Source organism: Shumkonia mesophila, assembly GCF_026163695.1.
Lineage (GTDB): Bacteria > Pseudomonadota > Alphaproteobacteria > Rhodospirillales > Shumkoniaceae > Shumkonia > Shumkonia mesophila.
Genome location: NZ_JAOTID010000009.1, coordinates 114147 through 171208, shown reverse-complemented (window position 1 = coordinate 171208; position 57062 = coordinate 114147). Strand labels below are relative to the sequence as shown.

Genomic DNA, 57062 nt, shown 5'->3' with positions numbered 1-57062 from the left:
TCGGCGATCGAGTAATAGATCGTCCGCCCCTCGCGCCGGGTTCGGACCAGGCGGTCGAACCGCAGCCGCGCCAGCTGCTGCGAGACGGCGGCCTGCGGCATCGACATCAGCTCTTCCAGTTCCGAAACCGATTTTTCGCCATCGCTCAGCAGGCACAGGATGAGCAGGCGGCTTTCGTGCGACAGCGCTTTCAGCAACTCGCTGGTCTTGCGCGCGTGCTCGACGAGCGTGTCGAGATCGATCGGTTCCTGGCCTTCCTTGAGCCTAATAGCCATGGCCGGGATTGCGCCCGTCCGCGGGCGCTCCTGTCGGCAGCTGGGCCAGAATCTCCTCGATCAACGGCCAGAAGAACGCATCTCCGGGGTAACCCCGCAGACGGCCGATCTCCCTGCCGTCCTCGATGACGATGAACGTCGGCGTGAAACGCTCGATCCGGATCTGTTCCAGGTCCCTGGGCCACGGCTGGGTGATGTCGACGCGCCGCAACGGCGCCGTGCGACCCGCTTCCGTCTTCCCATAGGCGGGACCGATCTCGCGATCCCATCGCTCGCACCACGGGCACCCCGGCCGCTCCAGCATCACAAGCTCGGCGGCCTGGCCCGGCGACGTCCCGCCGAGACAGGCCAACGCCAGGGCGGCCAGCGCGCCGCCGCCTCTGCGGATCTGCGTCATCGAGGCGTCAATCCCCATCTTCATTGAAAACATATAGTGTTTACCGCATATATTCCAATGCGTCTAATAACGAATAACCGATACGATCCCGCCGATGGGCGGGTTTTTCGCAGGAAGGCCGATGGAAATGCTGGATGCCAGTCTGAGCGGTGCGCTGCTTGCGGGGGTGTTGTCCTTCGTGTCGCCTTGCGTGCTTCCCATCGTGCCGCCGTACCTTGCCTATCTCGCCGGCATCAGCTTCGACGAGCTTAAGGCCGACAGCCGGGCGTCGGGCGCCTCGCGCCGGGTTCTTCTGTCGGCCGCCTGTTTCGTCCTCGGGTTCACCACGGTGTTCGTGGCGCTGGGGGCGACGGCCAGCCTGATCGGCCAATCCATTGCCCGCTATTTCGACACGCTGGCGGTGGTGGCGGGTGTGATCATCCTGCTGATGGGCCTGCACTTCCTGGGCGTCCTCCGGATCGGGCTGCTCTATCGGGAGGCCCGCCTCCAGGTGGCCGGGCGGCCGGCGGGGATGCTGGGCGCCTATGTCATGGGGCTGGCCTTCGCTTTCGGCTGGACGCCTTGCGTCGGCCCGGTGCTGGCGGCGATCCTGTTTGTCGCCGGAACCCACGATACGGCCGCCCGCGGCGCCGTCCTTCTGGCCGCTTACGCGTTGGGGATCGGCGTGCCGTTCCTCGTCGCCGCGGCCTTCGCCGGCCGGTTCATCGGCTGGTCGGTGCGGTTTCGCGAACACATGCACAAAGTCGAAATGGCGATGGGCGCCATCCTGGCGGTGACCGGCGTGCTCTTCATGACCGGCCAGATGACCGCCATCGCCTACTGGCTGCTGGAGACGTTTCCCGCTTTCTCGAACCTTGGATGAGGGCGATTGCCATGCTGAAGCATCTGGTTCCCGCGCTGCTGATCCTGCTGACCGGCCTGCCGGCCGGCGCCGCCACTTTGGGCGAGGACGGCCTGCACAAGGAAGACTGGTTCTCGATCACCTTCCGCGACGTTCGGGAAGACATCGCCAACGCCGCCAGGGACGGCAAGCGGCTGGCCATGATCTTCGAGCAGCGCGGGTGCATCTACTGCAAGAAGGTCCACGAGGAGGTGCTGAGCGACGCCCAGGTTCGCGACTACATCAGGGCCAACTACCACGTCGTGCAGTACAACCTCTACGGCGACGAGGAAGTGACCGATCTCGACGGCGCGTCGCTCACCGAAAAGACGGCCGCCCGCAAGTGGGGCATCGTCTTCACGCCGACCATCCTGTTCATGCCGGAGGCGGCCCCCGACGGCCTGACCGCCAGCCAGGCCGTGGTGGCCGCCATGCCGGGCGCGTTCCAGAAGGGGACGTTCCTCGACATGTTCGTGTGGGTTCGCGAGAAGGGCTACGAGGGGGCCGAGGATTTCCAGCGCTACCACGCCCGGCGGATCCGCGAGCGCCAGACCGCCGGCCAGGCCAATTCGGACTGAAATTTCAACATGCGAGCCGGAAACATTCAAATAATGCAATTTATGCATTGAATCGATGACATCTTCGTCCTACCTAACCGAAAAATGATGGGCGATACGCCCGCAAGAGGCGACACGTTTGAAGATAGGGGGACGCATGCTTGCACCGGCAAGATCCTTTTTCGCAGCCATGATGCTGTGCGCCGTGATCGCTCCGGCGAAGGCGGACAGTGTTCCGCCGGATAAGGTTGAGATCGTGGAGGCCGCGGTCGCGAAGTCGCTGACGGGATCGCCCGGTGATCCGGCGGCCGGTCGAAAAGCTTTCGCGGATAAAAAGCTCGGCAACTGCCTGGCGTGTCACGCCAATCAGGACATGAGCGAACAGCTTTTCCATGGCGAGGTCGGGCCGCCGCTGGACGGCGTCGGGTCGCGCTACGAGCCCGCCCAACTGCGCGCCATCCTGGTGAATTCCAAGGCCGTCTTCGGGCCAGATACCGTGATGCCCGGCTTCTATTCGCTCGAGGTGGGAAAGAACGTCGCCAAGACCTTCGTCGGCAAGACCATCCTCACCGCCGATCAGGTCGAAAGCATCGTCGCCTACCTGTCGACACTCAAGCAGCCGGCCAACTAGTAAGGAGTTTCAAATGATCCTGACACGACGACAGGCGCTCGTTTTATCGGCCGGGGCGGCGGCTTTTGCGCTGACCGGCCTGCGCGTCGGAAGCGCCCACGCCAATTCCGACAAGACTCAAAAGGCCATTGCCGAGTTCGCCGGCGGCAAGACCCCGCAATCGGGTAAAATCACCCTTACCGCGCCCGAGATCGCCGAGAACGGCAATACCGTGCCGGTGTCGGTTGCGGTCGACAGTCCTATGACCGAGGGCTCCTATGTCCGCTCCGTCATGCTGCTGGCCGACGGCAACCCCAATCCCGGGGTCGCCACCTTCAATTTCACGCCGATGAGCGGCTCCGCCGCGGCCACCACACGCATGCGCCTGGCCAAGACGCAGAACGTCATCGCCGTCGCCAAGATGAGCGACGGCTCCGTCTACATGGACGAGAAGCAGGTAAAGGTCACGATCGGCGGCTGCGGCGGCTGATCGGCAGATAGGAAAATCGACAATGGCAACCTCCAAACCCCGCGTAAAAGTGCCCAAGACGGCGTCCGCCGGCGAGGTCATCACCATCAAGACCCTGATCAGCCACGAGATGGAATCGGGGCAGCGCAAGGACAAGCAGGGCAACCCGATCCCACGCAAGATCATCAACAAGTTCAGCTGCGAGTTCAATGGCATGCCGGTTTTTTCCTGCGACATCGACCCGGCGATCTCGGCCAATCCCTATTTCGAATTCAACGCCAAGGTACCGCAAAGCGGAACCTTCAAGTTCGCCTGGGTGGACGACGACGGCTCGATTTACGCCCACGAAGAGGCCATCGAGGTCAAGTAGTCCGGTCGTTTAGACCGTTGCTCTAGACAGGGAGCCGATGATGTTGAGGGAGACTCTGCTGAAAGTGGGGATCGCCACTGCGGCATCCGCGATCGCCGCGGTGTCGGCGTTGGCCGAGCCGGTCAATGACGAATTGGTCATCGATGGCGCCAAGATGGTGACCCAGGCCAAGGCGCCGGAAGGTCATCCGTTCGACGAGGTGTTGTCGGGCTGGCTGTTCCGGACCGAAGAAACCCGGGCCCTGGAAGCCGATTCGTTCCAGAACCCCGGCATGCTGTACGTCGAGCGCGGTGAGCAGATCTGGAACACCGTCGAGGGGACCGCCGGCAAGTCCTGCGCATCCTGCCACAACGATGCGGCGGAAAGTATGAAAGGGGTAGCTGCCGCCTATCCCAAATGGGACGCCGATGCCGAGCGCCCGATGAACATCGAGGTCCGCATCAACAAATGCCGGGCCGAGGGGATGGGGGCCGAACCCTACAAGTTCGACGCCAAGGAACAGAAGGCGCTGACGACCTTTATGAGGCATCAGTCCCTTGGCGTGCCGGTCGCCGTCGACCTGACCAAGGGCCAGATGCAGAGCTGGTGGAACCGTGGCAAGGACATGTACTACACGCGGACCGGTCAATTGAACCTGTCCTGCGCGTCCTGTCACGAGCAGAACAACGGAAAGTACATCCGGGCCGACCACCTGAGCCAGGGGAACGTGAATGGCTTCCCCACCTACCGCTTGAAGAACGCCGACATGGTGTCTCTTCACAGTCGGTTCCGCGGCTGCATCCGCGATACCCGCGCCGAGCAGCCCGCCGCCCTTTCAGACGAACTGATGGCGCTTGAGGTCTACACGACCTGGCGCGGCACCGGCCTTTCGGTCGAGACGCCGGCCGTCCGTCAATAGCTTTCCCCCGGCGGCCGGGTAACAGCCGCCGGGGGAAGTCGACCGCTGTCGCTTCCCGGGCGGTGTTTGCGCTTCCCGTGGGGCTTGGGCATCAGTGCAAGGAGACAAGATGGTATCGAGGCGTGACTTCCTGACGGCGTCCCTGGCGCTGGGAGCGATCGCGGGATCGGGGATGGTCGGACGTTGGAGCCAGGCGGCGGCGCGCCAAGCGCTGAGCGAGGCCGATCTGCTCGATTTTCAGGGGTTCGGCAACGTCACCCTGGTTCACGTCACAGACCTGCACGGCCAGTTGAAGCCGCTCTACTTCCGCGAGCCCTCGGTCAACATCGGGATCGGACCGGTCGCCGCCCTGCCGCCCCACCTGACCGGTGCCGATTTCCTCAAGCGCTACAACATCGACACCGGTAGCGCGAACGCCTATGCCCTGACTTCCGCCGACTTCGTCGCCCTGGCCGAGACCTACGGCAAGATGGGCGGCCTGGATCGCATCGCCACCATCGTCAGGCGCATTCGCGGCGAACGCGGCGAGCGGGTGCTGCTGCTCGACGGCGGCGATACCTGGCAGGGAAGCTATACCGCCAACGCTACCAAGGGCGCCGACATGATCGAGGCCATGAACGCGCTCGGCCCCGACGCCATGACCGGACACTGGGAATTCACCTATGGCTCCGAGCGCGTCAAGGAGATGGTGGAGGGCCTGCCGTACCCGTTCCTGGCCGGCAACATCTACGACGCCGAATGGAACGAGCCGGTGTTCGAGGCCTACCGCATCTTCGATCGCGGCGGCGTCAAGGTCGCGGTGATCGGCCAGGCGTTCCCTTATACCCCCGTCGCCAATCCGCGGTGGATGATGCCGAACTGGAGCTTCGGGATTCGCGAGGAGGATGTCGTCAGGAACGTCAAGGCGGCGCGCGCCGAGGGGGCCGATCTCGTCGTTCTGTTGTCCCACAACGGCTTCGACGTTGATCGCAAGCTGGCCGGCCGCGTTTCCGGCATCGATGTCATCCTGACGGCCCATACCCACGATGCGCTGCCCGAGCCGGTCAAGGTGGGGAAGACCCTGCTGATCGCCTCGGGCTCGAACGGAAAGTTCGTCTCCCGCCTCGACCTCGACGTTGCCGGCGGGACCGTTCGCGGTTTCCGCTACCGCCTGATCCCGGTGTTCTCCGACGTCATCGCCGCCGATCCGGAAATGGCGGCGCTTGTCGATCGGGTGCGGGCCCCCTTCGAGACCGAGTTGAAGCGGGAACTGGGGCGCACGGAATCGCTGCTCTACCGGCGCGGCAATTTCAACGGCACCTTCGACGATCTGATCTGTGAGGCGTTGATTGCCGAACGCGATGCCGAAATCGCCCTGTCGCCGGGCTTCCGGTGGGGCACCTCGCTGCTGCCCGGCCAGGCGATCACGGTCGAGGACCTGCACAACGCCTGCGCCATGACCTATCCGGCGGCCTACCGGACGACGATGACCGGCGCGCTCATCAAGGACATCCTGGAAGACGTGGCGGATAACCTGTTCAACGCCGACCCCTACTACCAGCAGGGCGGCGACATGGTCCGGGTCGGGGGCATGGGCTACACCATCGACGTCGGCGCCGCCATGGGCTCGCGGATCTCGCAGATGGTGCTGCTCAGAAACGGCGAGCCGGTCGATCCCGCGAAGTCCTATGTCGTCGCCGGCTGGGCCTCGGTCAACGAAGGGACCGAGGGGCCGGCGATCTGGGACGTCGTCGAGGCGCATCTGAAAAAGAACCCGGTCGTGCGCGCCCCCGAGGCCCGCTCGGTCAAGCTGGCCGAATAGGCGCCCGATGCCGGCCGACAAACGCACATTCAAGGCAGAACCAGGTACGCAGCCGATGTCCGATTCACAGATCAGGAAACCGACGGGCGGGAGGGAGCCCACCGGAACCGGCCCGTCCCGGCGCCAGCTTCTGACGGGCGGCCTGGCGACCGGGGCCGGCGTCGCCCTGGCGGGCCTTGCCGGCATGGCGGGAGCGAGGGCGGGCGAGCCCCTCATCACCGAGGTTCAGGACTGGAACCGCTATCTGGGCGATGGCGTCGACGCGCGGCCCTACGGGGCGCCGTCGCCGTACGAGAAGGACGTGGTGCGCCGCGATGTGGCGTGGCTGACGGCCGACAGCAAATCGTCGGTGAATTTCACGCCGCTGCACGAGCTCGATGGCATCGTCACACCGAACGGGCTGTGCTTCGAGCGCCACCACGGCGGCATCGCCGAAATCGCACCCGATCAGCACCGCCTGATGGTTCACGGCCTGGTCGACACGCCGCTGGTCTTCACCATGGCCGACCTCAAGCGGTTCCCGCGCGAGAACCGGCTCTACTTCCTTGAATGCGCCGCCAATTCCGGCATGGAGTGGCGGGGCCCGCAGCTGAACGGATGCCAGTACACGCACGGCATGGTCCACTGCGTGATGTACACCGGGGTTCCGCTTCGCCACGTGCTTGAGGAAGCGGGCCTCAAGACCAACGCCAAATGGATTCTCGTCGAGGGCGCCGACGCCGCGGCGATGACCCGCTCCATCCCATTGGAGAAGGCGCTCGACGATTGTCTCGTCGCCTTCAAGATGAACGGCGAGGCCCTGCGCCCGGAGCAGGGCTATCCGCTGCGGCTGGTCGTTCCCGGCTGGGAAGGCAACATGTGGATCAAGTGGCTGCGCCGCATCGAGGTCGGCGATCAGCCCTGGCACCAGCGCGAGGAAACCTCGAAGTACACCGATCTCCTCGCCAACGGCCAGGCCCGGCGCTTCACCTGGGTGATGGACGTCAAATCGGTGATCACCAGCCCCAGCCCGCAGGCGCCGGTCAATCATGGCCGGGGCCGCCTCGTGATTTCGGGGCTCGCCTGGTCCGGCACCGGCGGCATCAAGCGGGTCGACGTCACGCTCGACGGCGGGCGCAACTGGCGCACCGCGCGCATCGACGGGCCCAGCCTGCCGAAGGCCCTGCACCGCTTCTATCTCGACGTGGACTGGGACGGCAGGGACCTGCTTTTGCAGTCGCGCGCCATCGACGAGGCCGGCTTCGTGCAACCGACCAAGGACGAGCTGCGGGCGGCGCGGGGGGAGAATTCGATTTACCACAACAACGGCGTCCAGACCTGGCATGTCGCGCCCAACGGAACGGTAGAGAATGTCGAGATTTCTTGATTTTGCCGCGGCCGCGCTGATGGCCGGCGTCCTTCTGGCCGCGCCGCAGGCCCGCGCCGACGGGGACCCCGCGAAGGGAGAAAAGGTGTTCAAGGTGTGCGTCGCCTGCCACGCAATCGGCGACGGCGCCAAGACCAAGACCGGCCCTCATTTGAACGACGTGGTTGGCCGGACGGCCGGCTCGATCGAGGGCTTCAAGTATTCCCCGGCCATGAGCCAGGCGGGCAGCCAGGGGGTGGTGTGGTCGGAGGAAAGGCTTGCTGCCTTTCTGGCCAGTCCGCGCAAAGTCATCAAGGGAACCAAGATGACGTTCGCCGGCCTCAAAAAGGAAAGCGACCTCACCGACGTCATCGCCTATCTGAAGTCGGCCGGCCCCGGCAAGGAGGCCGCGAGCCAAGCCGCTCCTCCATCCTCTGTCCAACCGCGGCAGGTCGCGGCCGCGCCGCAGGCGGCGGGCTCACCGCCGCAGACGGTCCTTTCCAGGCATGGCGTCTTCCACCTCGGTCGCCCGGCGAGTGCGGACGAAATCGCCGCCTGGGACATCGATATCCGCCCCGATGGCGAGGGGCTGCCCGAGGGCAAGGGAACGGTAGCGGAAGGAGAGGTCCTTTTCGCCGAACGCTGCGCGTCATGCCACGGCGATTTCGGCGAAGGCCGGGACCGCTGGCCGGTCCTCGCGGGCGGCTTCGGCACCCTGACGGCGGAGCGGCCGGAAAAGACGATCGGTTCGTACTGGCCGTATCTGTCGACGGTTTACGACTATGTCCGGCGGGCGATGCCGTTCGGTGACGCGCATTCGTTGGGCAACGACGACGTCTATGCCCTGACCGCCTATCTGCTCTATCTCAACGACGTCGTGACCGACACCGACTTCGAACTGTCGAAGGCGAATTTCGCGAGCATCCGGCTTCCCAACCAGATCCATTTCATCGACGACGACCGCGCCGCCGAACCGCATGCCGCGAAGCGCGACCCGTGCATGACCGATTGCAAAGCCGATGCGCGGATTGTCAGCCGCGCCCGAATTCTGGACGTGACCCCGGACGATGAAGGCGACGGTGGGCAGATCGAATGACGGTCTCGGGTGGCTTCGCGTGCGCGGCATTGCCGTGTGCGCCGGTGCCGCCGGACTGCTCGCCGCCGGTGCGGCGTCGGGCGGGGATCTCGCGCTTGGCCAGTATCTCTCCAGCGAATGCGTGGCCTGCCATCAGCTTTCCGGCCAGGCGGCCGGCGCCATTCCCCCGATCGTCGGCTGGCCGAGCGAGCAGTTCGTCGTGGTCATCCGCGCCTACCGCAACAAGGAACGCGACAACGTCGTCATGCAGACCATTGCCGGACGGTTGAGCGACGACGAGATCCGGGCGTTGGCGGCCTATTTCGGCAGCCTGGAGGAGACGGCATCGCAGTAGGGGAGAGGCAATCACACGAGCAAACGGGGAGACACACATGCCAAAGCAGATGAACAGACGCCGGTTCCTGATTGGAACGTCGGCGGCCATCGGCGCGTTGTCCGTTGCGCCGGCGGTTCTCGGGCAGGCGAAACAGCGGGTCGTCATCATCGGGGGCGGTCCCGGCGGGGCGACCGCAGCGAAATATATCGCCCGCGATTCCCAAGGCGCCCTGGATGTCGTGCTGGTCGAGCCGTCGACCCAGTTCACGACGTGCTTCCATTCGAACCTTTTTCTCGGCGGCTTCAAGACGTTCGACGCCATCACCCACCGGTACGACAAGCTCGGCGCGTATGGCGTGCGGCTGCAACACCAGCTGGCGCTGGCGATCGAGCGCGATCGCAAGAGCGTGCGCCTGGCCGATGGCTCTACCCTTGCCTACGACCGCCTGATCGTGGCGCCCGGCATCGACCTCAAATACGACAGCGTTCCCGGATGGGGCAGGGAACACGAAGAGAGGATGCCGCACGCCTGGAAGGCCGGGCCGCAAACCCAGATCCTCAAGAAGCAGCTTGCCGGTGTACCGGCGGGCGGGGTCATCGTGATGATCGCGCCGCCGAATCCCTATCGCTGTCCGCCCGGGCCGTACGAGCGGGTTTCGATGATGGCGCACGTGCTTAAGGCCAGCGGTCGGAAGAACTGCAGGATCGTCGTGCTCGACCCCAAGAAGCAGTTCTCCAAGCAGGGGCTCTTCCAGGAAGGATGGGAGCGCCACTATCCGGGCATGGTCGAATGGCTCGACCCGACCATCCACGAAGGCGTCAAGTCGGTCGACCCGAAGACGATGACAGTGGTGACGGGTTTCGAGACCTTCCGCAACTGCGCGCTGGTCAACGTCATCCCGGCGCAGATGGCCGGCCGGATCGCCCGCGATGCCGGACTCGCCGATCCATCCGGTTTCTGCCCGATCAAGGCGGAAAGCATGCAGTCGGCCATCGATCCCAACATCTACGTTCTGGGCGACGCCTCGATTGCCGGGGCCATGCCGAAGTCGGGATTCGCCGCCAACAGCCAGGCCAAGGTCGCCGCCATGATGGTGCTGGGCGAACTGATCGGCTCGCGGACGTTCCCGGCCCGCTACACCAACACCTGCTGGAGCCTGATCGATACCGACGACACGGTGAAGGTCGGCGGCCGCTACGAGGCCAAGGACGGCAAGATCGCGGCGGTCGAGACCTTCGTTTCGAAGGCCGGGGAAAGCGCGGATCTTCGCAAGCAGAACCAGGAAGAGAACGTCGGCTGGTACGCCGGCATCACGGCCGACATCTTCGGCTGATCGGGGCTCGAAAAAGGGGCGTGCCGCCGCGGTTGTCCGTCGCGGCACGTCCCGGGCTCACGCGGTTTTTTCCATCGCCTGCACGCGGGCGGCCGCTCTTTGTCCCTCAAGCGGTCTGGAGAAGACACGGCCAAGGGTGTGCATCGTCCGGGGGCGGTATCGTGTGGTGGAGCGTCGCGCCGTCGGGGCGGCGGATCAGGTGCAGCGCGCGGGTGTGGAAGGTCTCGAGCCCCGGCCGGTGGCCGATGCTGATCACGCTGGTGCCGGCCAGCTCCTCGTCGAAGATCGACATCACCCGGCGCTGGCTCACTTCGTCGAGCGCCGAGGTCGCCTCGTCGAGGAACACCCAGGCCGGCCGGTGCAAGAGCAGGCGCGCGAAGCCGACCAACTGCTGCTGGCCCAACGAAAGCGTCTTGTCCAGTCGCTCCTCGCGATGCAGCCGGGGCAGGAACTCGGCGAGCCCCACCCGTTTCAGGGCCGCCTCGACGTCGGCGGCGGCAAAGGCGTCGGGCGCATGCGGATAGGTCAGCGCGGCGGCCAGCGTGCCTAACGGCAGGTAGGGCCGCTGGGGCATGAACATCATGGTGGCAGGATCGGGGATGCGGATGACCCCGCCGCCCCATTTCCACAGGCCGGCCACGGCGCGGAACAGCGTGCTCTTGCCGGCCCCGGATTCGCCCAGGATCAGCACACGCTCGCCCGGCCCGATCTCGGCCGTCGCCTCGGCGATCACCACGCGGCCGTCGGCCAGCAAAACGCTGACGCCCTCGAAGGAAAGCGTGTTGTCGGGGTGCCGGGCGATCTCGATGCTTTCGGTGGTCTCGTCGATTTCGTCCAGGCGGTCGACGGCGGCCTTGAAGGCGCTGATGCGGTGCAGCGTCGCCCGCCAGTCGGCGATGCACGGGAAGCGGTCGACGAACCAGCGCAGCGAGGCTTGGACCTGGTTGAAGGCGCCGACCACCATCATCATGCCGCCGATGGTCAGTCCGCCGCTGAAATAACCGGGCGAGGCGACCAGGATCGGCACCACGATGGCGAGCCAGCCATAACCGGACGTGATCCAGGTCAGTTGCGAAAGCGCCCCGGAAAGCCGGCGCATCGAGATGACGACGCGCTCGACGTTGCCTTCGAGCTGGCGGCGCTCGTCGGCTTCGCCGCCGAAAAGGGCGATGCTCTCGGCGCTCTCACTGACCCTGACCAGGGCGAAGCGAAGCTCGGCCTCGCGCGCATAGCGCTCGGTATTGAGGCGGATCAGCGGCAGCCCGACCCGCCAGGTCAACGCCGAGCCGATCAGCGCGTAGAGAATCGCACACCACACCATGTAGCCCGGAATCGAGAAGCTGGCGCCGTTATACTTGAACACCACGCCGGTCGACAGCGACCAAAGGATGCCGATGAAGGTGGCCAGCAGCAGCACCGCCTGCAGCAGGCCGACGCCCAACGTCGCCGTCAGCTCGGTGAGCTTGCGGGTGTCCTCTTCCAGGCGCTGGTCGGGATTGACGCCGATCTGGCCGGCCAGGCCCAGGCGATAGGCGCGGCCGGGGGCCAGCCAGACGTCGAGCAGATGGTGGGTCAGCCACTCGCGCAGGCGGACCTTGAGCATCTCCAGCATCCAGGTTTGGCCGACCACCAGCGCCAGCAGGCCGCCGACGATCACCAGGAACACCAGCAACTGGTGGCCAAAGGCCGCCAACTGGAGCTGTTCGAGGGCGTCGAAGAAGGCGCCCTGCCATTGGTTGAGTTTGATCTGGCCGTACATGTTGCCGCCCAGCACGATCGCGATGCCGGCGGCCAGCAGGCCGATCCGCCGGCGATGCCGGGAACGCCACAGCGTCTTCAGCAGGGCGAAGCCCTCGGCGGCGGCGCTACGGCCTTCATAGGTGGCGGCGGGCGGCGTGAAATCGGAGGTCTCGGGGGGGGCGGCGGTCCCTGCCGCGGCGGGGGCGGACTCGCGCCGACATTCGTGTTCCTGTGGACCGGATGGCCGGCCGGGGGAGCAGGGCGCCTCCTCGGAGGGGATGACGACGAAATCGTCGTCGCCACAAGGGTGGTCGCGCGCCACCCGGCGCCTCAGAAAAGCTTGTCCTCGCGTCACCGTTCCCCGCTTCCGTTGCGACCCGGCGGCTTCCCTTCCGCCAAGGCGGCACTCTGGCTGGTCTCACCTACCACATCTTTTCGCCGGCGGCGCCCCGTTGAAGGTCGGGTCTTTCACATGCCGGTCGACAGTCGGGAAAGACTATAATACAGAATCTTAATGAATCGTTGATAAATTGATTAAGGTAAGCCATTTCACGCATCTTTGTGCCAGACTACACAAGACGATCCTGATCCCAACGATGTGCTTATTTTCTTGAAATCCACGCGATGGACAAAATATCCCAGAATATCCGTTGGTTTCTTAGATGTTTGACAGTCATATCGATATCGAAAACAATATTCGCTTGAATCGAAGATGAGGATGCAACTTCCATCCTATGGCGGCACGCCGGCCCCGGACCTCGCCGAGTGGATCGCCGGCCAGGCCCGCCTCAGCGCCGATGCCATGGAGCGGGCCATCTCGGCGACGCACCTCACCCGACGGCGCGACGCCTTCGGGCAGGCGGTGACGCCGGCGGCGGGGTCCGTTCTGGCCTCGCCGGAGGTCGCCGACTGGGATCCCGAGCCCGACTACTTCTTCCACTGGATCCGCGATTCGGCCATCGTCATGCGCACCGTCGCCGACCTGATGGCCGACGCGCCGGACGGGGGCGAACGCCGCCGATGGCGCCGGCATTTCGAGGATTACGTCGCTTTCAGCCTGGGTCTCGCCGATCTCGACGGCGCCGCGTTCCTGCGCGAAAGCCGCCATCGCGAATCGACCCGCGAAGACTACCGCCGGCATCTCCGTCCCGATGCCGAAATCGAATCGCTTTCCGGCGACGGCCTGCCGGGCGAGCCCCGTTTCAATGCGGACGGCACACTCGACTTCCTGCGCTGGTCGCGTCCGCAGTACGACGGGCCGGCGCTGCGGACCCTCTCCTGCCTCGCCTATCTCGCGGCCGGTGGCGATCCGTCGGAGCCGGTGCGGCGTCTGCTGCGCCAGGACCTCGACTTCACGCTCCGCCATGCCGACGCGCCGTGCATCGGGCCGTGGGAGGAAGCAGGCGAGGTGGGCCACCATTACTATGTGTCGCTGGTGCAACTGGGCGCCCTTGTGCATGGGCGGGTCTGGGCGGCGACCGACAAGGGCGGGTACGAAAAGGCGGAAGAGCGCCTGCGCGCCGGGTTGGATTCCCACTGGTTGGCGGCGCACGGGGTTTACAAGGCGATCCGCGAGGCGACGGCGCCGTCGGGCGACGACCTGATCGATGCGGCGGTGCCGCTGGCCGTGCTGGACGCCGACCTGCCGGACGGCCCGCACAGCGTTTTCGATCCCCGCGTGCGGGCGACCCAGGCGGCGCTGGAGGCGATGTTTTCCCGAGAAATGCCGATCAACCACGCCCTGCCGGCCGGGCGCGCCCCGGCGCTTGGGCGCTCGCGCGGCGATCGCTATTTCGGGGGCGGCGCCTGGTATCCCACCACGCTGGCCGCCGCCGCCCTCAGCTACCGCCTGGCCGGAAGCGGCGGCGATCTGCGCGACTCCCACATCCAACGCGGCGATGCCTTCATGGCGACGGTGCGCGCCCTGACGCCGGCCGACGGTTCCTTGTCCGAACAGGTCGACCGGCTGACCGGCCGGCCGACATCGGCCCGCCATCTGACCTGGAGCTACGCCGCCTTCGTTAACGCCGCCCGCCTGCGGGCCCAGGCCCTCGGCCTTGGGCCGTAGGGCGGAGCGTCATTAGGCGGCTGCCAGGCGCGGGCTTTCGAAGTCGAGGCGTTTGAGGCCCACGGCCACCTCCGGGCAACCCATGAAGAGGTCCCACAGCAGGCCCGAGCGATGGTTCTCGATCATCACTACGATCGGCCCCTGGTCGATCGCCAGGTGGCCGGGAGCGACCCAGCCGCGCGAGCGGTTGAAGGAATCGCGAAAGCCGAATTCCCCCCAGATCCGATCGCCCAGATCCTCGTGGAAGTGGCGAAGCGCCGCCATCGAGTGCTCGGGCGTGTAGGGCATGGCGGAAAGCGCCGCGGTGGGGGCGATGACGCCGCGGTCGTTCTCGGGGTTGAAGGCGCGGTATCCCTCGTCGCCGTCGCACGACGTCAGGCCCCAGCATGGCGGCCCATAGCCGGCATGGCCGTGCGGGTTGGCGATGCAATGGGCCCGGTTGATCAGCGTGTGGGCGACGTTCTGCTGCCAGTAGTCGGCATAGCGGTCGGTAAGCCCGCGCGGGTCGAGGCCGAGGAAGGAATAGTGCGAGTAGAAGAGCGGGCCGCCGCCGGGGGGGCCGAGCGGCAGGGTCAGGTCGTGGTAGGCATGGCCGTTGCGGAAGGTCGCGCCGCCGGCCCAGCCGCGGTGATAGACTTCGGACGCCACGGGATGGGTGGGCGAGGCCGCCGCCAGCACATAGGCGATCAGCGCCTCGTCCCAGCCTCGGATGGCGTGGTTCATCGCCCAGCCGTGGTTGGGGCTCCAATGCCAGTACAGCACCTCGCCGTTGCCGCGGGTGTGCCATTTCCAGTCGACGGCGTGCCACAGCCGGTCGATGGCCTCGCGCAGGCCGGTTTCGGCGGGCGCGCGCCCGTCGAAGAACTGGCGGGCGCACAGAAGCCCCTCCATCAGAAAGGCGGTTTCGACCAGGTCGCCGCCGTCGTCCTTGGGCGAGAACGGGATGGTCGCGCCCGTCGCGCCGTCGAGAAAGTGCGGGAAGACGCCGTGGTAGGCGGGGGCGCGCTCCAGGAAGGCGACGATGCCGCGGATGCGCTCGATCACCGCTCCGCGCGGCAGGAAGCCGCGCGTCGCCCCGGCCAGCATGGCCATGATGCCGAAGCCGGTGCCGCCGCTGGTGACTGTCGTCCGATAGTCGTAGCCGTAGGCGGGGACCGGGTTGCTGCGCTCGCGCGCCATGCCGCTTTTGGGGTGCGCAAAGTCCCAGAAGTAGCCGAGCGTCCGTCGCTGGACCAGATCGAGCAACTCCTCGTCGGTCATGCACCGGCCCGCCATTCGAAGGACGCCGCGGCAAGGTCGCGCGCATTGGGGCCGATTTCGACGACGAACTGTCCCGGCTCGATGACCGGCTCGGGTTCGCCCAGGCGGGTCGAGCGGTCAAACGTCAGGTCCGTCGCGGCGATGCGAAAGCTGACGCGCCTCTCCTCGCCCGGCTGAAGCGGGATTTTCTGAAAGCCCTTGAGCTCGCGGATGGGACGCGAGCGGCTGGCCACCGGGTCGCCGATATAGAGCTGGACGATTTCCTCGCCGGCAAGGGAACCGGCATTGCGAACCGTGACCGAAGCGGTGAGGACGTCGCCCTTGCCGCAAAGGAGGTCCCTGTCGAGTTCGACCCCGCCATAAACGAACGCGCTGTAGCCGAGGCCATGGCCGAAGGGATAGAGCGGCGTCGACGGCCCCTCGAGGCGGCACGCGGTGGTGAACTTGCGAAACACGTGCCGGCCGTGGGCGTCGAGTTCGGCATCGCCCTTGACGTCGATGCCGATGCGGCCGGCCGGCCGGCCGGTCGGCGCCTCGGCATAGGTGATGGGACACTGGCCGACGCCGCGCGGGAAGCTCATGGGCAGCTTGCCCGACGGATTGACCTTGCCGAACAGCACGTCGGCGATGCCGTGGCCGGCCTCGCTGCCGCCGAACCAGGCGTGCAGGATGGCGCCCGCGTGCCGGTCCTCCCATTCGAGGGCCAGCGGCCGTCCGCTCATCGTCACCAGCACCAGCGGCTTGCCCGTTTCGTGCAGGGCCTCCAGCAGCCGCGGCTGGTTGCCGGGCAGGCCGAGCTCGCTGCGCGTCGAGGACTCGCCGCTATGCTCCTTGCCCTCGCCGACGCAGGCGACGATGACGTCAGCCTGGCGGGCAATCTCGACCGCCTCGGCGATCATCGCCTCGGGCGGCCGCGGGTCGATGGCGAAGGTTTCGCCGAACACGTTGAGGCGGGCCGCCAGGTCGGGATCGTCGACGATGTTGGCGCCCCTGGCGTGAAGAATCCGGGCGCCTTTTCCGGCTGCGGCGCGCAGGCCTTCCAGCACGGTGACGCTGTCCTCGGCCCGGGCCGCCACCGCCCAGGTGCCCTGCATGTTGGCGCGGCTGTCGGCCAACGGTCCGACCAGCGCGATCGTGCCGCCGTCGCGCCTGAGCGGCAGGACGCCGGTGTTCTTGAGCAGCACGCAGGCGTGGGCGGCCGCCCGGCGGGCCAGGCGGCGGTTGTCGGGCGTCAGGGTGACGGCGCGGCGCCTGGCCTCGTCGAGGCCGCGATAGGGCGAATCGAACAGGCCGAGCCTCTTCTTGGCGGCCAAAACGCGCCGGCAGGCGGCGTCGACGTCGCGCTCGGCGATGCGCCCCTCGGCGACCAGTTCCGGCAGGTGGCGGACATAGGCCGCGCTCACCAGGTCGACGTCGAGGCCGGCCGTGAAGGCGAGATAGGCCGCCTCCTTGAGGTCGGCGGCGACGCCGTGGTGGACGAGTTCCAGGATGGCGGTGTAGTCGGAAATGGTCGGCCCCTCGAAACGCCACCGGGACCGCAGCAGGTCGCGCAACAACTCGCGGTGGGCCGTGCAGGGAATGCCGTCCAGCGTATGGAAGCCGACCATGATGGCGCCGACGCCGGCCTCGACGGCGGCCCGGAACGGGGGCAGCACGGCGTTGTGCATCCGGAAGGGGCCGGTCTCGACGGCGTTGTAGTCGCGGCCCGCCTCGGCGAGGCCGTAGCCGGCGAAGTGCTTGGCGGTCGCCAGGACCGAATCGGGGTACGCGGGATCGTCCTGCTGGTAGCCTTCGACCATGGCGCGCGCGAAGGCGGCGCCCAGGAACGGGTCCTCGCCCGGGCTTTCGGCGCATCGTCCCCAGCGGGCATCGCGGCTGACGTCGAGCATCGGCGCCCAGGCGATGGCGACGCCGCAGGCGGCAGCCTCGGTGGCGGCGACGCGGGCGGTTCGGCGGACCAGCTCCATGTCCCAGGCGCAAGCCAGGCCGAGGGGAATCGGAAAGATCGTGCGGTGGCCGTGGATGACGTCGAGGGTGAACAGCAGCGGGATTTTCGCGGGCGATTCCTCCACCGCGATGCGCTGCAATTCGCGCAGGCGGGTGGGATCGATGCCCGCCGAAAGGCTGCCGACGTCGCCGCGGCGGATCTGGTCCTCGATGTCGCCGGTCGCCGTCCCGGCCCCGGTGGTGCTGGCGGCCTGGACATTGGGATGGTTGAGCTGGCCGACCTTGTCGGCCAGGCTCATGCGGCTGAGCAGATCGTCGAGAGTGTCGCGCATGCCTATGACGCCACGAGACAAGCCGGTGTTGAAAACTACATGGTAGGCTAGGCCGCCGCGTTCCACGCCTTTGTCTGCTTGCGCTTACCTCGGCCTCATGGATCGCCCATAGCCGGGGCAGCCCCACCCGGGGATGGACGACAACCGCGGCAACAGGGAAATAGCTTGCAACCCATTGCACAAATTGCTTTTGATATAGAAGAATATTGCATACATATCTCCGCGCATAAGAGGAAAATGCTGTGGATAGCATAGACAGGAAAATTCTGTCCCTTCTCCAGGTGGATTCGGCCTTGCCGGTTTCCCAGATCGCCGAACAGGTCGGGCTTTCCTCGACCCCCTGTTGGCGGCGCATCCAGAAGCTGGAGGGTTCCGGCGTCATCAAGGCGCGGGTGGCGCTGCTCGACCCCGAAAAGATGAATGTCGGCGTGACCGTCTTCATCGCCATCCGCACCAGCCACCATTCGGCCGAATGGCTGGCCCGCTTTCAGGCGGTCGTTGCCGACATTCCGGAAATCACCGAGTTCTATCGCATGAGCGGCGACATCGACTATCTGCTGCGCGCGGTGGTGCCGGATATCGCCGCATACGACAGCGTCTACAAGCGCCTGATCGAGGGGATCGAACTGAACGACGTCACCTCGATGTTCGCCATGGAAACGATCAAATGGACGACCGTGCTGCCGGTGACCTATGCCGAATGATCGTTCAAGCCCCCGTCGGCAGGGCGCGGGCTTCGCGGTCCGCCCGGGTACCATGGCGAAACTCGGTGTATAGTCGTTGCTGATGGAGCATCCCTTGCCCTCGGTCGATCCCATGTCGAAGGTGGCCCGGCAGCCCGCACGCCGTCCCGGTTCCCGCACGGGCCGGCCGATGATCGAAGCCATTGCCGCCATTGCTGCCGGGGTGGTTTTCCTGGGCCTGCTGGTGTCGGCGATCCATGGCTTCGAACTGCCATCCGCCCGCGTCCTGGGGGGCGCCTATGGCGTCTATGCGCTGTCCTCCCTTCTGGTCGTCAGGTCGGTGGGTGCCGGCCATCCCTTCGATCATTTCGGGGCCCCCAACGGCGTGACGCTGGCGCGCCTGGTTCTCGGCAGCGTCTTCGGCGGCATCGCCCTCGACCTCGGCGAACGGTCGCTGCCCGATCCCCTGGCCTGGTCCCTCCTGGCCGTCGCCGCATTCGCGCTGGCCCTGGACGGTCTTGACGGCGTGCTTGCCCGCGCCCGCGACCAGGAATCGCCGTTCGGCGCGCGGTTCGACATGGAGGTGGACGCGCTGCTGATCCTCCTGCTGGCGCTGCTGGCATGGCTGCAGGCGAAGGCCGGCCCGTGGGTGCTGGTCATCGGCGCGCTGCGCTACGGTTTCGTCGTGGCGGGATGGCTGTGGCCGATCCTGGCCCGGCCTTTGCCACCGTCCTTCCGGCGAAAGGCCGTCTGCGTCGTGCAAGGGGTATCGCTCGCCGTCTTGTTGGCGCCCGTCGTCCAGCCTCCGGCCAGCGGCGCCATCGCCGGGATGGCGCTGCTGTTGATCCTCTATTCTTTTGCCGTCGACGTCATATGGCTGGCCTCGCGTCGCCACGAAGCCTGAACACCAGGAAGGCCGCGCCCGGAAGGCTGCCGATCACGGCGATCAACCCATAGAGTACGCTGGTCGCGAACCCGATCGTGGGGTCTAGGCCGAGCAGCGGCCACAGGCTGGCGGCGATGGCCTCGCGCACGCCCCAGCCGCCGATCGTCACCGGTACGATCATGCTGAAAAGAACGACCGGCACCACGGTGAACCATCCCACCCACGGCACAGGGTGACCGAGGGCCGCCGCCGCCAGCGCGAAGGCCGCGACGTAGCTGGCGACGATGGCCAGGTTGAGAATTCCCTGCGTCAGCCACGCGCCATCGGCCGCCAGCGCGCGAAACAGGTCGACACCCAAACCCGCCACGGCCGAGCGCATCGCGGCGGGGCCGCCCCTGGCGAGGATGGCGAGCATGAGGGCGATCACGCAGCCCGCCACCAGCACGCCGACGCCGAGCCAGGCCGCTTCGTCCGGCACCCGCCCCTCAAGCACTAACGGCCATGCCGCGAATCCCACCACCATCACGCCGGCCAGCGCCATCTGCCCGGCCGCGCGTTCCAGGATGATCGAACGCACCACCGGCCGCCACGCGGGAGCGGCGGCGGCTTTCGCCAATCGCACGGCCCTCAGCGCATCCCCCGGCACGCCGCCGGGCAGGACCAGGTTCAGCAGCGAGGCGACGTAGTATTCGCCGACGGCCAGGCCCAACGGCAGGCGCAGCCCCAGCCTTTCCGCGATCAGCCGCCAGCGCCAGGCGGAGAGGACGATCTGCGCCTGCACCAGCAAGAGGGCGGCGAGGATCGGCAGGGCGTCGGCGCCCGCCAACGCGGTCGCGACGGCCTTAGTGTCGAGGAACCAGGCCAGCGTCGCCAGGAGGGCGACGGTGGCCGCGATACGCCACCCGGCGTGGCCGTTCGCCGTGCCGTCGTTCGATGGGACCTGTTCACGTGAGGGTTCGCACGCCATGTTACTGGGACCGATCGGTGAAGATCGCATCATAGGCTTGAGCCGGGGAATGACCAACGTGCCAGCGTCGGGGTCGGGGGGTCGCGGGGTGTCCTTGAGGGGCGTGGCGGGGGGATTCGCCGGCCTGACGATCCTCTACCTGCTGTTCGTGCTGCCGGCCTACACGGACGAATTCTCGGTGGGGGCGTTTTTGCGCCTGCCCATCGAACTGCCGATCCTGCTGCTGGCCCTGTTCGCGGTACCGGCGCGGGCGCGCCGATGGACGCGCGGAGCGGCGGTGCTTGTTCTCGGCGTGTTGGTGGCGCTCAAGGCGGCAAACCTCGCGGTCTTTGCCATCTATGCGCGTCCGTTCAACGCCTTTCTTCATCTCCACCTGGTGCCGGCGGGCATTCAGCTTCTGTCCGGCGCTATCGGACCGCTCCTGACCTCGCTGGCGGTCGTGGCCGCGCTCGCGCTGGCCGCCGTCGCCGGCGCCGTCCTCGTGGGTACGCTTCGCGCCGTGGTGGCGGCATTCGACCCCTGGCGTCCCCGGCTCGCGGTCGCCGCCGCCGTCTTCCTTTTGATCGGCTACGGCATCCTCGACGTCGCCGATGTCCGTGCGCAAGGCGAAGCGGCGACGACCGCCACGTCGAGCCACTTCGTGCGCGACCAACTGCTTTGGCATTGGCAGACCTTCGGCGACCTCGAGCGGTTCCGCGCCGGGCTCGCCGAGGACGAGACGCCGTCCGACCGGCTGTTGTCGGGACTGGGAAAGACCGACGTCCTGCTGGTGTTCGTCGAGTCCTATGGCCGTACGGCCATCGAGACTCCGTCCTACGCCGCCGTCACCGGCCCCACCCTCAGCCGTTTCGACGCCGAATTGAAGAAGGCCGGCTTCGCGGCCCGCAGCGCGTGGCTGGCGTCGTCGACCTTCGGCGGGCAAAGCTGGCTCGCCCACGGCACCCTGCTTTCCGGCTTTCGCATCGACGGCCAGGGGCGCTATGACGCGCTTCTCCTCGGCCGGCGCCGGCTTTTGATCCACGATTTCCAGCGCGCCGGTTGGTCCACCGTGGCCGTCGTGCCCGGCATCACGGAAGTATGGCCGGAAGCGCAATCCTTCGGTTACGAGCGGGTACACGCCGCCGCCGATCTCGGTTACGCCGGACAGCCCTTCGGCTGGATTTCCATGCCCGACCAGTACACCCTGGCCGCCCTCGACCGGCTGGAACTGGACGCCGCGGACCGCCCGCCCATCATGGCGACTGTCGTCCTGATCTCCAGCCACGCGCCGTGGACGCCGCTTCCCGTCCTGGCGCCCTGGGATCGCATCGGCGACGGCGCCATCTTCGGCCCGGCCCTGCGCACGGGGGACGCGCCCGAGGTGGTGTGGGCCGACGCCGAGCGCATCCGCGCCCAGTATGTCCGCTCGATCGACTACGTGCTGCAAACCCTGACGGCCTACGTGGCCGATCACAAGGACGACAACATGCTGATGATCGTCGTCGGCGACCACCAGCCGATCCCGTTTGTCGCCGGCGACACGTCGCGGCCCGATGTCCCGATCCACATTATCGCGAGCGACGGGTCCGTTCTGGCGGCGATGGACGGCTGGGGCTGGACCGATGGCATGATACCCGGCCCGGCGGCGCCGACCTGGCCGATGGAAGCCCTGCGCGGTCATCTGCTCGCCACGTTCACGCCGGGGGTGGCGATGACGGCCGCGCCATCCGAGGGGGAGGGGAGCCGATGACGTTTTTGTCCTATGCCGATCTGTCCCAGACGGCGTTCCCCGCGGCGGGCGACGCCGTCGCCATGCTGCCGCTGGCCGCCGTCGAATCCCACGGCCCCCATCTGCCGCTCGGCACCGACGGCCTCATCGTCGAAGGCATCCTGGCGCGCGCGGCCGCCGCCGATGGCGGGCGCGACCGCCGCGTGCTGCGCTTGCCCGCCCTGTGGCTTGGCGCCTCGGCCGAACACGCCGACCGGCCGGGAACCCTATCGGTCGAGCCGGAAGCCCTTGTCGGCCAGATCGTCGCGGCGGCGCAGGGCCTGGCCCTGGCGGGGGTGCGACGGGTGGTGCTGTTCAATGGCCACGGCGGCAACGCGGCGGCGGCGGCCATGGCGGCGCTTCGGCTGCGGACCCGCTTCGGCATGCTGGCCGTCAACGTCCACTGGCTCGATTTCGGCCTGCCGCCCGGCCTTGCCGCGCCGGGGCCCATGGCGGCCGACATCCACGGCGGATGGATCGAGACCTCGGCGATCCTGCATCTGGCACCGCACCTCGTCGGTGGGGATGCCATCGCATCGCCGCCGCCGCGCCGCCCCGCTCCCATGCTCTTTCCTTCCGGTCCCATCGCCTGGGGGTGGAAAACCGACGATCTCGCGGCCGGCGGCTGGATCGGCCGTCCCGACCTTGCCACGCCCGAAATCGGAAAGGCGCTCGTCGAACATGCGGCGGAGCAGACGGTCAAACTGCTTGAGGAGGTCGCTGCGGCGGCTTGGCCGGACGCGTCCTGAGCCCATCCTTGGCGATCGATTTCAGCATCTTGTCGAGAAGGTGCCCGGCCCGCGTCGCCTTGGTGGAAAGATAGACCGCGTTGTGCGGATTGACCGCCCCCAAAAGCCGCCGCGTCCCTTCGACGATCACACCCGTTTCCTCGATCGCGCGGATTTTGTCGGGGTTGTTGGTGAGCATCACGATGCGGCGGAAACCCAGCAGGTCGAGCATCCGCCCCGCGATGCCGTAGCGCCGCTCGTCGGGGCCATAGCCAAGGACGGCGTCGGCATCCAGCGTGTCGTGGCCCTGCGTTTGCAAGCCGTAGGCCCGCATCTTGTTGCGCAGGCCGATGCCGCGGCCTTCCTGGTCCAGGTACAGCAGCAAGCCGCCGCCGGCCGCGTTGATGGCCTGGATGGCCAGGCGCAACTGGTCGCCGCAATCGCATTTCAGGCTGCCGAACAGATCGCCGGTCAGGCAGGCCGAATGCAGGCGGGTCAGGACCGGTTGCGCGGGATCGGGCCGCCCGACGACGATGGCGACCTGATCGCGTCGGTTGCCGCCGCTGAAGACGACGAACTCGGTGAGGGGGGCGTCATCCAGCGGCACCGGTGCCCGCGCTACAATGCGCAGGTCGCGTACCGAGCGGTCGGCATAGAGGGCGATCGCCGTCGCCTCGACCACCGCCAGGGTGGCGGTCGCGGCAATGGCGGGCATGACAACGGCGGCGGGAATCAGATAAGCGGTCCTCACCAGTTCGAGGGCGGCCGCTTCCAGTGCTGACGCGGCCCGGCCGGGGGTCGCCGGTACGGCGGGGTTCGCCGCGACGAACAGACGTTCGATGGCATCGGCGGCCAGCCCGGACAGCGCCACACGCATGGGGCCCGCCGCATCGAATCCCATGTGTCGCAGGCGCGGTTCCGTCAGCAGCAATCCCACGCCTTCGCCAAAGGCGGCCGCGACGTTGGCGATCTCTTCGCCGCCCAGCGTCTCCGCCGCCGCGACCACCAGCGATTCCGAAGCGCTGCGCACGACGACGGCCCGCCCCTGCCGCAATTCCTGCGCAGCCCGCTCGACCGCCACGCACACGGGGTCGCCAGCCAGCCTTGCCAAGGCGCCTTTCGCGGTAGCACTTATAGGAAGCACGTTCGGCAGATCGGTCGCGAAGCGGGTTTTTTGGAAAGACACGGCGATGACCTCCCCCAAAATCTGCAGATCTCACGGTGCCGAAGAACCACTCTGGCAAGCCCTCGTGGCGGCCGCACACGACGGCACATCCCCCCCTAAGATAGGGAGGGACTCTTTGATGAACACCTATCTCCCCCTAATAGTTCCTGCGCGGCGAACAAAGTCCCTGGTGATCGCCCAGATCGGACAATCGCTGGACGGCCGCATCGCCACGGCAAGCGGCCACTCGCACTACATCAACGGCAAATCCGCCATCGTCCATTTGCATCGTTTGCGGGCGTTGGTGGATGCGGTCGTCGTCGGCGTCGGAACGGCGCTGGCCGACGACCCGCAACTGACCGTCCGGCGTGTAAACGGGCCGAATCCGGCCCGCGTCGTCATCGATCCGGCGGGGCGGCTGCCGGCGAACGCCCGCTGTCTGGAGGAGGGCGCGCGGCGCATCGTCATCGGTTCGGCCGCCCGTCCGCCCCGAACCGGCGTCGAGGCGATCAGCCTTCCGGCGGCGGCAGGCCGGTTCTCGCCGCGCGACATCATCGCCGCCCTGGCCGATCTCGGACTTCACAGAATATTGATCGAAGGCGGGGGAATGACGATATCGCAATTCCTGGATGCCGGTTGTCTCGACCGGCTGCACGTTCTCGTTGCGCCGATGATCGTCGGCTCGGGCCGGATCGGCATCCAGTTGGCCGAGATCGCCCGGCTCGACGAGGCGGTGCGGCCGTCGGTGACGGTCACGACATTCGACGAAGGCGACGTCCTGTTCGATTGCGACCTCGGACGAAGGCGGAAATGCCCATCCGGGGATTGGGATGAAGGATGACCTGCCATGAGATCGACGCGTTCCGCCGGCTACTCCGCCGCCGCCAAGCTTTTTCATTGGGTCACCGCCCTCGCCGTCCTGACGGCGATACCGGTGGCCCTCGCCATGGTCCGGGTCGGCCAGGGGCCCGTGCAAAACCAGCTTTATGACCTCCACCGTTCGCTCGGTGTCCTCGTCCTGGTCCTGATGGCCGCGCGCCTTCTGTGGCGGCTCTACCGCCCGGCGCCGCCCCTGGTGCCCGGCCTTCCCGATTGGCAGGTGGCGGCGGCAACGATTTCGCACTGGACCCTCTATGCGGTTCTCTTGGCCATGCCGGTGCTGGGATGGGCCGGGACCTCGGCCTTCGGGGCCCCGATCATGGTCTTCGACCTTTTCGAATGGCCGGCCATGCTGGACAAGGACGAGCAACTCGCCAACGTCCTGCTCCGCCTTCATCGCTGGCTTGGCTTCTCGCTGGCCGGCCTGTTGGCGCTGCACGTGGGGGCCGCCCTGCACCACCATTTCATCCGGGGGGACGAGACCCTGCGCCGGATGCTGCCGGGCTATCGTTCCGACTGACCCGGCATCGCGAACAGGTCGCGATGGCCGATCATGATGGCTTGGGCGGCTAGGCCTGCGGCCAGCCATGCCGCAATGGCGCCGGAATCGAGCAGGCCCGTTTCCGCCACCGCCGCGGCGACGCCGTCGAGGAAGGCCGCGCGCAGCCCTTCCATAGGGGGGTCGAGCCGCCACGGGCTGTCGCCCACGGTCACCGCATAACCGGCATTCCTGAGGCGGACGGCCAGGATGTCCGTCGCGTGGCCGCCGGCGGCGGGCCCGAATCCCTTGTCCCCCTCCTGATGCGCCCGGAACGCCCCGGCGATTGTTGCATCGAGGCGATGCGGCGGATCGAGCACGATTTCCCCGTCGAAGGTCAGGGTGGCCAGAAGCGGCAGGCGGTCGGCGGCCAGGGCGGCGACGAAACGCCCGATCCATCCCCCCGACGTGAGATCGAAAAGCGCAGAAGCGGTCACAAGATTGGTTCCGGCCGGCCAGCAGTGGGGCTCGATGGCGAGGTCGCGGCGGGCCCGTTCCACCACGATGCGCCGCTCGCCGTGCGACAGGACAAGTTCCTTTTCACCGGCCTCCGCGCGCTCGGCCCACGCGGTCAATCGCTGGCCGGCGGCGGCGAGATTGGCCTGGTCGTGATCGACCAGGGTCCAGCGTTGGCGGGGCGGCAATCGATCGGCGAAGGCGCGCAGCGACGCGCCGGTGCCCGCGCCGAGATCGCAAACGGACAGTTCATCGCGGCCGGCGAACGCCTGCGCGCATGCCGCCAGGATTTGGCCATTGCGCGCGGCCCCGTCGGCGGGTTCGCGCAGCGCCAGCCATTCCGGGGAAAAGCCGGTCATGTCGAGGCCGCCGTCAACGCGGCGGCGACGTCGCGGGCGGTTTCGGCCCAGGTCGGCAGCGTGCGGCCGTGGGCCCACGCGGCATCGGCGAGCCGTCGCCTCAGACCCTCGTCCGCAATCGCCCGTCGCAACGCCGCCGCCAGGGCCTCGGCATCGTCGGAAGCGACCAGCAGGCCGGCATTCGGCGGCACCGTCTGCGGCACGGCGCCGATGGCGCAGGCGATGACCGGAAGGCCACGCGCCATGGCCTCGGCGAAAGCCATCCCGTAGCCCTCGTGGCGCGACGGCAGGACGAAAAGGTCGGCCATCCGGTAAGCCGCCTCGAGGTCATGGGCCGCGATCTCGCCCTCCAGGGTGACGCGCCCGTCCAGGCCCGACGCGCGGATCAGCGCCGCGACCTCGGCCGCCGTCGCCGGCTCGCGCTTGAGGCTGCCGACGATCCGGCATCGCCAGGACAGGTCCGGGAGGCGGGACAGGGCTTGTACAAGCACGTCATGGGCCTTGCGCCGGGTCACCGTCGCCACGGAAAGAAGGCACGGCACCGTGCCGCCGCCTTTCGTCCGCTTGGCGCGGTCGGTCCCCGGCACGGCGACATGAAGGCGCTCGGCCGCGACGCCATAATCCTCGGCCAGCGTGCCGGCGGTGTGTTCGCTGGTGGCGATGACGGCGCAAGCCGCGCCGAGGGCCCCGCGTTCGCTGGCGCGCAGGCGTGCCGCTGCGGCCGGTTCGAGGCCGGTTTCCAGGGCCAGCGGATGATGCACGAGGGCGATCCAGCGGTGGCCCATGCCGTCCAGCCGATCCCTCGGCAGGACGCCGAACGCCAGGCCGTCGACCAGGACCGGGGATGACGGCGGCAGGGATTCCAGGGCCTGGCACGTGCGGCGCAGGTCATCCGGGGACGGATGCGGAAAGCCGGCGGGGAGGGGAAGCGGGTGGGGACGCCATCCCGTCGCCGGCAACGCCGCCATCAAACGGCGGGCATAGACGTAGCCGCCGGTCGGCGTCGCAAGGTCGCCGGGAATGGCAAACCAGACGTCACGCACCGCCGACCTCGGCCTCGTAGGAAGCGCTGGCCACGTGCGATTCGTGCAACGTGATGCGCAGCCGCTCGATGCCCGATGCCGCCCCGCCCAGGTCGCCGGCGGCGATGGCTTCCCGGATGCGCTCGAAGACCCAGCGGGCCACGGCCTCGGTGGTCGAGCGTCGCTCGGCGAAGTCGGGATGCTCGTCGAGGTTCCGGAAATTGAGCGCGGCCAGGGTCCTTTTCGTCACCTCCTGGGCGAGGCCGATGTCGACGACGATGTCGTTGCCGTCGAGTTGGCGACGCATGAAGGCGACGTCGACCACATAGGTGGCGCCGTGAAGATTTTGCGCCGGGCCGAAGGCCTTCCCCGCCAGGCTGTGGGCGATCATCACGTGGTCGCGGATCTCGACGGTGTACATGGGCGAAGTCCTTTCCAGCCTCAGGCGTATGTCAGAACGGTCATCAATCCGCCGCTGCCGGCGGCCAGCGCCACCGGCAGACGGGCGGGCGCGTCGGCGAAGGCGATTTCGCCGGCGATCAACTCATCGAAGGCGGCGTCCAGAAGCAGTCCAAGCGCGGTGTCGAGGCGCCGGGCATGGGTCCAGCGGGCACGGCGGTTCGCGGGCACGGCGCCCACCTGCGAGGAGACGATGCGCAGGCGGCGGGAATGGAAGGCTTCGCCGAGAGGCAGGCTGACGGCGGCGGCCCCGAACCAGCTGGCCTCGACGACGGTCGCCTCCAGCCCGGCGCAGGCCAGCGCCAGACGCAGGCCATCCTCCGAGGCGCTGGCGTGGACGACGACGTCCTGCTCGCCGGGCGCCTCGGCGGGAAGCGCGAACGCCACGCCAAGGCGCGCCGCCACCGGCGCTCGCGACGGATCGACGTCGGCGACGGTGACCCGGGTTCCGGCGATACGCGCCGCCAGGCCGGCCACCAGCAGCCCGACGACACCCCCGCCGACGACCAGCACATTGTCGCCGGGCGCGATCCTGGCATCCCAGACGACGTTGAGCGCGGTTTCCATGTTGGCGGCCAGAACGGCGCGCCGCGGCGGCAATCCGGGCGGCAGGGGCCGGGCCTCGGTTACAGGAATGCAGATCCGGTCCTGATGGGGATGGAGGACGAAAACGGCCTGCCCAAGCCGGTCTGCCGGCCCCTCCTCCACCACACCCACCAGGGCGTATCCGTATTGCACCGGAAACGGGAAGTCGCCGGCCTGGTGGGGGCAGCGCATGCGGGCGTGTTCGCTTGGCGGGACCATCCCGCTCATGACCAAGCGTTCGGTGCCGCGGCTCACGCCGGAAAAGAGGGCACGGATGAGAAGCCGGGCGTCATCCCTCGGCGACATTTCGGCCGGCCGCAACGCCACGGCGCCTTTCGACACGTACCACAGTCCCCGACCGGCAGGCATAGGCCCCCCTCTGGCTTCTCGCGGTGTCCTCCAGAATGACCGCGATCGGCCGGGGACACAACGCCGCGGCGTCAGAAGGTCAAAGCCATTTACAATCTCAATAGACGTCGGCCTGATAGCGTGCCCGTTTTTTGAGATCCTGGACATAGGCCCTGGCGGCGTCGGGCGGACGTTTGCCGTGCTCGGCGACGATATCGGTCAGCGCCGTTTCCACGTCCTTGGCCATGCGCAGGGCGTCGCCGCAGACGTAGACATGGGCGCCGGCTTGCAGCCATTCGAACAGCTCGGCGCCGCGCTCGCGCATGCGGTGCTGAACGTAGACCTTCTCGGTGCCGTCCCGGGACCAGGCGAGCGAGAGGTTGGTCAAGGCGCCGCGTTCCTGGAGGTGCCTGAATTCCTCGGCGTAGAAGAAGTCGCTGGCTTCGCGCTGATGGCCGAAGAAAAGCCAGGCGGGGCCGGGGGCGCCCAGGGCATCGCGCTCTTGCAGGAACGCCCGGAAGGGGGCCACTCCCGTCCCGGGGCCGACCATGACGATCGGCGTGGCGGGATCGGCCGGCAGGGCGAAGCCGTGGGCTTCCTGGACGTAGACCTTCAAGGCTTCGCCGGGCTGCACGCGGTCCGCCAGGAAGGTGGAGGCGACGCCCAGGCGAAGCCGGCCGGCCGCCTCGTAGCGCACCACGTCGACCGTCAGATGGACTCGTCCCGGATGGACCTTGGGAGAGGATGAAATGGAATAGAGCCGGGGCTGCAACGGATCGAGCACCTCCATCAGCGCTTCCGGGTCCGGGCGGATGCCTTCGAACTTCTGCAGAACGCCCAGCACGTCGAGGCTGGCGGCGTCGCCGTCGGGGTCTTCTCCCTTGGCCAGCGCCTTGGCCTTCATCCGTCGCTCGCCGCCGGTGATGTAGGAAACCAGCTGGAAAAGGGCGTCGGGCGCCGTTCCCAGCGAGGTTTCCTCGATGAGGACGTCGCGGAACGGTCGTCCGGCGATGGGGAAGTCGGGCGGCACGTTGATGGCGGCGATGACCTGGTCGGCCAGCGCCGGGTCGTTCCGGGGAAGGATGCCCAGGCTGTCGCCCACCCGATAGTCCAGCCCCGACCCTTCGAGGTCGAGTTCGACATGCAGGGTCGTCTTCTCCGAGCCCTCGCCGTTCAGCCGACGGCAGCCGACGAAGTGGGCCTCCACCGGGCGGGCCCGCGACCGCCCGGGGCGCTCGTCGGCCGGCAGCTTCGGCGCCGCCGCTGCCTTCGCCGCCATTTCGTCGGGATCGAGCACGCCGCCGCCCATTTCCTCGACCAGGCTTTTCAGCATGCGCGACGTTTCCTTGCCGCCGGGCACGCAGAGCTGGAGCCGGGGCTCGGCCTGCTCGAAGATCGCTGCGGCGTAGCGCGAACAGTCGTATCCGCATTGGCCGCAGTCCTGCTGGCCCATGGCCGCCATCAGGCGTTGCTTCAGCGGGCGGCCGTCGGCCCGGGCCATGCGATCCGCCAACGGCATGGCGGGGTCTTTCCACGGCAGTTCGTCTTCCTCGTTGGCCCCGACCGGCGCCGGCAGACCGGCGGCGCCGGGCTTGTTCGGCCAGAAGTTCAGGAAAAAGGCGTTCAGCCGTTCCCGTTCGTCGTCCGAGAACGGCGCCGTCGGCGGGACGATCTGCCATGGCCGGGTGGCGGTTTGCGTCGTCATGCCGCCTTCTCCTCGGCGAGCTTCACCAGGGTTTCGACGGGATAGCGGTTGGCGAACTCGAAGAAGCTTTCATGGGGGCTGGCGCGGTAGGCGAGATAGGCCACAAGCAGCTTTTCGATGGCGGCCGGGCAGTCGGCGTTCTCGACGTCCTGCCAGATCTCGCGGCCGATGGTGGCGTTGGCGCCGAACCCGCCGCCGACATAGATGTGGAAGCCCTCGACCGGCTCGGCGTTCTCGCCCTTCGAAATCTTGCAGGCCAGCAGCCCGATGTCGCTGATGTGATGCTGGGCGCAGGAATGATGACAGCCGGTCAGGTGGATGTTGATCGGCTGGTCGAGATCGAAGCGGCTTTCAATATACTCGGCGATCAGTTCCGCCGTGCCCTTGGTGTCGGCGGCCGAGAACTTGCACCCGGTATTGCCGGTGCAGGAGACGAGACCGGCGCGGATCGAGGTCGCCCGGGTGGAGAGGCCGAGATCGTCGATGGCCTGCACCGCCGCCGGCACGTTATCGTCGGCGACCCCGGAGAGGATGAGGTTCTGCCACACCGTCAGGCGAATGTCGCCGTCGCCCAGCCTTCCCGAGACGTCGGCCAACCCCCGCATCTGCGCGGAGGTCAGCTTGCCGCTCGGCAGCACGACGCCGATCCAGTTGAGTCCGGCCTGCCTTTGCGAATGGACGCCCAGGTGCGCCATACGGTCCGGCGGGATGCGGTCCTTGATGTGGCGGGCGTCGATGCGATCCAGCTTGCGATCCAGCTTCTGCTCGACCGCCTCGAGGAACCTCTCGAGTCCCCAGGCGTCGAGGAGGTATTTCAGGCGCGCCTTGGTACGGTCGGTGCGGTTGCCGTGATCGATGAAGACCCGCACGATGGCATCGGCGACCTGGGTGGCTTCCGACGGCCGGACGACGATTCCGGTGTCGCGGGCGAAATCCTTGTGCCCGGTGATGCCGCCGATGGCGACGCGAAACCACACCCCCGGTTCGACGCCGGCGCCCTCGTCGACCTCGACGGCCTGGAATCCGATGTCGTTGGTGTCTTCCAGCGCCCCCACCTTGCCACCGCCGTCGAAGGCGACGTTGAACTTGCGCGGCAGCCCATAGAGCGAGCGGTCGTTCAGGATGTGGAAATGCCAGTCGCGCGTATAGGACCGGGTATCGAGGAGTTCCTGGGGGTCGATGCCGGCGGTCGGCGTGCCGGTGACGTTGCGGATGTTGTCGGCCCCCGAGCCGCGGGTGCAGAGGCCCAGATCCTGGATGGCCTCGATCATGCTGACGGCGTTGGCGGCCTCGATCTCGCGGATCTGCAGGTTGGCGCGCGTGGTGATATGGGCGTAACCCCCGCCATGGCTGTCGGCCAGCCTGCCCAGGCCCGCCATCTGCCAGTGGGTGAGGATGCCGTTCGGCATGCGCAGCCGGCACATGTAGGAGTTCTGGTTGGGGGCCACGTAGAAGAGGCCGTAGAACCGCCAACGGAAGTTATCCTGCGGCGCCGGATAGTCGCCGCTGGCCGCCTGCTGCTTCATGCGCTCGTAAGCATCGAAGGGGTGCTCCTGGCGCTTGAACTTCTCGGGGTCGGCCAGCTTGCCGCCCTCGGCCTCGGCCTTTTTCATGGCGATCAGGTGGGCGGCGTCGGGGCCGGTCGGTTCGGCCGCCGCTGGGCCGCCCGCCACCGCCGAAACGCCGGCCACCAGACCCTCCAGATAGCGCTGCTGTTCGGGTGTGAATCCGGTGCTCATGGGCCCCCCTCACTCGCCGGCGGGGGTGGCGACGGGTTCGGCCTTGGCGGCCGGACGAAGCCACGGGAAGCCGTTGCCGTTGGCCTGCCAATAGCCGGCGGCGACGAAAACCACGCCGGCGATGGTGTTGCCGATGGTCACCCACAGCAGGTTGTGGGCCATGCCGGCAAGGCTGACGGTTTCGGGGTGGGCGCCCAAGAGCGCGATGGTGAAGATCGTCATGTTGGCGATCGAATGCTCGAAGCCGCTGGCGATGAAGGCGAACAGGCACCAGAAGATGAGGATGCATTTCGCCGAATCGCTGGTCGCCCTGGCGCTCGTCCACAGAGCTAGGCAGACCAGCCAGTTGCAGAGGATGCCGCGCACCAGAAGCTCCAGGGCAGGAGCGTTCATCTTGGCGGCGGCGACCGTGAAGACGAGATTGGCCCCTTCCTTGAGAATGAGCCCGCCGCCCCCGGCGACGAACAACGACCCCAGCAGGACGGAGCCGGCGAGATTGCCGATCCAGGTCATGGCCCAGGACCGCCCCAGGCTGCCAAGGCCGACGGAGCCCTTGAGCACGCCCAGGGTCATCATCATGGTGTGGCCGGTGAACAGCTCGGAGCCGGCGAAGACGACCAGGGTCAAGGCGATGCCGAAGCAGGCGCCCATGACCAGGGCGCGTACCGAGGGGTCGACCATCTGACCCAGCGAGAAGATGAGAACGATGCCGATGCCCACGTAGGCGCCGGCCATGGCCGCCGCGACCAAAAAGCCGAGCGGGTTCTTGCGCATGGCCTCGTCCTTGGCGACGGCGGCCTGGGCGAACAGATCGATGGTGGTCTGATACATGTCGGTGGCTTCCCTGTGCTTGGCCGGCGCGGCCCGCCTTGCGGCACCCGCGCCCACCACGTGAATTTCTGCCAAGCTGCCGCTCGTTTGTGCGGCGGCGCTGACGCGAAGGGTGCAGGGAATGCTTCGCAATTGACGTGCCATCTCACCGGGGGGAATAATTATCGTGTAAAAACAGTATGATATGGAAAATATCCAAATAATAGTCAGCCGCATAATTTGGCTAAAAATCAGGCAATTGCACAACGGCGCGTTGTGGGCCACCTTTTCGGGCTTCCGAGAAGGATATCCGGCGCGCTCCAAACCCAGCCAGTGGAGGCGGGCGATCAGCGGCTTGGCTGGCGCGTGGCGAAGCGGGCCATCCAGTCGCGCAGGGCGGGGAGGGATTGCACGGCGCACCGGTGGCCCTCGTCGATGGCTTCGGCGGCGCGGTCGAACGCCAGAACGCCGATGTGGCCGAGGCTCGGCGCCAGCAACAGGTGGGGCGGATCGCCGGCCAGCCGGCTGCGCGCGATATGGTCCTGCATGATGTTGATCGAGGTGGCGACGACGTCGAAGACGTTGGATTGGAAGGGCGGCACTGCGGCCGTCGCAGGGGGATCGGCCGGTGGGTAGGCCTTGTCGGCGTTGAGGGTGACGGCGACGATGAAATTGGCGCCCATGGCCCGGCACAGCGACACCGGCACCGGGTTGACCAGCCCGCCGTCGACCAGCCAACTTCCGTTCATCCGAACCGGACCGAACAGGCCCGGTACGGCGATCGAGGCACGCACCGCATCGAACAGCGGGCCGTTGCGCAGCCACACCTCGTTGCCGGTGGCAAGATCGGTGGCGACGGCGGCGAACGGAATAGGCGAATCCTCGATGGCGATGTCGCGGTAATGCTTGCGCAGGAAACGCAGCAGGCGACCGCCGCGGATGATGCCGCCACCCGACAGTCCGGGATCGAGCAAGCCGACGATTTCTCGCCAAGTGAGCGACTTCACCCAGGAGGCGAAAGAGTCGATCTGGCCGGTGACGTAGGCGGCGCCGACCAGCGAGCCGATCGAGCAGCCGCACACCACATCGGGCCGAATGCCCGCCTCGGCCAGGGCCCGCAGGATGCCGATATGCGCCCAACCCCGGGCGCCGCCGCTGCCCAGCGCCAGGCCGATACAGACATCGCCGTGCCGCGCCGTGCCTGGGACCGTTGGTTCGCCGGTGCGGAGATCCATGATCGTCCCTCCGTGCGCGACAACCGAGACAAACCCGGCGGCGCACGGTCGGTCGCCGGAGGGTTCGTAAGCATAGCCTCAAGGGGCTGCCGCGGAAAGGCAACTCTGACGGCCCGCGCATGTCGGTGCCGGCCTTCCGGCACACCGGCGCCAAGGCCCTGAGACGGGACGGGAATGCCTTGCGGAGGGCGAGAGGCTCACAGTAGCATGGGGCTACAATATCCTCAAAAACAGGGAGGCTCGCATGAAGCGATTCGTCATTCCCGTTCTCGTCGCGGCGGCTTTTGCCTTCGGCGGTGGCGATGCGTCGGCCAAGGGCCGGCTGGTGGTCTATTGCAGCGCACTGCCCGATTGGTGCGAAAAGGCGGTGGAGACGTTCGGCAAGTCGAAAGACGTCGCCGTGTCGATGACGCCGATCGGCTCGGGCAGCGGCTATGCCCGCATCCTGGCCGAAAAGGACAATCCGCAGGCCGACATCTGGTACGGCGGTACGCTGGACCCGCACAGCCAGGCCGGCGTCAACGGCCTGCTCGAAGCCTATCAGTCGCCCATGCTCAAGGAAGTCGCCGAGCCCTACCGCAATCCGGCGACCAGCAAGGGCTATCACTCGGCGGGCATCTACGTCGGCATTCTCGGATTCAGCTACAACACCGAGCTGCTGAAGCAGCAGAAACTGGCGGAACCCAAGTGCTGGGCCGACCTCACCAAGCCCGAATACAAGGGGCTGATCCAGATGGCCAACCCGGAAAGCTCGGGCACGGCCTACACGGCGCTCGCCACCTATGTCCAACTGTGGGGCGAGGACAAGGCCTTCGACTACCTGAAGGCGCTGCACAAGAACATCGCCCAGTACACCAAGTCGGGCTCGGCCCCCGGCACCGCGGTGGCGCGCGGCGAGGCTTTGATCGGCTTCGGCTTCCTGCACGACCACGCCAAGGAGATCAAGGCCGGCTTTCCGCTCAAGATGGTAGTCCCCTGCGAGGGGACCGGCTACGAGATCGGTGGCTTGAGCGTCATCAAGGGCGCCCGCAACATGGACAACGCCAAGCTGTTCGTCGACTGGGCGCTGTCGAAGGAAGGCCAGGAAGTGGCGGCGACGACGGGGTCGTTCCAGACGCCGACCAACGTCAACGCCAAGATCCCGCCCGAGGCCATCCGCATGGAAGGCGTCAAGCTCATCAACTATGACTTCGTGAAGTACGGCAGCGAGAAGACGCGCAACCAGGTCATCGACCGCTGGATCAAGGAGGTGAAGCCGCTGGCGCGCTGAGGCTCCGGTGGCGGGGCGCGGAAGACTCCGCGCCCCTCGCCTTCTCTCGCGGATGATGATCCTCGCCCCCTTGGAAGCCGATCGAAGCGGCCGCGCGGTTCTCGTGTGGTCCCTGGCCGGCCTCGCGGCCTTCGCCGTACTGCCGTGGAAGGCCCTCGAATACGGCCTGTTCGATGCCTTGGCTTCGGAGTTGTGGGACGCAGTGGGCTGGCGCCTGACCGGGTTTCTTCCCTGGTTGCCGACGCTGGCCTGCCTGTTGCTTGCCGCCCGTCCCTGGCGCAACACGGAACCCGCACTTCGCTTCCGCATCGACGCGGCGGTCTCCGCGACGACCCTCATCGGCCTGCTGGTCGGCGCCAAGATCCTGGGCGTGCCGCTTGGACTGGGGGCGGCCGTGCAGGTGGTGGTCCTAGGCGCCGTTGCCGCGCTGGCCGTCGCCCGGCTTGGCTACGTGCAGGGCGACGCCTTCATGACCGGTTCGATCCTGCTCATTGCCGGGCTTGTCATCCTTTTCATCCTGTTTCCGATCTCGACCATCCTGATCAAGGTCCTGGTCGACGCCAAGGGCGTCTTCACGCCGTTCCGCTTCGTCGAGATCGTGACGTCGGCCGGCTTCGGCCGGGTGCTCCTCAATTCGATGGTGCTGGCCGCCGCGGTCGGCGTTTCGACCACCGTGCTGGGCTTCGTCTTTGCCCTATACGCGGTGCGCGCCACGTCCCGGTTCCGCGGCCTGATCCGCATCTTTTCGATCCTGCCCATCATCACGCCGCCCTTCGTGGTCGGCCTCGCCCTCATCCTCATCTTCGGCCGCTCGGGCACCATCAACGACGTCCTTGCCGCCCTTTTCGGCAGCAACGGCCTTTTGGTTCCCGACGGCGATCCCGGCTGGTTCCAGCGCTCCGGCTACATCTATGGCTTCGCCGGCATCTTCCTGGCCCAGACCCTGGCTTTCACGCCGGTCAGCTACCTTGTCCTGCACGGCCTGTTCGGGACCATCAGCCCGGCGCTCGAGGAAGCCTCGCTGACCATGCGGGCATCGGACTGGCAAACCTTCCGCCACGTCACCTTTCCGCTGCTTCGGCCCGGCATCGCCAACGCCTTCCTTCTTTCCGTCATCGAATCGCTGGCCGATTTCGGCAATCCCCTGATCCTGGGCGGCGATTTCGACGTTCTGGCGACGGAAATCTACTTCAGCATCGTCGGTTCCCGGCTCGACTACGCCCGGGCGGGGGCGTTGGGGCTCACGCTGCTCTCGATTTCGCTCGCCATTTTCATCATTCAAAACCGCTGGATCGGCCGCAAGTCCTACGTCACGGTCACCGGCAAGGGCACCGGCGGCCATCTGACGGCGATGCCGGAATGGCTGCAACTCGCCTGCGGCGTCATCGTCTACGGGTGGATCGCCTTCAACGCCGTCCTCTACGGCAGCATCTTCATGGGCGGGTTGGTGGTGAACTGGGGTGCCGACTACACGCCGACCTTCGCGCATCACGCCGAACTGTGGCTGGCGGGCCTGGGCTACGGCGGCTGGCCGTCCTACCTCAACACCATGAAGCTCGCGCTGATTGCCGCACCCCTGACCGCGGTGCTCGGCATCCTCATCGCCTACGTCACCACCCGCAAGCGCTTCGTCGGCCGCGGCTTCGTCGATTTCGGGGCGATGGTGTCGTTTGCCATCCCGGGCACGGTGATGGGCGTAGCCTACATTCTCGCATTCAACGTGCCGCCCGTGCAGTTGACCGGCACCGCGCTGATCCTGGTCATTTCGTTTGTCTTCCGCAACATGCCGGTCGGCATCCGCACCGGCGTTTCGGCCCTCTCGCAGATCGACAAGTCGCTGGAGGAGGCGTCGCTGACCCAGCGGGCCGGCTCGCTGCGCACCATCGTCTCGGTGGTGCTGCCGCTCCTGCGACCGGCCATCATTTCGGCCAGCGTCTACAGCTTCATCCGCGCCGTCACATCGGTCAGCGCCGTTATCTTTCTGGTCACCGCCCAGACCAACGTCTCCACCACCTACATCCTGGCCAGGGTCGAGCGCGGCAACTACGGCGTCGCCGTCGCCTATGGTTCCGTTCTCATCCTCACCATGCTGATCGTCTCCATGCTCATCGACCACTTCGTCGGCCGCTCGCGCGTGCAGCGCCGAGTGGCCTGGAAGGAACGCAAGGCATGACCGTCAATGCCGCATCCTGCCGCGTCACCCTTGAAGGCGTCACCAAGGCGTTCGACGGCAACGTCGTCATCGACGCCATCGACCTCGACATCAAGGCGGGCAGCCTGACCACCCTGCTCGGGCCGTCGGGCTGTGGCAAGACGACCATCCTGAGGCTGATCGCCGGGCTGGAGATGGCCGACGGCGGGCACATCCGTATCGGCGAGCAGGACGTCACCGCGCTGTCGGCCAGCCATCGCGACGTCGCCATGGTGTTCCAGTCCTACGCCCTTTTCCCGCACATGACGGTCGAGGAAAACGTCGGCTACGGCCTCAAGGTGCAGAACGTGGCGGCTGCCGAGCGGCGCTCCCGCGTGCAGGCGGCGCTGGCCGACGTCGGCCTGGCCGGCTTCGGCGACCGCTACATCGACCAGATGTCGGGCGGCCAGCAGCAGCGGGTGGCGGTGGCCCGTGCCCTTATTCTCGAACCCAAGGTGATGCTGTTCGACGAACCCCTGAGCAACCTGGACACCAAGCTCAGGCGCAGCATGCGCGAGGACATCCGGCGGCTGCAGCAAAGCACCGGCATCACCTCGGTTTACGTCACCCACGACCAGTCGGAAGCGCTGGCCGTTTCCGACGAGGTGGTGGTGATGAGTGCCGGCAAGATCGCCCAGATCGGAACGCCCGAGGAGCTGTATCGCCGGCCTGCCTCGACCTTCGTCGCCACCTTCATGGGCGATGCCAATATCCTGCAAGGCAAGGCGGCGGGGAGCGGCGGCGCGTTCGTCATCGAAATCGGCGACTACCGGCTGGCCCTTTCCGACGTGCGGCCGGAGGTGTCGGCGGGGCCGGTCAGCATCGCGGTGCGGCCGGAGTCCATGCGGCTGCTGCGCCCGGGAACGGGGGAGGGGCTGCCGGCCGAGGTTCGCTCGTGGGCCTACGTCGGATCGGCCAACGAGTACCTCGTGGACTATCGGGGCGAGGAGTTGTTCGTCATCACGCCGGCGGGGTCTTCCGTATTCCGTCCCGGCGAAGCGGTGGCCGTCGCCATCGATCCCTTCGGCGTCGCCGTCATCTAGCCGAAAACGCGCATCGGTGTTTGCACGCGGCGCCGGGAAGTGCCATATCCTGGACTTCCCCAGCTTGATGTGACCTGTGCCATGCCTGCCGCCAAGGATCTCTTCTCGTATCGTCCCTACTGGGCGCAACGATTCGGCCCGGCGCCGTTCCTGCCGACGTCGCAAGACGAGATGGACCTGCTGGGTTGGGATTCCTGCGATATCGTCATCGTCACCGGCGACGCCTACGTCGACCATCCCAGCTTCGGCATGGCCATCGTCGGCCGCCTGCTGGAGGCCCAAGGCTTTCGCGTCGGCATCATCGCCCAGCCCGACTGGACCTCGGCCGAGCCGTTCGCGGCGCTGGGCCAACCCAATCTCTTTTTCGGGGTGACCGGCGGCAACATGGACTCCATGGTCAACCGCTACACCTCGGACCGTCGGCTGCGCCACAACGACAGCTATACCCCCAATGACGAGGGCGGCAAACGGCCGGACCGCGCTGTCATCGTCTACGCCCAGCGCTGCCGCGAGGCCTTCAAGGAGGTTCCGATCGTGCTGGGCGGCATCGAGGCGTCGCTGCGCCGCATCGCCCATTACGACTACTGGTCGGACAAGGTGCGCCGCTCCATTCTCGTCGACGCCAAGGCCGACATCCTGGTCTATGGCAACGGCGAGCGCGCCATCGTCGAGATCGCGCATCGTGTCGCCAAGGGGGAAAAGCCGCGCGACATGACCGACATTCGCGGCACCGCCTTCCTGCGCGATGCCGTGCCGGAGGGCTGGACGGAGCTGGATCTCACCAGTATCGAGGACGATGCGGCGCGGCCACGCGTCGCCAACGATGCGCGCGAGACCAGCGTCGTGCGGCTGCCGGCCTTCGAGCAGGTGAGCGGCGATCCGGCGCTGTACGCCCACGCCTCGCGGCAGTTGCACCACGAGAGCAACCCGGGCAACGCCCGCGCCCTGGTGCAGCGGCACGGCGACAAGGAATTGTGGCTGAACCCGCCGCCTCTCCCGCTTTCGACGCCCGAAATGGACGGCGTCTACGGCCTGCCCTACGCGCGTGCGCCGCATCCCGTCTACAAGGGCGCGCGCCTGCCAGCCTGGGAGATGATCCGCTTCTCGGTCAACATCATGCGCGGCTGTTTCGGCGGCTGCACCTTCTGCTCGATCACCGAGCACGAGGGCCGCATCATCCAGAGCCGCTCGGAGGAATCGATCCTGCGCGAGATCGAGCAGATCCGCGACAAGGTCGAGGGCTTCACCGGCGTCATCTCGGACTTGGGCGGGCCCACCGCCAACATGTACCGCATGGCCTGCAAGGACAGGAAGATCGAGGCGCTGTGCCGGCGGCCGTCCTGCGTCTATCCCGAGGTCTGCAAGAACCTGAACGCCGACCACGACCCCTTGATCCGCATCTATCGCAAGGCCCGCGAACTGCCTGGCATCAAGAAGGTACTGATCGCCTCGGGCGTGCGCTACGACCTGGCGGTGCAAAGCCCGGCCTATGTCAAGGAACTGGCCTCCCACCACGTCGGCGGCTACCTCAAGATCGCCCCCGAGCACACCGAGGCGGGACCGCTTTCCAAGATGATGAAGCCGGGGATCGGCACCTACGACCGCTTCAAGACGCTGTTCGACCGCTTCTCGAAGGAGGCTGGCAAGGAGCAGTACCTGATTCCCTATTTCATCGCCGCCCATCCCGGCACCACGGATGAGGACATGATGAACCTGGCGCTTTGGCTCAAGCGCAACGGTTTTCGCGCCGACCAGGTGCAAGCCTTCCTTCCCTCGCCGATGGCGGTGGCCACCGCCATGTACCACAGCGGGCGCAACCCGTTGCGTCCGATACGCAGGCACGACGAGGAACGGGTGGTGACGGTGAAGGGGCTGAGGCAGCGCCGCCTGCACAAGGCCTTTCTGCGCTATCACGACGCCGAGAACTGGCCGATGCTGCGCGACGCCCTCAAGCGCATGGGCCGGGCCGACCTTATCGGCCCCGGCAAGCAGCACCTGGTGCCGGCCTGGCAGCCGGTCGGAACCGGCCGGGCCGGTGGCGAGGGCGCGCGCACCGGGCGCAAGCACAAGGACCAGGTGTTCCTGACCCAGCACACCGGCCTGCCGCGCGTGCCCGAACGGCGGGGGGCCAAAGGCCGCGCCAAGCCCCGGTTGGAAAAAGGCCGGTAATGCCGCTTACGGCGGCGGCGTCACGGTAATCTCGATCTCCGAATACCAGGTCGCCAGATCGTCGATGTCCTGATCGGTGAGCGGCTGGGCGACCACGTTCATTACCGGATGGCGGCGCTCGCCGGCTTTATAGGCGCGCAGCTGCAACGCCAGATACTCCGGGACCTGGCCCGACAGGTTGGGCGCATCGGGCGCCCGGCTGACGCCGTCGAGACCGTGGCAGTTGACGCAGGCCTTTGCCTTGGCCTTGCCGGCCGCCGGGTCGCCGGCGACGGCGGCCGTGGGCAGCGCCAAGGCCAGCGACAGGCCGGTGACGAGAAGGAGGGGGCGGCGGGGGCGAAGATCGAAAGGTCGGTTCATGCCGGTGCGGGTCCGCTGGCAGTGGCGGGGAGGGGCGCAGTCGTTGCCGGGCCGGCGGGCGGGACCGGGACGATCTCCCGACCCCGCCCTTCGATGCGGCCTGACGGATGGCCTAATTGCCGTACGAGATGCGGTAGATGGCGCCGGCCTTGTCGTCGGAGACCAGCAGCGAGCCGTCCAGGTAGGTTTTGACGTCGACCGGGCGGCCGCGGTACTCGCCGGTCGTCTCGTCCAGCCAGCCGGAGGCGAAGACCTCGGTCTTGCCGGCGCCACCGTCTTCCTTGAGCGGCGTGAACATGACGCGCGCGCCGACCGGCGTCGTGCGGTTCCACGATCCGTGCTGGGCGCTGAAGATGCCGCCCCGGTACTTCGCCGGAAACGTCCGGCCGGTGTAGAACGTCAAGCCGAGATCGGCTGCGTGGGCGTCCATCTCGACCTCGGGGAACACCGCGTTGGCCGGTGGTTCTGAATTCTGGAACTCAGTGGTTCGCGTCTTGCCGCCGCCATACCAGGGGAAGCCGAAGTGCTGGCCGACGGTGGTGAGGCGGTTGATCTCGCCCGGGGGAATGTCGTCGCCCATGCCGTCGACCTGGTTGTCGGTGAACCACAGCTGCCCGTTGGCTGGGTTGAAGGCGATGCCGACCGAATTGCGGATGCCGGTGGCTACCACCTCGCGCTTGGTGCCGTCGCGCTCCATGCGGATGATGCCGCCGATGCCCAGCTTGCGGTAGGCCTCGACCTTGTCGGCCGGGGTCACGTTGTGCGGCTGGCCGAGCGTGATGTAGAGCTTGTTGTCGGGGCCGATGGCGCAGGTGCGGGCGCCATGGTTGAAGGATTCTTCCTCGGTCGGCACCAACTGGCCCTGATCGACCACCACGAAGGCGGCGACGTCGGGGGTCTCGTAAAAGAACTCGGCAGCCGGATAGACCAGCACCCGGTTATGCTCGGCGATGAACAGGAAGCCGTCGGGGCTCATGCAGAGCCCATTGGGGACGCTCATGCGCAGGCTGGGTGCGAATTCCTTGACCTCGTCGGCCTCCCGGTCCATGTCGCGGTCGGTTGCGGCGTAGACCTTGCTTTTGCGGGTTCCCACGAAGACCGTGCCGACATTGTTGCCGATGGCCATGTGGCGGGCGTCCGGGACGATGGCGAAGAGGTCGATCTTGAAGCCTTGCGGCACCTTGACGTTCTTGAGGAAGGCGCGGATGTTCTCGGCCTTCTTGCCGCCCTGGGGGATGGTGGGGATGTCCATACTGGTCCCCGTCAACTGAAACTTCGACAGTTTTTCCAGATTTCGAGTGTCGTCGGCGGCCGTCGCGGCTGCCGCCGCGAGCAGGAGGGCCGAGGACACGGCGATGACGTGGCGAATGCGCATGGAAGCCTCCGGGCTGAAACGTTGTCGTCCCCTGTCGGGGCGTTGGTCCGCTTGCTTCTTTTTGGCCGCATCCTTCCCCAAAACGCACCTTTTAGACCCTAATTTTATAGTTATTCTAATAAACCATTTCAATGACAATCCAGGGGTAGCTTTACAGTTTCAATTCTCGTGAAGCTAGCAACGCAAAAGTTGTGCATCCGCCGTAAACGATTAAAAATTAATCATCGCTTGGAATTTGTATAAAATTTAGTCGATATGGGGGCGAAGTTCTTGAAGGCGCCAGCCGGAGATCCCCACGCAACATCTTGAAAACAAATCGGTATTCGCGTTCGGGCTGCGGCGTTTGCCGGCTGGTCCGCTTCTTGCGAAGAACGGGGTGGTGCAACAACACTTTGTGGTGGAGGTTTTTCGATGAAGCGGAGCATTCGAACCCTCGTCGGCGCCGGGGCGCTTGCCGCGGTCGGTGCGTGGGGCTGCGGCGCCCAGGCGGCGGGGGATACCATCAAGGTGGGCGTGCTGCATTCGCTTTCGGGGACGATGGCGATCAGCGAGACGACCCTCAAGGACACCGTTCTGATGCTGGTCGACGACCTGAACAAGAAGGGGGGGCTTCTTGGCAAGAAGGTCGAGGCCGTAGTCGTCGACCCGGCGTCCAACTGGCCGCTGTTCGCCGAAAAGGCGCGCGAACTGATATCCAAGGACAAGGTCGACGTCGTCTTCGGCTGCTGGACCTCGGTGTCGCGCAAATCGGTGCTGCCGGTGTTCGAGGAGATGAACGGGCTTTTGTTCTATCCGGTGCAGTACGAGGGCGAGGAAAGTTCGCGCAACGTCTTCTATACCGGCGCCGCGCCCAACCAGCAGGCGATCCCGGCGGTCGACTATCTGATGGGCACCGACGGCGGTGCCGCCAAGCGCTGGGTGCTGCTGGGGACCGACTACGTCTACCCGCGCACCACCAACAAGATCCTGCGCTCCTACCTGCATGCCAAGGGTGTCGCCGATGCCGACATCATGGAGAACTATACGCCGTTCGGCCATTCCGATTGGCAGACCATCGTCGGCGAGGTCAAGAAGTTCGCGTCGGCCGGCAAGCGCACGGCGGTGGTGTCGACCATCAACGGCGACGCCAACGTGCCCTTCTACAAGGAACTGGCTAACCAGGGCATCAAGGCCGAGGACATCCCGGTGGTCGCCTTCTCGGTCGGCGAAGAGGAACTGGCCGGGCTCGATACCGGGCCGCTGGTCGGTCATTTGGCCGCGTGGAACTATTTCATGAGCGTCAAGGCGCCCGAGAACGACGCCTTCATCAAGAAGTGGCACGCCTACATCAAGAATCCCAAGCGCGTCACCAACGACCCCATGGAAGCCCACTACATCGGCTTCAACATGTGGGTGCAGGCCGTCGAGCAGGCCGGCACCACCGAGGTCAACGCGGTGCGCCAGGCCATGTACGGCCAGAAGGTCAAGAACCTCACCGGCGGTGTCTCGGTGATGAACGCCAACCACCACCTGTCGAAGCCGGTCCTGATCGGCGAGATCCAGTCCGACGGGCAGTTCGAGGTGGTGTGGAAGACCGACGGCCTGGTCATCGGCGACGCCTGGTCGGACTTCATTCCGGAAAGCTCGAAACTGACCGCCAACTGGACCTATCCATGGGTCTGCGGCAACTGCGAGAAACCGAAATACCCCGTCAACTGAGCCCAACAGACGACGGAGGCCTCCGCCGGGGTGGTATCGCCTTCCCCGAGCCACCCCGGCGGCAGGACTCGCAGAATCGCCTACTCCCGCCGCCATCCCGCCCTTCCCGCATCGAGGTTCCGATGTCCGTCTCCCTGCGCTCGATCGTCGCGGTGCTGCTTCTGGCCTTCGCCCTTGCGGGTGTTCCGCTCGCCGCCAAGGCCGATGCCGTCACCGACGGGCTGGCCGGCCTGGCCGACCGCAGCTTTTCGCGCAAGGTCGAGGCCGTGACCCAACTGGGCGCCAGCGGCGACAAGCGGGCCGAAATCATCCTCAATGCCCTTCTCGACGGCCGCCTGTACGTGCGTAACGCCGATGGCGCCGTCGTCATCGGCGAGGAACGGGGCCAGGCCTTCCTGGCGGCCGACCCCGTCCTCGGGGGCGAGGCCGCCGAGGCGCCGCTCGCCGATTTCACCAAGATTACCGTCAACAACCGCATGCGCGGCGCCATCCGTGGCGCACTGGGCGCGCTGACCCTGTTTTCCGTCGACGGGGCCACCCGCGCCGCCGCCGCCGATGCCGTCTTCAAGACGCCGAGCGCCGACATGCTGCCGCTGCTCGAAAAGGCCCTGGCCCGCGAAACCGACGCCGGCGTCAAGCGCCGCATGGAGCGCGCCCGCGCGGCCGTTGCCGCCGTTGGCGCCGGCGAGGTGGCCGAACGCCTGGCCGCCATCCAGATCCTGGGCGATTTCGCCGATCCCGACGTCCGCTCGCTGCTGGGCGGCCTGGCGGCGGGGGACGGCGAGGTGGCCCGCGCCGCCGGCCTCACGCTCCGGCGCCTCGACGAAAGCCTCGTCCTGTGGGGGGCGGCGGGCAACGTCTTCCAGGGCGTGAGCCTGGGTTCCGTGCTGTTGCTGGCCGCCGTCGGTCTGGCCATCACCTTCGGCGTCATGGGCGTCATCAACATGGCGCACGGCGAACTGGTCATGCTGGGCGCCTATACCACCTTCGTCGTGCAGGAAGCCTTCCGCACTCATCTGCCCGGCGCCTTCGACCATTCGCTGTTCGTCGCCGTGCCCGCCGCCTTCCTGGTGTCCGGGCTGGTCGGCATCGCGCTGGAGCGCGGCGTCATCCGCTTCCTCTACGGCCGGCCGCTCGAAACCCTGCTGGCCACCTGGGGCATCAGTCTCGTCCTGCAACAGCTGGTGCGCAGCGTTTTCGGCCCGACCAACCGCGAGGTCGGCAGCCCGTCGTGGATGAGCGGCGCCTACGAGACGGCGAGCGGCTTGGTGCTCACCTACAATCGCATCGCCATCATCGTCTTCAGCCTGCTGGTCATCGGCGCCATCGCGCTGGTCCTGCGCAGGACGTCGCTCGGCCTGTCCATGCGCGCCGTCACCCAGAACCGGCGCATGGCCGGCGCCATGGGCATCCGCACCGGGCGGGTCGACGCGCTGACCTTCGGGCTGGGTTCCGGCATCGCCGGCGTCGCCGGAGTGGCCCTAAGCCAGATCGACAACGTCAGCCCCAACCTGGGCCAAGCCTACATCATCGATTCCTTCATGGTCGTGGTGTTCGGCGGCGTCGGCAACCTGTGGGGAACGCTGGTCGGCGCCTTCACCCTTGGCATCGTCAACAAGTTCCTGGAGCCCTATGCCGGCGCCGTGCTCGGCAAGATCTTCGTGCTCGTCGCCATCATCCTCTTCATCCAGAAGCGGCCGCGCGGCCTGTTCGCGCCCAAGGGCCGCGCGGTGGAGGCCTGATCGATGCGCCGCTCCGGCCCCTTCGTTTCGGCCGTCCTCGGCGATGCCGCCGGGCGCATCGTCGTCGGGCTGCTGGTGGCGGCGGCGGTGGCGGTGCCCGTACTCAACCTGATGGTTCCGGCGGGCAGCCCGCTGCATGTGCCTCCCTACGTGGTCGCCCTGCTCGGCAAGTACCTGGCCTTCGCCCTCCTGGCCTTGAGCGTCGACCTCATCTGGGGGTTCGCCGGCATTCTCAGCCTCGGGCACGGCGCCTTCTTCGCCCTGGGCGGTTACGCCATGGGCATGTACCTGATGCGCCAGATCGGCGCCCGCGGCGTCTACGGCAACGCGGAACTGCCCGATTTTATGGTCTTCCTCAACTGGAAGGAACTGCCCTGGTACTGGGCGGGCTTCGACGCCTTCCCGTTCGCGCTCCTCATGGTCGTCCTGGTGCCCGGCGTGCTGGCCCTCGTCTTCGGCTGGTTTGCCTTCCGCTCGCGGGTGACCGGGGTCTATCTCTCGATCATCACCCAGGCGATGACGTTTGCCTTGATGCTCGCCTTCTTTCGCAACGACATGGGCTTCGGCGGCAACAACGGCCTCACCGATTTCAAGGACATCCTGGGCTTCAACCTGCAGGCCGGCGGCACGCGGGCGGCGCTGTTCGCGGCCAGCGCGCTGGCGGTGGCGGGGGCTTACGCGCTCTGCCGCGTCATCGTCGCCTCAAGGCTCGGCCGGGTGCTGCGGGCGGTGCGCGACGCCGAGGGGCGCGTGCGCTTCCTCGGCTATCGGGTGGAAACCTACAAGCTGTTCGTGTTCGTGGTCTCGGCCATGCTGGCCGGTGTCGCCGGGGCGCTTTACGTGCCGCAGGTCGGCATCATCAATCCCGGCGAGTTCGCGCCGGCCAATTCCATCGAGATCATCATCTGGGTGGCGGTGGGCGGCCGGGGTTCGCTGCACGGGGCCATCCTGGGAGCGATCCTCGTCAACTTCGCCAAGACGTTCCTGACCGGCGCCATTCCCGAAATCTGGCTGTTCGCCCTGGGCGGCCTGTTCGTGGCGGTGACGCTGTTCCTGCCCAGGGGCATCGTCGGCACCGTGCCGGCCTTCAGGCTCGGCGGAACCGGCGGCGGCTGGCGCTGGCGCCGCCTGGCGCCGGCCCGTGGCCGGTCGGAGGAGCGGCCATGAGCGAGATTCACGCCAACCCGCAGAAACGCGATACCATCCTCTATCTCGACGGCGTCTCGGTCAGCTTCGACGGCTTCAAGGCGCTCAACAACCTCAGCTTCTACGTCCTGGCCGGCGAACTGCGCGCCGTCATCGGCCCCAACGGCGCCGGCAAGACCACCATGATGGACGTGGTCACCGGCAAGACCCGGCCCGACGCCGGCCAAGTGGTGTTCAACGGCGGCGTCGACCTGACGGCGCTGGACGAGGCGCGCATCGCCAACCTGGGCATCGGCCGCAAGTTCCAGAAGCCCACGGTGTTCGACACCCAGAGCGTCTTCGACAACCTGGAGTTGGCGCTGGCCGGCGGCCGCGGGGTGTTCCAGTCCTTGGGCTTCCGCCTCGCGCCCGAGCAGCGCGGGCGCATCGACGAGATGCTGGAAACCGTTGGGCTCGCCGAACGGCGCGCCGCCCTGGCCGGCGACCTGTCGCACGGCCAGAAGCAGTGGCTGGAGATCGGCATGCTGCTGATGCAGGACCCGCACCTGCTGCTGGTCGACGAGCCGGCCGCCGGCATGACCGACGCCGAGACCGAGGAAACAGCCCAGCTGCTGAAGCGCATCGCCGGCGAGCGCTCGGTGGTGGTGGTCGAACACGACATGGAATTCGTGCGCGCGCTCGATACCCGGGTGACCGTGCTGCACGAGGGCTCGGTGTTGGCCGAGGGCTCACTCGCCGCCGTGCAGAACGATCAGCGCGTCGTCGAAGTCTATCTGGGCCGGTAGGGGGAGCCATGCTGGCGGTCGCGGGAATCGATCTTTTCTACGGGGCCAGCCAGGCCCTGCGCCGCGTCGAGCTGGCGGCCGAGAAGGGCAAGGTCGCCTGCGTGATGGGGCGCAACGGGGTCGGCAAGACCAGCCTGCTGCGCGCCATCGTCGGTCAACAGGCGGTGCGCTCCGGGCGCATCGTCTGGGAGGACGAGGACATCACCGACCTGCCCTCTTACGAGCGGGCGGCGCGCGGCATCGCCTTCGTGCCCCAGGGCCGCGAGATCTTTCCGCTGCTGACCGTCGAGGAGAATTTGCACACCGGCTTCGCGGCGCTGCCCAGAAGCCTGCGCCACGTGCCCGACGAGGTGTTCGACCTGTTCCCCGTGTTGCGCAACATGCTGGGCCGGCGCGGCGGCGACCTGTCGGGCGGTCAGCAGCAGCAGCTGGCCATCGCCCGAGCCCTGGTGACGCGGCCGCGCCTGCTGGTGCTGGACGAACCGACCGAGGGCATCCAGCCGTCCATCATCAAGGACATCGAGCGGGTGATCCGCCTGCTGGCCGGGCGCGGCGACATGGCGATCCTGCTGGTCGAGCAGTATTTCGACTTTGCCCGCGGATTGGCCGACACCTTCGCCGTCATGGATCGCGGCGAGGTGGTTCTGGCGGGAACGGGGGCGGCGATGGTCGAAGACGACGTCCGCCGCTACCTGACCGTCTGAGACAAAAAAAGGCCTCCGGACCGATGCCGGCCCGGAGGCTCAGTCTGACTGACGAAACGAGCGGAGGTCAGTTTTCGTCCGCCTCCTCGGCCGGCGCCTTGGCGTGGCAGAGGTCGGCGATGATGGCGTAGGACGTATAGAGGCCGGCGGCGACGAGCCACAGGATGGTGATCCAGTGGTTGACGATGAACGCTGATTCCGAAAGCATGGCTTGAGCCTCCTCAAATCTACTCGGCCGTAACCGGCGCCGGCTGGTCATTCATCTGAAACCCCGAGTCGAGCATGCCGCCGTAGTCGAACGGCTGCGGCCGGATCAGGGTCCACGGAATGGCGATCAGGGCCGAGACGGCAATGACGATGATGTTGCTGGCGACCACCCCCCACAGCAGATCCATGTCGGTATGGACCCAGTAGGCGACGCCGCAGACCGAGCCGACGATGGTCGCCCAGAAGACCGAGTCGCGGTTTGTCTTGGTCCAGAAAGCCGCCATGATCAGCGGGACGACCGCCGACGAGAAGGCGATGCCCATGGCCTGGTACATGCCGGCGAAGCCAAAGCCGATGGCGCGCCAGTAGATGACGACGGCGACCACCAGCGCGGCGACCACGAACAGGCCCATACGGCTCATCAGCAGCATCTGGCGGTCGGTGGCGTCCTTCTTGAGGTGCCCCTTCACGATGTCGTTCACCGCCACGGTGACGACGGCCAGGATCTCGCCGGCCCCGGTACTGACGGTGGCGCCGCCGACCGCGATGACGAAAGTGGCGAGGCCAACGTAGCCCAGGGTCATGAAGACCATGGTCGGGGCGACGGCCTCGGCTTCCGAGAACAGGATGAAGGCGTCGCCGACGGCATAGGTCTCGCCGACGGTGAGCCCGAGGGCCAGCGCGCCGACCCCCAGGGCGGTGCCGGTGGCCAGCGGAATCGGCCACCAGCAGAAAGCGGCGGCCATGAACGACTTGAAGACCGTCTTCGGATTGTCGGACGCGATGACCCGACCCCAGTAAGTCTGGTTGCACAGCACGGCGCCCAGGTTGCCGATGGTGTTGACGACCAGGAAACCCAGTCCCGCCACATTCAACCAGTTGAGGCCGTCGTACTGGCTGGCGCGTTCGGCCTCGGAAAGGGCGGGTTGCAGCACCGGCTTCTGCTGGATGACGTCGACCACGCCATCATAGATCGCGCTTGGCCCGATCACGACGAACACGCCGATGGCGATGAAGATCAGGCAGACGTACATGATCAGGGTCATGATGGTGTCGGCGAAGATGTTGGCCCACAGCCCGGCGATCGACGAATACGAGATGAAGATGATCACCATGGTGATGGCGATCCCCCAGAACGGCGCCCCGGTGAAGGCCACACCCATGACGGCGCCGCCGGTGACGATCATCAGCACCACCCAGAAGCTGACGATGATGGCGATCAGCGAGTGGAGAAGGTGATTCTTCTTGTCCAAGCGGAAGCGGATGAATTCCGGATAGGAGCGCACATTGGGGGCGATCTTCTTAATCTGGCGGCCCAGGTAGGCCATGATCGGCAGCGGAATCACCGCGCCCAGCGCATACCACCACGGGCCGATGAAGCCATAGACGTACCCGGTCCACGCGCTGATCATCAGGGTGGCCGCCCAGATCCATGTGGCAATGATCGAGGCGTTGATCATGCCGTGGCCGATGTCCCGGCCGCCGGTCAGGTATGCCTCGGCGGTGGCGCCCCGCGTACGGCCGATCAGCCATACCGCGAAGATGTAGATGAAGCCCTGGGCGGCCAGGATCGCAAACATGGTCCACTGGGGCAAAGGTGCCGTATGTTCCAAGCTTTCCTCCCAAACTTAATTTTTAATTAAAAATTTAACCTGAGGACCGGCGGATATCACGAGATGGCTGGTCGTGTCAAAAAGAGGTTCCGGAAACGGCTGACGCCGGCGACGGCGGCAGCATTTATTTCCGTTGAGCGGAAATAATAAAAACCGTCGCTGTTTTTTGCCACATATATTTTTCCGCTTATCGGAAAAATATATGCCCAACGCGGCGGCTCCCCTGCAAGCTGGTGGCGAAAACCGCCCGTTTATTAGGCGGATGGGCAAAGAATGGACACCGACGCCCTGTCTTCAGGCATGAAGACGCCTGAAAACGTCCCCTGTGTCGGCGATCCGCGGCGGCGGCCCGGTTGGCCCGCATCTTGCTGAACCGGTCAGCATCAAAGACTTCGCACGGTTCGCCTCCAGGGGGATCGTCGCGGGCCGTGGCCGGGGGAACGCAATGACGATAGGGACGGCAGTCCGCCATGCCGAAGTTCCGGCGACGCCCGCCGCCCTGCGCTACGCGTCCGGTCCCGGCGTGCGCGGGAAAGCCGATGTCGTCTTCGCCCGCCGCCAGGGGCGCACCGCGCTGGCCTCGCTGTTCCAGCACGATCCGTTGCGCGTTCTCTTTCCGACGCCTCCTTCGGGCGAACTGACGAGCGCCATTCTGGTCACCACGTCTGGCGGCCTGGTCGGTGGCGACGAGATCGCCGTGCGCATCGCCGCCGGCGAAGGAACAGCCGTGCTGGCGAGCCCCCAGGCGGCCGAGAAGATCTACCGTTCGGCCGGCGCCGACTGCCGGATCGACATGCGGCTGCACGCCGGGCCGGACGCCTGGCTGGAATGGCTGCCGCAGGAGACCATCGTCTTCGACGGCGCCCGCTTGCGACGGCTGACCGTGATCGAGGCGGCGCCGGGGGCGCGCGTGCTGGCCGGCGAGATGCTGGCGCTGGGCCGCGCCGCCATGGGCGAACGGCTGCGCGCCGGTCTGCTGCGCGACACCTGGGAGGTGCGCAAAGATGGGCGCCTGAGGTGGGCCGATGCGCTCCATATCGAGGGCGACATGGCTGGCGTGCTTAACCATCCGGCCGGTCTGGGTGGTGCCGTTGCCTGCGCCACCGCCGTTTACGTTGGCGACGACGCGGCGGCGCGGCTCGCGGCCGCCCGCGCGCTGCTGGAGGAAACGGGCGAGGGAGTCCGCTGCGCCGCCACGGTGGTGAATGGCGTTCTGGTGGCGCGCTTCCTGGCCGCCGAAGGGGCGGCCCTGCGCCGCGCCTACGGCGCCTTCTGGGCCGGCTTTCGCCGGGAGGTGGCGGGCCTGCCGGCCCGGCTGCCGCGGCTGTGGCACATTTGAGCGTCTGAAGAGGGGGAAGGTCGTGAACCTGTCACCACGGGAAAAGGACAAGCTGCTGGTCGCCATGGCCGCCATGGTGGCGCGCCGGCGGCTGGAGCGGGGGGTGAAGCTCAATTATCCCGAAGCCATCGCGCTGATCAGCGATTTCGTCGTCGAGGGCGCGCGCGATGGCCGCTCTGTCGCCGAACTGATGAAGGCGGGCGGCGAGGTGATCCGCCGCGAACAGGTGATGGAAGGGATTGCCGAAATGATCCATGAGATCCAGGTCGAGGCCACCTTTCCCGACGGCACCAAGCTGGTGACCGTCCATAACCCCATCCGCTGAGGGAGGCCTGGGATGATTCCTGGCGAGATTTTCACGGCGCCCGGCGAGATCGAGCTCAACGCCGGGCGGGCCGCGGTGACGGTGACCGTCGCCAACACCGGCGATCGGCCCATCCAGGTCGGCTCGCACTATCATTTCTTCGAGACCAACGACGCGCTGGCTTTCGATCGCGCCAAGACGCGGGGCATGCGCCTTGACATTCCCGCCGGCTCGGCGGTGCGCTTCGAGCCCGGACAGTCGCGGGACGTCACGCTTATCGCCTATGCCGGGACGCGCACGGTGATCGGCTTCAACGGGCGCGTCGACGGCCCGCTCAAGGGGTAGGACCATGGCATACAGGATCGAACGGGCTGCCTACGCGGGCATGTACGGGCCGACGGTTGGCGACAAGGTGCGCCTGGCCGACACCGACCTCATCATCGAGGTCGAGGCCGACCGCACCACCTATGGCGAGGAGGTCAAGTTCGGCGGCGGCAAGGTGATCCGCGACGGCATGGGCCAGTCGCAGGTCTCGCGCGCCGCGGGCGCGGTGGATACCGTCATCACCAACGCGCTGATCGTCGATCACTGGGGCATCGTCAAGGCCGACATCGGCATCCGCGACGGCCGCATCGCCGCCATCGGCAAGGCCGGCAACCCCGACGTCCAGCCGGACGTCGACATCGTCATCGGCCCCGGCACCGAGGCCATCGCCGGCGAGGGGCGCATCGTCACCGCCGGCGGCATCGACGCGCACATCCACTGGATCTGCCCGCAGCAGGTGGACGACGCGCTCTATTCCGGCATCACCACCATGCTGGGCGGCGGCACCGGCCCGGCCGACGGCACCAACGCCACCACCTGCACGCCGGGGCCATGGCACATCGCGCGCATGCTCCAGGCGGCCGAGGGGCTGCCGATGAACCTGGGCTTTTTCGGCAAGGGCAACGCCTCGCGCCCCGAGGCGCTGCGCGAGCAGGTGGCCGCCGGGGCCTGCGGGCTCAAGCTGCACGAGGACTGGGGCACCACGCCCGCCGCCATCGATACCTGCCTGACGGTGGCCGACGACATGGACGTGCAGGTCGCCATCCACACCGACACGCTGAACGAATCGGGCTTCGTCGAGAACACCACGGCCGCTTTCAAGGGCCGTACCATCCACGCCTTCCACACCGAGGGCGCCGGCGGCGGCCACGCGCCCGACATCATCAAGCTGTGCGGCGAGGGCAACGTGCTGCCCTCCAGCACCAACCCGACCCGGCCCTACACGGTCAACACCATCGACGAACATCTCGACATGCTGATGGTCTGCCACCACCTCGACCCGCGCATCGCCGAGGACGTCGCCTTCGCCGAAAGCCGCATCCGGCGCGAAACCATCGCCGCCGAGGACATCCTGCACGACCTCGGCGCCTTTTCGATGATCGCCTCCGACAGCCAGGCCATGGGCCGGGTCGGCGAGGTGATTACCCGCACCTGGCAGACCGCCGACAAGATGAAAAAACAGCGCGGCCGCTTGGCCGGCGAGCGCGGCGACAACGACAATCTGCGTGTCAGACGCTATATCGCCAAGTACACCATCAACCCGGCGCTCACCCATGGCATCGCCAGCTATGTCGGTTCCGTCGAGGTCGGCAAGCTGGCCGACCTCGTGCTGTGGCGGCCGATGTTCTTCGGGGTCAAGCCGGACATGGTGCTGAAATGCGGCACCATCGCGGCGGCCGCCATGGGCGATCCCAACGCCTCGATCCCGACCCCGCAGCCGGTCCACTACCGCCCGATGTTCGGCGCCTTCGGCCGCGCGCTCACCCTAAGCTCGGTCACCTTCGTCTCGGCCGAGGGGCTGGCCGGCGGCATCGCCAACGCCTATGAGCTCGCCAAGCCGCTGGTCGCGGTTGGCGGCACCCGCCGGCTGACCAAAGAGGACATGGTGTTGAACGGCTATACGCCCCGCATGGAGGTCGACCCCGAAACCTACGAGGTCAGGGCCGACGGCGAGCTTCTGACCTGTGCCCCGGCCACCGAGCTGGCGCTGGCCCAGCGCTATTTCCTGTTCTGACCATGCGCCGCGCCATCATCCATCATGCGGCCGGAAGCTGGCCCTCCCGCGAAGCGACGGCGACGGTGACGCTGCCGTTCGACGAGCGCCACCGGCGGCGCCTGCGCCTGACCGACGACGCCGGCCAGCCCTTCATGCTCGACCTCGAACGGGCGGTGTTGCTGGCCGAAGGCGACGGCCTGGCCCTCGAAGGCGGCGGCTTCGTGGCCGTCAAGGCCGCCGAGGAGGCGGTGCTCGACATCCGCTGCACCGGGGCCGGCCATGCCGCCCGCGTGGCCTGGCACATCGGCAATCGCCACACGCCGCTCCAGGTGCTCACCGGCGGCCGATTGCGCATCCTGGCCGACCACGTGCTGAAGGACATGGTGGAGGGGCTGGGGGCGGTGGTGATGGAAACCCGCGCCCCCTTCCAGCCGGAACCGGGGGCGTATGCCGACCCATCCGGGCATGGCCACGACCACGGCCACGACCACGGCCACGAGCATGGGCACCGCCACGGCCATGGACACGGGGGAACGGCGGCGTGATCGACGGCGCCATCCTGCTCCGCCTGATGGCCTGGCTGTCGCCGTCGTTTCCGATCGGCGGCTATACCTATTCGCACGGCATCGAGTATGCGGTCGAGGCGGGGCTGATCAAGGATGCCGACGGCCTGGCGGTGTGGATCGAAGGCGTGCTTTCGTTCGGTGCCGGGCGTCTCGACGCCGATTTCTTCCGCGCCGCCTGGACGGCCGTCGACGCTGGCGACGGATCGGCCCTCGCCGACGCCGTCGGCTGGGCCGACGCCTTGCGCGGCAGCGCCGAAGCGGCGCTCGAAAGCCGCAGCCAGGGGCAGGCCTTTCTCGATACCGTGCGCGCCGTCTGGCCCGATCCCTGGCTTGACGCCTGGGCGGCCGAACTGGCCGAGGCGACCGTCCGCCCGGCCCACGCGGTGGCGGTGGCGGCGGCGGCGGCCCGCCTGGGAGCGCCACTTCGCGAATCGCTGGTCGTCTATCTGCACGCGTTCGCCGCCAACCTGGTGTCGGCCGGCGTGCGGCTGATCCCGTTGGGCCAGACCGACGGCCAGCGGACGATCGCCCGCCTGGAGGCGGCCGTCATCGCGGCGGCGGCGGCCGCCCTGTCGCGGCCGTGGAAGGACCTGGGCGGTGCCGCCGTCATGGCCGATTGGACGTCGATGAAACACGAAACCCAATACACGAGGCTGTTCAGATCATGAGTTCACCGCTGCGCGTGGGAATCGGCGGCCCGGTGGGGTCGGGCAAGACGGCGTTGCTGGACCGCCTGTGCAAGGCGTTGCGCGACGACTACGACATCGCCGCCATCACCAACGACATCTACACCCGCGAGGATGCCGAGTTTCTGACCCGCTCGGGCGCGCTTTCCCCCGAGCGCATCGTCGGGGTGGAAACGGGCGGCTGCCCGCACACCGCGATCCGCGAGGACGCCTCGATCAACCTGGCCGCCGTCGATGACGTCACCCGCCGCTTCCCCGGCCTCGACGTCGTCTTCATCGAATCGGGCGGCGACAACCTGTCGGCCACCTTCTCGCCGGAACTGGCCGACCTCACGATCTACGTCATCGACGTGGCGGCCGGCGACAAGATCCCACGCAAGGGTGGCCCCGGCATCACCCGCTCCGATTTGCTGGTCATCAACAAGATCGATCTCGCCCCGCAGGTCGGCGCCAGCCTGGAGGTGATGGACCGCGACGCCCGCAAGATGCGCGGCCAGCGCCCTTTCGTCTTCACCAACCTGAAAACGGGAGACGGACTCTCCACGGTGATCGGCTTCATCGTTGATCGGGGTGGCCTTGCCGCTCAGCGCGGCTGACAGGCAGAATCGCTCGCGGCGCTTGTCAGGATGACGGGCCTGTCCTAGGTTCGTCGGCGGCCGAGGGTCCGACAGGGGACAGAACCCTTGGGCGAGGCAGCAGGCAGAGAGGGAGACGGGGATACCATGACGCGCATCCAGACAATTCTTGCCGCGACGATGGCCGGCGCCATCGTTTCGGGAGCGGCCACGGCGGCCGACAAGCCGGTCAAGATCGGCATGATCACCACGCTGTCGGGGGGTGGCGCCGCGTTGGGCGTCGATGCCCGCGACGCCTTCCAACTGGCCATCGATCTGAAAGGCGGCAAGCTGGGCGGAGTCCCGACCGAATTGATCGTCGCCGACGATGCCCAGAAGGTCGAGAACGCCAAGCAAATCGTCACCCGCTTCCTCAAGAAAGACGATGTCGACATCGTCACCGGCATCGTCTGGTCCAACCTGGCGATCGCCGTGGTGCCGTCGGTGACCCGCGAGGGCAAGATCTACGTCAGCACCAACGCCGGCCCTCACGAACTGGCCGGCAAGGGATGCGACAAGAACTACTTCAACGCCGCCTACCAGAACGACAACCTGCACGAGGCGGCGGGCCAGTACGTCACCGACAAGGGCCTGAAGCGGGTCTACCTGCTGGCTCCCAACTATCCGGCCGGCAAGGATTCGATCACCGGCTTCAAGCGCTTCTACAAGGGCGAGGTGGTGGCCGAGGTCTATACCACGCTGGGCCAGGTGGACTATGCCGCCGAGATCGCCAACCTGCGCGCTGCCAAGCCCGAGGGCGTCTTCTTTTTCCTGCCCGGCGGCATGGGCGTCAACTTCGTCAAGCAGTATGCCCAGGCCGGACTGATCAAGGAGATCCCACTGTTCGGCCCCGGCTTCTCGTTCGACGAGGGCATTCTGTCGGCGGTCGGCGACGCTGCCGTCGGCGCCTTCAATTCCAGCGAGTACACCTGGGACCTGGACAACGCCGCCAACAAGGTGTTCGTCGCGGCCTTCCGCAAGGCCTACGGCCGCAAGCCGTCGCTTTATGCCGCCCAAGCCTACGACGCGGCGCTGCTGATCGATTCCGCCATCGCTGCCGTCAAGGGCGACATGAGCCAGGCCGACGCCGTCCGCGCCGCCCTCAAGAAGGCCGACTTCCCCTCGGTGCGCGGCAAGTTCAAGTTCGGTCCCAACAACCACCCGATCCAGGACATCTATATCCGCGAGGTGGTCAAGGAGGGCG

54 protein-coding genes (2 of these 54 cut by a window edge) are annotated in these 57062 nt (G+C 67.1%); 35 read left to right on the top strand and 19 right to left on the bottom strand.

Annotated features, from left to right (window positions below; all coding sequences use genetic code 11):
* Window positions 1–275, bottom strand: partial view of an ArsR/SmtB family transcription factor gene (locus ODR01_RS15795; protein ID WP_316978651.1) — the 5' portion only. The gene continues 79 nt to the left of window position 1, outside the view; only the first 275 of its 354 coding nucleotides appear in the window; the start codon lies at window positions 273–275; the stop codon falls past the left edge of the window.
* Window positions 265–672: a thioredoxin domain-containing protein gene (locus ODR01_RS15790; protein ID WP_316978650.1), complete on the bottom strand. Its 408-nt coding sequence runs from the start codon at window positions 670–672 to the stop codon at window positions 265–267. The genes ODR01_RS15795 and ODR01_RS15790 overlap by 11 nt, the downstream gene beginning before the upstream one ends.
* A 121-nt stretch (window positions 673–793) precedes the next feature.
* Between ODR01_RS15790 and ODR01_RS15785 the strand changes: the two genes are divergently transcribed.
* The 11 genes from ODR01_RS15785 (at window position 794) to ODR01_RS15735 (ending at window position 10347) form a co-directional block, all read left to right on the top strand.
* Window positions 794–1534 (top strand): cytochrome c biogenesis CcdA family protein, encoded by a 741-nt coding sequence (locus ODR01_RS15785; protein WP_316978649.1) that lies wholly within the window; start codon window positions 794–796, stop codon window positions 1532–1534.
* Window positions 1535–1545: 11 nt separating this feature from the next.
* Window positions 1546–2130 (top strand): thioredoxin family protein, encoded by a 585-nt coding sequence (locus ODR01_RS15780; protein WP_316978648.1) that lies wholly within the window; start codon window positions 1546–1548, stop codon window positions 2128–2130.
* Between the two features lie 235 nt (window positions 2131–2365).
* Complete coding sequence (soxX, locus tag ODR01_RS15775) at window positions 2366–2740, top strand: sulfur oxidation c-type cytochrome SoxX (protein ID WP_316978647.1); 375 nt, start codon at window positions 2366–2368, stop codon at window positions 2738–2740.
* A 13-nt stretch (window positions 2741–2753) separates the two neighbouring features.
* Window positions 2754–3209: a thiosulfate oxidation carrier protein SoxY gene (gene soxY, locus ODR01_RS15770; RefSeq protein ID WP_316978646.1), complete on the top strand. Its 456-nt coding sequence runs from the start codon at window positions 2754–2756 to the stop codon at window positions 3207–3209.
* Between the two features lie 22 nt (window positions 3210–3231).
* Window positions 3232–3558 carry a thiosulfate oxidation carrier complex protein SoxZ gene (gene soxZ / locus ODR01_RS15765; protein ID WP_316978645.1) on the top strand — a complete coding sequence of 109 codons (327 nt, stop codon included), beginning with the start codon at window positions 3232–3234 and terminating at the stop codon, window positions 3556–3558.
* 37 nt (window positions 3559–3595) lie between these two features.
* Window positions 3596–4456, top strand: a complete 861-nt coding sequence (gene soxA / locus ODR01_RS15760) for a sulfur oxidation c-type cytochrome SoxA (protein ID WP_316978644.1) — start codon at window positions 3596–3598, stop codon at window positions 4454–4456.
* Between the two features lie 109 nt (window positions 4457–4565).
* Window positions 4566–6257 carry a thiosulfohydrolase SoxB gene (soxB, locus tag ODR01_RS15755; protein WP_316978643.1) on the top strand — a complete coding sequence of 564 codons (1692 nt, stop codon included), beginning with the start codon at window positions 4566–4568 and terminating at the stop codon, window positions 6255–6257.
* A gap of 55 nt (window positions 6258–6312) precedes the next feature.
* Complete coding sequence (gene soxC / locus ODR01_RS15750) at window positions 6313–7623, top strand: sulfite dehydrogenase (protein WP_316978642.1); 1311 nt, start codon at window positions 6313–6315, stop codon at window positions 7621–7623.
* Window positions 7607–8698, top strand: coding sequence for a c-type cytochrome (locus tag ODR01_RS15745; protein ID WP_316978641.1), 1092 nt, complete (start codon window positions 7607–7609; stop codon window positions 8696–8698). The genes soxC and ODR01_RS15745 overlap by 17 nt, the downstream gene beginning before the upstream one ends.
* Window positions 8682–9032: a c-type cytochrome gene (locus tag ODR01_RS15740; protein WP_316978640.1), complete on the top strand. Its 351-nt coding sequence runs from the start codon at window positions 8682–8684 to the stop codon at window positions 9030–9032. The genes ODR01_RS15745 and ODR01_RS15740 overlap by 17 nt, the downstream gene beginning before the upstream one ends.
* A gap of 37 nt (window positions 9033–9069) precedes the next feature.
* Entirely contained in the window at window positions 9070–10347 is a 1278-nt protein-coding gene (locus ODR01_RS15735) for an NAD(P)/FAD-dependent oxidoreductase (protein WP_316978639.1), read from the top strand.
* Between the two features lie 106 nt (window positions 10348–10453).
* Here the strand turns inward: ODR01_RS15735 and ODR01_RS15730 are convergent, their stop codons facing one another.
* Window positions 10454–12442, bottom strand: a complete 1989-nt coding sequence (locus tag ODR01_RS15730) for an ABC transporter ATP-binding protein/permease (protein WP_316978638.1) — start codon at window positions 12440–12442, stop codon at window positions 10454–10456.
* 363 nt (window positions 12443–12805) lie between these two features.
* Here ODR01_RS15730 and ODR01_RS15725 point away from each other — a divergent pair, with 363 nt between their 5' ends.
* Window positions 12806–14155, top strand: a complete 1350-nt coding sequence (locus ODR01_RS15725) for a glycoside hydrolase family 15 protein (protein WP_316978637.1) — start codon at window positions 12806–12808, stop codon at window positions 14153–14155.
* A 12-nt stretch (window positions 14156–14167) separates the two neighbouring features.
* Here the strand turns inward: ODR01_RS15725 and ODR01_RS15720 are convergent, their stop codons facing one another.
* Together ODR01_RS15720 and bglX are read right to left on the bottom strand one after the other, a co-directional pair.
* Window positions 14168–15415, bottom strand: coding sequence for a glucoamylase family protein (locus tag ODR01_RS15720; RefSeq protein WP_316978636.1), 1248 nt, complete (start codon window positions 15413–15415; stop codon window positions 14168–14170).
* The gene (bglX, locus tag ODR01_RS15715; RefSeq protein WP_316978635.1) at window positions 15412–17694 is read right to left on the bottom strand and encodes a beta-glucosidase BglX; all 2283 of its coding nucleotides are present in this window, start codon (window positions 17692–17694) and stop codon (window positions 15412–15414) included. Before bglX ends, ODR01_RS15720 begins: the two co-directional genes overlap by 4 nt.
* Window positions 17695–17936: 242 nt before the next feature.
* Between bglX and ODR01_RS15710 the strand changes: the two genes are divergently transcribed.
* The gene (locus tag ODR01_RS15710) at window positions 17937–18398 is read left to right on the top strand and encodes an Lrp/AsnC family transcriptional regulator (protein WP_316978634.1); all 462 of its coding nucleotides are present in this window, start codon (window positions 17937–17939) and stop codon (window positions 18396–18398) included.
* A gap of 169 nt (window positions 18399–18567) precedes the next feature.
* Window positions 18568–19281, top strand: coding sequence for a CDP-alcohol phosphatidyltransferase family protein (locus ODR01_RS15705; protein ID WP_316978633.1), 714 nt, complete (start codon window positions 18568–18570; stop codon window positions 19279–19281).
* Here the strand turns inward: ODR01_RS15705 and ODR01_RS15700 are convergent.
* Window positions 19247–20230 (bottom strand): lysylphosphatidylglycerol synthase transmembrane domain-containing protein, encoded by a 984-nt coding sequence (locus ODR01_RS15700; RefSeq protein WP_316978632.1) that lies wholly within the window; start codon window positions 20228–20230, stop codon window positions 19247–19249. The genes ODR01_RS15705 and ODR01_RS15700 overlap by 35 nt on opposite strands.
* A 49-nt stretch (window positions 20231–20279) precedes the next feature.
* Here ODR01_RS15700 and ODR01_RS15695 point away from each other — a divergent pair, with 49 nt between their 5' ends.
* Both ODR01_RS15695 and ODR01_RS15690 read left to right on the top strand, forming a co-directional pair.
* The gene (locus ODR01_RS15695) at window positions 20280–21959 is read left to right on the top strand and encodes a sulfatase-like hydrolase/transferase (protein WP_316978631.1); all 1680 of its coding nucleotides are present in this window, start codon (window positions 20280–20282) and stop codon (window positions 21957–21959) included.
* Complete coding sequence (locus tag ODR01_RS15690) at window positions 21956–22726, top strand: creatininase family protein (protein ID WP_316978630.1); 771 nt, start codon at window positions 21956–21958, stop codon at window positions 22724–22726. Before ODR01_RS15695 ends, ODR01_RS15690 begins: the two co-directional genes overlap by 4 nt.
* On the opposite strand, the gene ribA is transcribed toward ODR01_RS15690, so the two are convergent.
* Complete coding sequence (gene ribA, locus ODR01_RS15685; RefSeq protein WP_316978629.1) at window positions 22677–23891, bottom strand: GTP cyclohydrolase II RibA; 1215 nt, start codon at window positions 23889–23891, stop codon at window positions 22677–22679. The genes ODR01_RS15690 and ribA overlap by 50 nt on opposite strands.
* Before the next feature lie 4 nt (window positions 23892–23895).
* Here ribA and ODR01_RS15680 point away from each other — a divergent pair, with 4 nt between their 5' ends.
* Both ODR01_RS15680 and ODR01_RS15675 read left to right on the top strand, forming a co-directional pair.
* Window positions 23896–24711 (top strand): RibD family protein, encoded by an 816-nt coding sequence (locus ODR01_RS15680; RefSeq protein WP_316978628.1) that lies wholly within the window; start codon window positions 23896–23898, stop codon window positions 24709–24711.
* 6 nt (window positions 24712–24717) lie between these two features.
* The gene (locus tag ODR01_RS15675) at window positions 24718–25269 is read left to right on the top strand and encodes a cytochrome b (protein ID WP_316978627.1); all 552 of its coding nucleotides are present in this window, start codon (window positions 24718–24720) and stop codon (window positions 25267–25269) included.
* On the opposite strand, the gene ODR01_RS15670 is transcribed toward ODR01_RS15675, so the two are convergent.
* From ODR01_RS15670 to ODR01_RS15635, 8 genes are all read right to left on the bottom strand, one after another.
* Window positions 25254–26102, bottom strand: a complete 849-nt coding sequence (locus ODR01_RS15670; RefSeq protein ID WP_316978626.1) for a class I SAM-dependent methyltransferase — start codon at window positions 26100–26102, stop codon at window positions 25254–25256. The genes ODR01_RS15675 and ODR01_RS15670 overlap by 16 nt on opposite strands.
* A complete protein-coding gene (locus ODR01_RS15665) occupies window positions 26099–27145 on the bottom strand; it encodes a glycosyltransferase family 4 protein (RefSeq protein WP_316978625.1) in 1047 nt (348 codons plus the stop codon). The genes ODR01_RS15670 and ODR01_RS15665 overlap by 4 nt, the downstream gene beginning before the upstream one ends.
* Window positions 27138–27545, bottom strand: a complete 408-nt coding sequence (locus ODR01_RS15660) for a 6-pyruvoyl trahydropterin synthase family protein (protein WP_316978624.1) — start codon at window positions 27543–27545, stop codon at window positions 27138–27140. Before ODR01_RS15660 ends, ODR01_RS15665 begins: the two co-directional genes overlap by 8 nt.
* Window positions 27546–27565: 20 nt before the next feature.
* Complete coding sequence (locus ODR01_RS15655) at window positions 27566–28537, bottom strand: zinc-dependent alcohol dehydrogenase (protein WP_316978623.1); 972 nt, start codon at window positions 28535–28537, stop codon at window positions 27566–27568.
* Window positions 28538–28634: 97 nt separating this feature from the next.
* A complete protein-coding gene (locus tag ODR01_RS15650) occupies window positions 28635–30221 on the bottom strand; it encodes a sulfite reductase subunit alpha (protein ID WP_316978622.1) in 1587 nt (528 codons plus the stop codon).
* Window positions 30218–31960: a NirA family protein gene (locus ODR01_RS15645; protein WP_316978621.1), complete on the bottom strand. Its 1743-nt coding sequence runs from the start codon at window positions 31958–31960 to the stop codon at window positions 30218–30220. Before ODR01_RS15645 ends, ODR01_RS15650 begins: the two co-directional genes overlap by 4 nt.
* A gap of 9 nt (window positions 31961–31969) precedes the next feature.
* Window positions 31970–32866, bottom strand: coding sequence for a nitrite transporter NirC (gene nirC / locus ODR01_RS15640; protein WP_316978620.1), 897 nt, complete (start codon window positions 32864–32866; stop codon window positions 31970–31972).
* Between the two features lie 251 nt (window positions 32867–33117).
* On the bottom strand, window positions 33118–34005 hold the full coding sequence (locus ODR01_RS15635) for a patatin-like phospholipase family protein (RefSeq protein WP_316978619.1): 888 nt from the start codon (window positions 34003–34005) through the stop codon (window positions 33118–33120).
* A gap of 244 nt (window positions 34006–34249) precedes the next feature.
* Here ODR01_RS15635 and ODR01_RS15630 point away from each other — a divergent pair, with 244 nt between their 5' ends.
* The 4 genes from ODR01_RS15630 (at window position 34250) to ODR01_RS15615 (ending at window position 40678) form a co-directional block, all read left to right on the top strand.
* Window positions 34250–35275 carry an ABC transporter substrate-binding protein gene (locus tag ODR01_RS15630; RefSeq protein WP_316978618.1) on the top strand — a complete coding sequence of 342 codons (1026 nt, stop codon included), beginning with the start codon at window positions 34250–34252 and terminating at the stop codon, window positions 35273–35275.
* A 70-nt stretch (window positions 35276–35345) separates the two neighbouring features.
* Window positions 35346–37448 carry an ABC transporter permease gene (locus ODR01_RS15625; RefSeq protein WP_316978617.1) on the top strand — a complete coding sequence of 701 codons (2103 nt, stop codon included), beginning with the start codon at window positions 35346–35348 and terminating at the stop codon, window positions 37446–37448.
* Entirely contained in the window at window positions 37445–38509 is a 1065-nt protein-coding gene (locus ODR01_RS15620; protein ID WP_316978616.1) for an ABC transporter ATP-binding protein, read from the top strand. The genes ODR01_RS15625 and ODR01_RS15620 overlap by 4 nt, the downstream gene beginning before the upstream one ends.
* 81 nt (window positions 38510–38590) lie before the next feature.
* Window positions 38591–40678, top strand: a complete 2088-nt coding sequence (locus tag ODR01_RS15615) for a YgiQ family radical SAM protein (protein ID WP_316978615.1) — start codon at window positions 38591–38593, stop codon at window positions 40676–40678.
* Between the two features lie 6 nt (window positions 40679–40684).
* Here the strand turns inward: ODR01_RS15615 and ODR01_RS15610 are convergent, their stop codons facing one another.
* Both ODR01_RS15610 and ODR01_RS15605 read right to left on the bottom strand, forming a co-directional pair.
* On the bottom strand, window positions 40685–41038 hold the full coding sequence (locus ODR01_RS15610) for a c-type cytochrome (protein ID WP_316978614.1): 354 nt from the start codon (window positions 41036–41038) through the stop codon (window positions 40685–40687).
* 112 nt (window positions 41039–41150) lie between these two features.
* Complete coding sequence (locus ODR01_RS15605) at window positions 41151–42413, bottom strand: PQQ-dependent sugar dehydrogenase (protein WP_316978613.1); 1263 nt, start codon at window positions 42411–42413, stop codon at window positions 41151–41153.
* A 411-nt stretch (window positions 42414–42824) separates the two neighbouring features.
* Between ODR01_RS15605 and urtA the strand changes: the two genes are divergently transcribed.
* The 5 genes from urtA (at window position 42825) to urtE (ending at window position 48488) form a co-directional block, all read left to right on the top strand.
* On the top strand, window positions 42825–44111 hold the full coding sequence (urtA, locus tag ODR01_RS15600) for an urea ABC transporter substrate-binding protein (RefSeq protein WP_316978612.1): 1287 nt from the start codon (window positions 42825–42827) through the stop codon (window positions 44109–44111).
* A 122-nt stretch (window positions 44112–44233) separates the two neighbouring features.
* Complete coding sequence (gene urtB / locus ODR01_RS15595; protein ID WP_316978611.1) at window positions 44234–45853, top strand: urea ABC transporter permease subunit UrtB; 1620 nt, start codon at window positions 44234–44236, stop codon at window positions 45851–45853.
* A 3-nt stretch (window positions 45854–45856) separates the two neighbouring features.
* Window positions 45857–47020, top strand: coding sequence for an urea ABC transporter permease subunit UrtC (gene urtC, locus ODR01_RS15590; protein WP_316978610.1), 1164 nt, complete (start codon window positions 45857–45859; stop codon window positions 47018–47020).
* A complete protein-coding gene (urtD, locus tag ODR01_RS15585) occupies window positions 47017–47784 on the top strand; it encodes an urea ABC transporter ATP-binding protein UrtD (protein WP_316978609.1) in 768 nt (255 codons plus the stop codon). Before urtC ends, urtD begins: the two co-directional genes overlap by 4 nt.
* A gap of 8 nt (window positions 47785–47792) precedes the next feature.
* On the top strand, window positions 47793–48488 hold the full coding sequence (urtE, locus tag ODR01_RS15580; RefSeq protein ID WP_316978608.1) for an urea ABC transporter ATP-binding subunit UrtE: 696 nt from the start codon (window positions 47793–47795) through the stop codon (window positions 48486–48488).
* Window positions 48489–48555: 67 nt separating this feature from the next.
* Here the strand turns inward: urtE and ODR01_RS15575 are convergent, their stop codons facing one another.
* Together ODR01_RS15575 and ODR01_RS15570 are read right to left on the bottom strand one after the other, a co-directional pair.
* Window positions 48556–48696 carry a hypothetical protein gene (locus ODR01_RS15575; protein ID WP_316978607.1) on the bottom strand — a complete coding sequence of 47 codons (141 nt, stop codon included), beginning with the start codon at window positions 48694–48696 and terminating at the stop codon, window positions 48556–48558.
* A gap of 19 nt (window positions 48697–48715) precedes the next feature.
* Window positions 48716–50308 carry a sodium:solute symporter family transporter gene (locus ODR01_RS15570; RefSeq protein ID WP_316978606.1) on the bottom strand — a complete coding sequence of 531 codons (1593 nt, stop codon included), beginning with the start codon at window positions 50306–50308 and terminating at the stop codon, window positions 48716–48718.
* Window positions 50309–50753: 445 nt separating this feature from the next.
* On the opposite strand from ODR01_RS15570, the gene ODR01_RS15565 reads away from it, so the two are divergent.
* The 8 genes from ODR01_RS15565 to ODR01_RS15530 form a co-directional block, all read left to right on the top strand.
* The gene (locus ODR01_RS15565) at window positions 50754–51647 is read left to right on the top strand and encodes an urease accessory protein UreD (RefSeq protein WP_316978605.1); all 894 of its coding nucleotides are present in this window, start codon (window positions 50754–50756) and stop codon (window positions 51645–51647) included.
* 22 nt (window positions 51648–51669) lie between these two features.
* Window positions 51670–51972: an urease subunit gamma gene (locus ODR01_RS15560; protein ID WP_316978604.1), complete on the top strand. Its 303-nt coding sequence runs from the start codon at window positions 51670–51672 to the stop codon at window positions 51970–51972.
* Window positions 51973–51984: 12 nt separating this feature from the next.
* Window positions 51985–52296 (top strand): urease subunit beta, encoded by a 312-nt coding sequence (locus ODR01_RS15555; protein WP_316978603.1) that lies wholly within the window; start codon window positions 51985–51987, stop codon window positions 52294–52296.
* Between the two features lie 4 nt (window positions 52297–52300).
* On the top strand, window positions 52301–54010 hold the full coding sequence (gene ureC, locus ODR01_RS15550; protein WP_316978602.1) for an urease subunit alpha: 1710 nt from the start codon (window positions 52301–52303) through the stop codon (window positions 54008–54010).
* Between the two features lie 2 nt (window positions 54011–54012).
* On the top strand, window positions 54013–54537 hold the full coding sequence (gene ureE, locus ODR01_RS15545) for an urease accessory protein UreE (RefSeq protein WP_316978601.1): 525 nt from the start codon (window positions 54013–54015) through the stop codon (window positions 54535–54537).
* On the top strand, window positions 54534–55226 hold the full coding sequence (locus tag ODR01_RS15540) for an urease accessory protein UreF (protein ID WP_316978600.1): 693 nt from the start codon (window positions 54534–54536) through the stop codon (window positions 55224–55226). Before ureE ends, ODR01_RS15540 begins: the two co-directional genes overlap by 4 nt.
* A complete protein-coding gene (gene ureG, locus ODR01_RS15535) occupies window positions 55223–55840 on the top strand; it encodes an urease accessory protein UreG (RefSeq protein ID WP_316978599.1) in 618 nt (205 codons plus the stop codon). The genes ODR01_RS15540 and ureG overlap by 4 nt, the downstream gene beginning before the upstream one ends.
* A 126-nt stretch (window positions 55841–55966) precedes the next feature.
* Window positions 55967–57062, top strand: the 5' portion of a protein-coding gene (locus ODR01_RS15530; RefSeq protein ID WP_316978598.1) for an ABC transporter substrate-binding protein. 77 nt of this gene lie beyond the right edge of the window; the window shows 1096 of its 1173 coding nt (coding positions 1–1096); the start codon lies at window positions 55967–55969; its stop codon lies beyond the right edge, outside the window.

Bases quoted from the DNA above. Each gene is read 5' to 3' on its own strand.
- ODR01_RS15790 (WP_316978650.1), bottom strand. From the start codon at position 672: ATGACGCAGATCCGCAGAGGCGGCGGCGCGCTGGCCGCCCTGGCGTTG.
- ODR01_RS15785 (WP_316978649.1), top strand. From the start codon at position 794: ATGGAAATGCTGGATGCCAGTCTGAGCGGTGCGCTGCTTGCGGGGGTG.
- ODR01_RS15780 (WP_316978648.1), top strand. From the start codon at position 1,546: ATGCTGAAGCATCTGGTTCCCGCGCTGCTGATCCTGCTGACCGGCCTG.
- soxY (WP_316978646.1), top strand. From the start codon at position 2,754: ATGATCCTGACACGACGACAGGCGCTCGTTTTATCGGCCGGGGCGGCG.
- soxZ (WP_316978645.1), top strand. From the start codon at position 3,232: ATGGCAACCTCCAAACCCCGCGTAAAAGTGCCCAAGACGGCGTCCGCC.
- soxA (WP_316978644.1), top strand. From the start codon at position 3,596: ATGATGTTGAGGGAGACTCTGCTGAAAGTGGGGATCGCCACTGCGGCA.
- soxB (WP_316978643.1), top strand. From the start codon at position 4,566: ATGGTATCGAGGCGTGACTTCCTGACGGCGTCCCTGGCGCTGGGAGCG.
- soxC (WP_316978642.1), top strand. From the start codon at position 6,313: ATGTCCGATTCACAGATCAGGAAACCGACGGGCGGGAGGGAGCCCACC.
- ODR01_RS15745 (WP_316978641.1), top strand. From the start codon at position 7,607: ATGTCGAGATTTCTTGATTTTGCCGCGGCCGCGCTGATGGCCGGCGTC.
- ODR01_RS15735 (WP_316978639.1), top strand. From the start codon at position 9,070: ATGCCAAAGCAGATGAACAGACGCCGGTTCCTGATTGGAACGTCGGCG.
- ODR01_RS15725 (WP_316978637.1), top strand. From the start codon at position 12,806: ATGCAACTTCCATCCTATGGCGGCACGCCGGCCCCGGACCTCGCCGAG.
- ODR01_RS15720 (WP_316978636.1), bottom strand. From the start codon at position 15,415: ATGACCGACGAGGAGTTGCTCGATCTGGTCCAGCGACGGACGCTCGGC.
- bglX (WP_316978635.1), bottom strand. From the start codon at position 17,694: ATGCGCGACACTCTCGACGATCTGCTCAGCCGCATGAGCCTGGCCGAC.
- ODR01_RS15705 (WP_316978633.1), top strand. From the start codon at position 18,568: ATGATCGAAGCCATTGCCGCCATTGCTGCCGGGGTGGTTTTCCTGGGC.
- ODR01_RS15700 (WP_316978632.1), bottom strand. From the start codon at position 20,230: ATGGCGTGCGAACCCTCACGTGAACAGGTCCCATCGAACGACGGCACG.
- ODR01_RS15695 (WP_316978631.1), top strand. From the start codon at position 20,280: ATGACCAACGTGCCAGCGTCGGGGTCGGGGGGTCGCGGGGTGTCCTTG.
- ODR01_RS15690 (WP_316978630.1), top strand. From the start codon at position 21,956: ATGACGTTTTTGTCCTATGCCGATCTGTCCCAGACGGCGTTCCCCGCG.
- ODR01_RS15680 (WP_316978628.1), top strand. From the start codon at position 23,896: ATGACCTCCCCCAAAATCTGCAGATCTCACGGTGCCGAAGAACCACTC.
- ODR01_RS15675 (WP_316978627.1), top strand. From the start codon at position 24,718: ATGAGATCGACGCGTTCCGCCGGCTACTCCGCCGCCGCCAAGCTTTTT.
- ODR01_RS15670 (WP_316978626.1), bottom strand. From the start codon at position 26,102: ATGACCGGCTTTTCCCCGGAATGGCTGGCGCTGCGCGAACCCGCCGAC.
- ODR01_RS15660 (WP_316978624.1), bottom strand. From the start codon at position 27,545: ATGTACACCGTCGAGATCCGCGACCACGTGATGATCGCCCACAGCCTG.
- ODR01_RS15655 (WP_316978623.1), bottom strand. From the start codon at position 28,537: ATGCCTGCCGGTCGGGGACTGTGGTACGTGTCGAAAGGCGCCGTGGCG.
- ODR01_RS15650 (WP_316978622.1), bottom strand. From the start codon at position 30,221: ATGACGACGCAAACCGCCACCCGGCCATGGCAGATCGTCCCGCCGACG.
- ODR01_RS15645 (WP_316978621.1), bottom strand. From the start codon at position 31,960: ATGAGCACCGGATTCACACCCGAACAGCAGCGCTATCTGGAGGGTCTG.
- ODR01_RS15635 (WP_316978619.1), bottom strand. From the start codon at position 34,005: ATGGATCTCCGCACCGGCGAACCAACGGTCCCAGGCACGGCGCGGCAC.
- ODR01_RS15630 (WP_316978618.1), top strand. From the start codon at position 34,250: ATGAAGCGATTCGTCATTCCCGTTCTCGTCGCGGCGGCTTTTGCCTTC.
- ODR01_RS15620 (WP_316978616.1), top strand. From the start codon at position 37,445: ATGACCGTCAATGCCGCATCCTGCCGCGTCACCCTTGAAGGCGTCACC.
- ODR01_RS15615 (WP_316978615.1), top strand. From the start codon at position 38,591: ATGCCTGCCGCCAAGGATCTCTTCTCGTATCGTCCCTACTGGGCGCAA.
- ODR01_RS15610 (WP_316978614.1), bottom strand. From the start codon at position 41,038: ATGAACCGACCTTTCGATCTTCGCCCCCGCCGCCCCCTCCTTCTCGTC.
- ODR01_RS15605 (WP_316978613.1), bottom strand. From the start codon at position 42,413: ATGCGCATTCGCCACGTCATCGCCGTGTCCTCGGCCCTCCTGCTCGCG.
- urtA (WP_316978612.1), top strand. From the start codon at position 42,825: ATGAAGCGGAGCATTCGAACCCTCGTCGGCGCCGGGGCGCTTGCCGCG.
- urtB (WP_316978611.1), top strand. From the start codon at position 44,234: ATGTCCGTCTCCCTGCGCTCGATCGTCGCGGTGCTGCTTCTGGCCTTC.
- urtC (WP_316978610.1), top strand. From the start codon at position 45,857: ATGCGCCGCTCCGGCCCCTTCGTTTCGGCCGTCCTCGGCGATGCCGCC.
- urtD (WP_316978609.1), top strand. From the start codon at position 47,017: ATGAGCGAGATTCACGCCAACCCGCAGAAACGCGATACCATCCTCTAT.
- urtE (WP_316978608.1), top strand. From the start codon at position 47,793: ATGCTGGCGGTCGCGGGAATCGATCTTTTCTACGGGGCCAGCCAGGCC.
- ODR01_RS15575 (WP_316978607.1), bottom strand. From the start codon at position 48,696: ATGCTTTCGGAATCAGCGTTCATCGTCAACCACTGGATCACCATCCTG.
- ODR01_RS15565 (WP_316978605.1), top strand. From the start codon at position 50,754: ATGACGATAGGGACGGCAGTCCGCCATGCCGAAGTTCCGGCGACGCCC.
- ODR01_RS15555 (WP_316978603.1), top strand. From the start codon at position 51,985: ATGATTCCTGGCGAGATTTTCACGGCGCCCGGCGAGATCGAGCTCAAC.
- ureC (WP_316978602.1), top strand. From the start codon at position 52,301: ATGGCATACAGGATCGAACGGGCTGCCTACGCGGGCATGTACGGGCCG.
- ureE (WP_316978601.1), top strand. From the start codon at position 54,013: ATGCGCCGCGCCATCATCCATCATGCGGCCGGAAGCTGGCCCTCCCGC.
- ureG (WP_316978599.1), top strand. From the start codon at position 55,223: ATGAGTTCACCGCTGCGCGTGGGAATCGGCGGCCCGGTGGGGTCGGGC.